At 71.7% G+C, this 56,757-nt stretch carries 50 protein-coding genes (1 of these 50 only partly in view); 25 read left to right on the forward strand and 25 right to left on the reverse strand.

Annotated elements, in window-relative coordinates; translation table 11 throughout:
* Window positions 1–61: 61 nt before the first annotated feature.
* The 3 genes from ACIHCM_RS18055 to ACIHCM_RS18065 all read right to left on the reverse strand — a co-directional run bounded on the left by ACIHCM_RS18055 (window position 62) and on the right by ACIHCM_RS18065 (window position 1,105).
* The gene (locus ACIHCM_RS18055; protein WP_399896448.1) at window positions 62–349 is read right to left on the reverse strand and encodes a DUF6507 family protein; all 288 of its coding nucleotides are present in this window, start codon (window positions 347–349) and stop codon (window positions 62–64) included.
* Between the two features lie 48 nt (window positions 350–397).
* Window positions 398–709 (reverse strand): pore-forming ESAT-6 family protein, encoded by a 312-nt coding sequence (locus ACIHCM_RS18060; protein ID WP_399896451.1) that lies wholly within the window; start codon window positions 707–709, stop codon window positions 398–400.
* 69 nt (window positions 710–778) lie between these two features.
* Window positions 779–1,105, reverse strand: coding sequence for a hypothetical protein (locus tag ACIHCM_RS18065; RefSeq protein ID WP_399896454.1), 327 nt, complete (start codon window positions 1,103–1,105; stop codon window positions 779–781).
* 242 nt (window positions 1,106–1,347) lie between these two features.
* Between ACIHCM_RS18065 and ACIHCM_RS18070 the strand changes: the two genes are divergently transcribed.
* The 5 genes from ACIHCM_RS18070 to rbsD all read left to right on the forward strand — a co-directional run bounded on the left by ACIHCM_RS18070 (window position 1,348) and on the right by rbsD (window position 7,322).
* Complete coding sequence (locus ACIHCM_RS18070; RefSeq protein WP_399896457.1) at window positions 1,348–2,364, forward strand: LacI family DNA-binding transcriptional regulator; 1,017 nt, start codon at window positions 1,348–1,350, stop codon at window positions 2,362–2,364.
* A gap of 96 nt (window positions 2,365–2,460) precedes the next feature.
* A complete protein-coding gene (locus ACIHCM_RS18075) occupies window positions 2,461–4,038 on the forward strand; it encodes a sugar ABC transporter ATP-binding protein (RefSeq protein ID WP_399896460.1) in 1,578 nt (525 codons plus the stop codon).
* Complete coding sequence (locus ACIHCM_RS18080) at window positions 4,028–5,980, forward strand: substrate-binding domain-containing protein (protein WP_399896463.1); 1,953 nt, start codon at window positions 4,028–4,030, stop codon at window positions 5,978–5,980. The genes ACIHCM_RS18075 and ACIHCM_RS18080 overlap by 11 nt, the downstream gene beginning before the upstream one ends.
* A gap of 53 nt (window positions 5,981–6,033) precedes the next feature.
* Complete coding sequence (locus tag ACIHCM_RS18085) at window positions 6,034–6,936, forward strand: ribokinase (protein ID WP_399896466.1); 903 nt, start codon at window positions 6,034–6,036, stop codon at window positions 6,934–6,936.
* Entirely contained in the window at window positions 6,933–7,322 is a 390-nt protein-coding gene (rbsD, locus tag ACIHCM_RS18090) for a D-ribose pyranase (RefSeq protein ID WP_399896469.1), read from the forward strand. Before ACIHCM_RS18085 ends, rbsD begins: the two co-directional genes overlap by 4 nt.
* A gap of 211 nt (window positions 7,323–7,533) precedes the next feature.
* Here rbsD and ACIHCM_RS18095 read toward each other — a convergent pair whose 3' ends face one another.
* On the reverse strand, window positions 7,534–8,466 hold the full coding sequence (locus ACIHCM_RS18095) for an RNA polymerase sigma-70 factor (RefSeq protein WP_399896472.1): 933 nt from the start codon (window positions 8,464–8,466) through the stop codon (window positions 7,534–7,536).
* 175 nt (window positions 8,467–8,641) lie between these two features.
* Here ACIHCM_RS18095 and ACIHCM_RS18100 point away from each other — a divergent pair, with 175 nt between their 5' ends.
* Window positions 8,642–9,130 carry a carboxymuconolactone decarboxylase family protein gene (locus ACIHCM_RS18100; protein WP_399896475.1) on the forward strand — a complete coding sequence of 163 codons (489 nt, stop codon included), beginning with the start codon at window positions 8,642–8,644 and terminating at the stop codon, window positions 9,128–9,130.
* A gap of 71 nt (window positions 9,131–9,201) precedes the next feature.
* Here ACIHCM_RS18100 and ACIHCM_RS18105 read toward each other — a convergent pair whose 3' ends face one another.
* Genes ACIHCM_RS18105 through ACIHCM_RS18115 form a run of 3 tightly spaced genes read right to left on the reverse strand, consistent with a single transcriptional unit; the run spans window position 9,202 to window position 12,358 of the window.
* Window positions 9,202–10,026 carry a sugar phosphate isomerase/epimerase family protein gene (locus ACIHCM_RS18105; RefSeq protein WP_399896478.1) on the reverse strand — a complete coding sequence of 275 codons (825 nt, stop codon included), beginning with the start codon at window positions 10,024–10,026 and terminating at the stop codon, window positions 9,202–9,204.
* Window positions 10,027–10,058: 32 nt separating this feature from the next.
* Entirely contained in the window at window positions 10,059–11,210 is a 1,152-nt protein-coding gene (locus ACIHCM_RS18110; protein ID WP_399896481.1) for a dihydrodipicolinate synthase family protein, read from the reverse strand.
* On the reverse strand, window positions 11,207–12,358 hold the full coding sequence (locus tag ACIHCM_RS18115) for a Gfo/Idh/MocA family protein (RefSeq protein ID WP_399896484.1): 1,152 nt from the start codon (window positions 12,356–12,358) through the stop codon (window positions 11,207–11,209). Before ACIHCM_RS18115 ends, ACIHCM_RS18110 begins: the two co-directional genes overlap by 4 nt.
* Before the next feature lie 196 nt (window positions 12,359–12,554).
* Here ACIHCM_RS18115 and ACIHCM_RS18120 point away from each other — a divergent pair, with 196 nt between their 5' ends.
* Entirely contained in the window at window positions 12,555–13,601 is a 1,047-nt protein-coding gene (locus ACIHCM_RS18120) for a LacI family DNA-binding transcriptional regulator (protein ID WP_399896487.1), read from the forward strand.
* A 162-nt stretch (window positions 13,602–13,763) separates the two neighbouring features.
* Here ACIHCM_RS18120 and ACIHCM_RS18125 read toward each other — a convergent pair whose 3' ends face one another.
* The 6 genes from ACIHCM_RS18125 to ACIHCM_RS18150 all read right to left on the reverse strand — a co-directional run bounded on the left by ACIHCM_RS18125 (window position 13,764) and on the right by ACIHCM_RS18150 (window position 21,439).
* Window positions 13,764–13,964, reverse strand: coding sequence for a hypothetical protein (locus tag ACIHCM_RS18125; RefSeq protein ID WP_399896490.1), 201 nt, complete (start codon window positions 13,962–13,964; stop codon window positions 13,764–13,766).
* Between the two features lie 119 nt (window positions 13,965–14,083).
* Window positions 14,084–17,464, reverse strand: a complete 3,381-nt coding sequence (locus ACIHCM_RS18130; RefSeq protein WP_399896493.1) for an RHS repeat-associated core domain-containing protein — start codon at window positions 17,462–17,464, stop codon at window positions 14,084–14,086.
* A gap of 342 nt (window positions 17,465–17,806) precedes the next feature.
* On the reverse strand, window positions 17,807–19,045 hold the full coding sequence (locus tag ACIHCM_RS18135) for a cytochrome P450 (RefSeq protein WP_399896496.1): 1,239 nt from the start codon (window positions 19,043–19,045) through the stop codon (window positions 17,807–17,809).
* Window positions 19,046–19,069: 24 nt separating this feature from the next.
* A complete protein-coding gene (locus ACIHCM_RS18140; RefSeq protein WP_399896499.1) occupies window positions 19,070–20,461 on the reverse strand; it encodes an NAD(P)/FAD-dependent oxidoreductase in 1,392 nt (463 codons plus the stop codon).
* The gene (locus ACIHCM_RS18145; protein ID WP_399897168.1) at window positions 20,451–20,675 is read right to left on the reverse strand and encodes a ferredoxin; all 225 of its coding nucleotides are present in this window, start codon (window positions 20,673–20,675) and stop codon (window positions 20,451–20,453) included. Before ACIHCM_RS18145 ends, ACIHCM_RS18140 begins: the two co-directional genes overlap by 11 nt.
* Window positions 20,676–20,785: 110 nt before the next feature.
* Window positions 20,786–21,439 carry a hypothetical protein gene (locus tag ACIHCM_RS18150; RefSeq protein ID WP_399896501.1) on the reverse strand — a complete coding sequence of 218 codons (654 nt, stop codon included), beginning with the start codon at window positions 21,437–21,439 and terminating at the stop codon, window positions 20,786–20,788.
* A 184-nt stretch (window positions 21,440–21,623) separates the two neighbouring features.
* Between ACIHCM_RS18150 and ACIHCM_RS18155 the strand changes: the two genes are divergently transcribed.
* The 5 genes from ACIHCM_RS18155 (at window position 21,624) to ACIHCM_RS18175 (ending at window position 24,803) form a co-directional block, all read left to right on the forward strand.
* Window positions 21,624–21,869: a hypothetical protein gene (locus ACIHCM_RS18155; protein WP_399896504.1), complete on the forward strand. Its 246-nt coding sequence runs from the start codon at window positions 21,624–21,626 to the stop codon at window positions 21,867–21,869.
* A complete protein-coding gene (locus tag ACIHCM_RS18160; protein ID WP_399896507.1) occupies window positions 21,800–22,060 on the forward strand; it encodes a nuclear transport factor 2 family protein in 261 nt (86 codons plus the stop codon). Before ACIHCM_RS18155 ends, ACIHCM_RS18160 begins: the two co-directional genes overlap by 70 nt.
* 172 nt (window positions 22,061–22,232) lie before the next feature.
* Entirely contained in the window at window positions 22,233–22,832 is a 600-nt protein-coding gene (locus ACIHCM_RS18165) for a dihydrofolate reductase family protein (RefSeq protein ID WP_399896509.1), read from the forward strand.
* 162 nt (window positions 22,833–22,994) lie between these two features.
* A complete protein-coding gene (locus ACIHCM_RS18170) occupies window positions 22,995–23,927 on the forward strand; it encodes a GNAT family N-acetyltransferase (protein ID WP_399896512.1) in 933 nt (310 codons plus the stop codon).
* 75 nt (window positions 23,928–24,002) lie between these two features.
* Entirely contained in the window at window positions 24,003–24,803 is an 801-nt protein-coding gene (locus tag ACIHCM_RS18175; protein ID WP_399896515.1) for a sugar phosphate isomerase/epimerase family protein, read from the forward strand.
* Between the two features lie 90 nt (window positions 24,804–24,893).
* On the opposite strand, the gene ACIHCM_RS18180 is transcribed toward ACIHCM_RS18175, so the two are convergent.
* Window positions 24,894–25,808: an EamA family transporter gene (locus ACIHCM_RS18180; RefSeq protein WP_399896516.1), complete on the reverse strand. Its 915-nt coding sequence runs from the start codon at window positions 25,806–25,808 to the stop codon at window positions 24,894–24,896.
* A 93-nt stretch (window positions 25,809–25,901) separates the two neighbouring features.
* On the opposite strand from ACIHCM_RS18180, the gene ACIHCM_RS18185 reads away from it, so the two are divergent.
* Window positions 25,902–26,810 (forward strand): LysR family transcriptional regulator, encoded by a 909-nt coding sequence (locus ACIHCM_RS18185; protein ID WP_399896519.1) that lies wholly within the window; start codon window positions 25,902–25,904, stop codon window positions 26,808–26,810.
* A gap of 312 nt (window positions 26,811–27,122) precedes the next feature.
* A complete protein-coding gene (locus ACIHCM_RS18190; RefSeq protein WP_399896522.1) occupies window positions 27,123–28,955 on the forward strand; it encodes a glycoside hydrolase family 3 protein in 1,833 nt (610 codons plus the stop codon).
* Window positions 28,956–29,039: 84 nt separating this feature from the next.
* Here ACIHCM_RS18190 and ACIHCM_RS18195 read toward each other — a convergent pair whose 3' ends face one another.
* From ACIHCM_RS18195 to ACIHCM_RS18210, 4 genes are all read right to left on the reverse strand, one after another.
* Window positions 29,040–30,458 carry a S28 family serine protease gene (locus tag ACIHCM_RS18195; RefSeq protein WP_399896525.1) on the reverse strand — a complete coding sequence of 473 codons (1,419 nt, stop codon included), beginning with the start codon at window positions 30,456–30,458 and terminating at the stop codon, window positions 29,040–29,042.
* An 84-nt stretch (window positions 30,459–30,542) separates the two neighbouring features.
* A complete protein-coding gene (locus ACIHCM_RS18200) occupies window positions 30,543–30,932 on the reverse strand; it encodes a hypothetical protein (RefSeq protein ID WP_399896528.1) in 390 nt (129 codons plus the stop codon).
* Between the two features lie 77 nt (window positions 30,933–31,009).
* Window positions 31,010–34,723: an ABC transporter ATP-binding protein gene (locus tag ACIHCM_RS18205; protein ID WP_399896531.1), complete on the reverse strand. Its 3,714-nt coding sequence runs from the start codon at window positions 34,721–34,723 to the stop codon at window positions 31,010–31,012.
* Window positions 34,724–34,862: 139 nt separating this feature from the next.
* Window positions 34,863–35,717, reverse strand: coding sequence for a serine hydrolase (locus tag ACIHCM_RS18210; RefSeq protein WP_399896534.1), 855 nt, complete (start codon window positions 35,715–35,717; stop codon window positions 34,863–34,865).
* 275 nt (window positions 35,718–35,992) lie between these two features.
* Here ACIHCM_RS18210 and ACIHCM_RS18215 point away from each other — a divergent pair, with 275 nt between their 5' ends.
* Window positions 35,993–36,343, forward strand: coding sequence for a peptidase inhibitor family I36 protein (locus ACIHCM_RS18215; RefSeq protein WP_399896537.1), 351 nt, complete (start codon window positions 35,993–35,995; stop codon window positions 36,341–36,343).
* 25 nt (window positions 36,344–36,368) lie between these two features.
* Here the strand turns inward: ACIHCM_RS18215 and ACIHCM_RS18220 are convergent, their stop codons facing one another.
* Genes ACIHCM_RS18220 through ACIHCM_RS18230 form a run of 3 tightly spaced genes read right to left on the reverse strand, consistent with a single transcriptional unit; the run spans window position 36,369 to window position 40,541 of the window.
* Window positions 36,369–38,054 (reverse strand): thiamine pyrophosphate-binding protein, encoded by a 1,686-nt coding sequence (locus ACIHCM_RS18220; protein WP_399896540.1) that lies wholly within the window; start codon window positions 38,052–38,054, stop codon window positions 36,369–36,371.
* Window positions 38,051–39,025 carry an agmatinase gene (gene speB, locus ACIHCM_RS18225; RefSeq protein WP_196462551.1) on the reverse strand — a complete coding sequence of 325 codons (975 nt, stop codon included), beginning with the start codon at window positions 39,023–39,025 and terminating at the stop codon, window positions 38,051–38,053. Before speB ends, ACIHCM_RS18220 begins: the two co-directional genes overlap by 4 nt.
* A gap of 55 nt (window positions 39,026–39,080) precedes the next feature.
* Entirely contained in the window at window positions 39,081–40,541 is a 1,461-nt protein-coding gene (locus tag ACIHCM_RS18230; protein WP_399896544.1) for a sodium:solute symporter, read from the reverse strand.
* 184 nt (window positions 40,542–40,725) lie between these two features.
* On the opposite strand from ACIHCM_RS18230, the gene ACIHCM_RS18235 reads away from it, so the two are divergent.
* Window positions 40,726–42,237: a helix-turn-helix domain-containing protein gene (locus ACIHCM_RS18235; RefSeq protein ID WP_399896547.1), complete on the forward strand. Its 1,512-nt coding sequence runs from the start codon at window positions 40,726–40,728 to the stop codon at window positions 42,235–42,237.
* A gap of 76 nt (window positions 42,238–42,313) precedes the next feature.
* A complete protein-coding gene (locus ACIHCM_RS18240) occupies window positions 42,314–43,117 on the forward strand; it encodes a phosphatase (protein WP_399896550.1) in 804 nt (267 codons plus the stop codon).
* Here ACIHCM_RS18240 and tesB read toward each other — a convergent pair.
* From tesB to ACIHCM_RS18260, 4 genes are all read right to left on the reverse strand, one after another.
* Window positions 43,095–43,967: an acyl-CoA thioesterase II gene (gene tesB, locus ACIHCM_RS18245; protein WP_399896553.1), complete on the reverse strand. Its 873-nt coding sequence runs from the start codon at window positions 43,965–43,967 to the stop codon at window positions 43,095–43,097. The two genes, ACIHCM_RS18240 and tesB, sit on opposite strands and share 23 nt — an antisense overlap.
* A 35-nt stretch (window positions 43,968–44,002) precedes the next feature.
* Window positions 44,003–45,160, reverse strand: a complete 1,158-nt coding sequence (locus ACIHCM_RS18250) for an acyl-CoA dehydrogenase family protein (protein WP_399896556.1) — start codon at window positions 45,158–45,160, stop codon at window positions 44,003–44,005.
* Between the two features lie 96 nt (window positions 45,161–45,256).
* A complete protein-coding gene (locus ACIHCM_RS18255; RefSeq protein ID WP_399896559.1) occupies window positions 45,257–45,970 on the reverse strand; it encodes a lysostaphin resistance A-like protein in 714 nt (237 codons plus the stop codon).
* Window positions 45,971–46,025: 55 nt separating this feature from the next.
* Window positions 46,026–46,616 carry a TetR/AcrR family transcriptional regulator gene (locus ACIHCM_RS18260; protein WP_399896562.1) on the reverse strand — a complete coding sequence of 197 codons (591 nt, stop codon included), beginning with the start codon at window positions 46,614–46,616 and terminating at the stop codon, window positions 46,026–46,028.
* Between the two features lie 87 nt (window positions 46,617–46,703).
* Between ACIHCM_RS18260 and ACIHCM_RS18265 the strand changes: the two genes are divergently transcribed.
* The 8 genes from ACIHCM_RS18265 to ACIHCM_RS18300 form a co-directional block, all read left to right on the forward strand.
* On the forward strand, window positions 46,704–48,320 hold the full coding sequence (locus ACIHCM_RS18265) for a carboxyl transferase domain-containing protein (RefSeq protein WP_399896565.1): 1,617 nt from the start codon (window positions 46,704–46,706) through the stop codon (window positions 48,318–48,320).
* An 8-nt stretch (window positions 48,321–48,328) separates the two neighbouring features.
* Entirely contained in the window at window positions 48,329–50,338 is a 2,010-nt protein-coding gene (locus ACIHCM_RS18270; RefSeq protein ID WP_399896569.1) for a biotin carboxylase N-terminal domain-containing protein, read from the forward strand.
* A complete protein-coding gene (locus ACIHCM_RS18275; protein ID WP_399896572.1) occupies window positions 50,335–51,282 on the forward strand; it encodes a hydroxymethylglutaryl-CoA lyase in 948 nt (315 codons plus the stop codon). The genes ACIHCM_RS18270 and ACIHCM_RS18275 overlap by 4 nt, the downstream gene beginning before the upstream one ends.
* A gap of 6 nt (window positions 51,283–51,288) precedes the next feature.
* On the forward strand, window positions 51,289–52,449 hold the full coding sequence (locus ACIHCM_RS18280; RefSeq protein ID WP_399896575.1) for an acyl-CoA dehydrogenase family protein: 1,161 nt from the start codon (window positions 51,289–51,291) through the stop codon (window positions 52,447–52,449).
* Between the two features lie 129 nt (window positions 52,450–52,578).
* Window positions 52,579–53,625, forward strand: a complete 1,047-nt coding sequence (locus tag ACIHCM_RS18285; RefSeq protein ID WP_399896578.1) for an ABC transporter substrate-binding protein — start codon at window positions 52,579–52,581, stop codon at window positions 53,623–53,625.
* A 115-nt stretch (window positions 53,626–53,740) separates the two neighbouring features.
* On the forward strand, window positions 53,741–54,613 hold the full coding sequence (locus ACIHCM_RS18290; protein ID WP_399896581.1) for a siderophore-interacting protein: 873 nt from the start codon (window positions 53,741–53,743) through the stop codon (window positions 54,611–54,613).
* A 141-nt stretch (window positions 54,614–54,754) separates the two neighbouring features.
* The gene (gene desA, locus ACIHCM_RS18295) at window positions 54,755–56,197 is read left to right on the forward strand and encodes a lysine decarboxylase DesA (RefSeq protein WP_399896584.1); all 1,443 of its coding nucleotides are present in this window, start codon (window positions 54,755–54,757) and stop codon (window positions 56,195–56,197) included.
* Window positions 56,181–56,757, forward strand: partial view of a lysine N(6)-hydroxylase/L-ornithine N(5)-oxygenase family protein gene (locus ACIHCM_RS18300; RefSeq protein WP_399896587.1) — the beginning only. The gene runs 701 nt beyond the window's last position; the window shows 577 of its 1,278 coding nt (coding positions 1–577); it begins with the start codon at window positions 56,181–56,183; its stop codon lies beyond the right edge, outside the window. Before desA ends, ACIHCM_RS18300 begins: the two co-directional genes overlap by 17 nt.

Below are 56,757 nucleotides of genomic sequence, written 5' to 3' on the forward strand. Positions count from 1 at the left end.
TGAACGGGGCTATCCAGGAGGGCTCCGACGCCGTGATCACACCAGACACGACAAGATCATCTCACCCGTGACCAGCAGTTACGGGACAGCCCTTAGCCGCCACGAACTGAAGATCCTTCGACGCACGCTCCGCGTACTGCGACAACGCCAGAGCGACCAGACCACCCTGCGCCTTCTCCCCACCCTCACCCCCGCCACCCTCCGCGGAGATGGTGCCCGCACTCGAAGCCGCCGACGTCAGGTTGTCACCGAACGACTTCCCCAACTTCTCGAAACCCGACGCGGTCTCCCCCGTCGTCTTCAGCACACCCGAAATACCCTGCGGCTTCAGATCCCACCCGGGCACCACACACCCCCGTACCTAGCAACCAGCGATGAGAGACGAAATGACGAGCAATCAGCCGATGTTGTCCACCGCGGACTTCGCCCGCTGCAACGTCGACTGCGCCGTCCCGTCATTCTTCTCCAGCGTCGACTTCAACAACTGGATGATGTTCCGCACCTCCTGCGACGCGTTGTTCCACCGCTGCTCCTTGCCGTGGTACTCATCCGCCACACCATCCGCCGTGAAGTCCGCCATCGCCGCCTTCACCTGCCGATCACGCGCACCGATGACCTCCTCCAAACGGCCGATCACCGTCTGAATGTTCGCCTGCGCATCCGTCGACGCACCCACGTCATACGACCGACGATCCGAACCAGCAGCCATCACACACCACTCCCCGCGAGAAAAAACGAAACGAACCGAAACGAACCGGGCCCGGACCCAGAACCAGGCCTAGCGGAAACGCGCCGCGTCGAAGTTCGCCGCCCCCATCTGCTGCCGCGCGTTGTCACCCTGCTCCTGATCACCCGAGCTGAACGCCGACTCCATACCCGACTGACCACCCAAAATCGCCGACAACGAACCGTTCAACGCCGCCGTGATCTCATCCGCACGCGCCTTGAACTGATCGAACATCGCCCGGCCCGTACCGTTGAACTTCCCCTCCAACGGCTGCGCAGCCTGCACCAACTGACGGATCAACGTCCCCAGATCATCACTCGAACCCCGCGAATCACGCATCAACGACGACAACGTCTGCGCACCCATGTCGAACTTCATGCAGAACTCGCCTCCCCCATCTCGTGTCCTGACGTGGCCATGCTCTTGCGTCCTTCCATGATCGTTCACCGTCCGTCGCATCTGCAACCGCATTGCGTCACAGCCCGGCTACAACGGCGGAATATAACGATCCGGCGTCGGTCGCCGCGACCACCCTTGCCAGCCACCCGTGTAATCGATTCCAATCACCTCTACGCCCATCGATGTAATCGATTCCATGACCACGAGGAGGTGGACCGGCAATGGCGAGCATCAAGGACGTGGCCGCCGCGGCAGGCGTGTCCGTCGCCACGGTCTCGCGCGTGCTGAACGACCATCCGTCGGTCAGCGCGGACGCACGCACGCGGGTGCTGGCCGCCGTCGAGACGCTGGGCTACCGCCCGAACGCCGTCGCCCGTTCCCTGCGCACCGACCAGACCCACACCCTGGGCCTGGTCATCAGCGACGTGCTGAACCCGTACTTCACCGAGCTGGCCCGCTCCGTCGAGGAGGAGGCCCGGGCGCTGGGCTACAGCGTGATCATCGGGAACGCCGACGAGCGGCCCGACCTCCAGGACCACCACGTGCGGAACCTGCTGGACCGCCGTATCGACGGCCTCCTGGTGTCCCCCACCGACGGCGGCTCCCCGCTGATGCTGGACGCCGTGCGCGCGGGCACCCCGATGGTCTTCGTGGACCGGTGGATCCCGGGCGTCGACGTGCCGGTGGTGCGGGCGGACGGTCGGGCCGCCGTGCGTGACCTGGTCGCCCACCTCCACGGCCTCGGGCACCGGCGGCTCGCGATCATCGCGGGGCCGGCGGCCACCACGACCGGGCGGGAACGCGTGGACGCCTTCCGTGAGGCTCTCGGCGCCTACGGGCTGGACCTGCCGGACGCCTACATAGGCCAGGGCGACTTCCAGGCCGACAGCGGGCGCCAGGTCACCGAGGGCTTCCTCGACCTGCCCGAGCCCCCCGAGGTCGTCTTCGCGGCCGACAACCTGATGGCCCTCGGGGCGCTGGACGCCGTACGCGCACGAGGGCTGCGGGTGCCCGACGACCTCGCGCTCGTCGCCTTCGACGACATCCGGTGGTTCGTGCACACCGATCCGCCGATCACCGCCGTCGCCCAGCCCACCGGCGAGCTGGGGCGTGCCGCCGTGCGCGCGCTGGTCGCCCGGATCGAGGGGCGGCCCGGCGAGTCCGTCACCCTCCCCGCCCGTCTGGTCGTACGCCGGTCGTGCGGCGGGCCGGGCACCGGACCGCTCTCCCCCACCTGACGTTCCCTCGCTCTCCCCTCTCTCAAGGACAGGCCCCCTCAGTCCCCTCTCAGCCCCCCCCTCAGCCCCCTCAGTCCCCGTACGAAGGAGTACGTCGTGAGCGACCCGGATGAGTTGCTGCGTATCGAGGGCATCCGCAAGACCTTCCCCGGCGTGGTCGCGCTCGACAGCGTCGACTTCGATCTGCGCCGGGGGGAGGTGCATGTGCTGCTCGGTGAGAACGGGGCCGGCAAGAGCACGCTCATCAAGATGCTCTCCGGTGCCTACACCCCTGACGCCGGGCGGATCCTGGTGGGCGGTGAGCAGGTGCGCATCAACGGTGCGCAGGACTCCGAGCGGCTCGGCATCGCCACCATCTACCAGGAGTTCAATCTCGTTCCCGACCTGTCCGTGGCCGAGAACATCTTTCTCGGGCGGCAGCCCCGGCGCTTCGGGGTGATCGACCGGAAGCGGATGGAGGCCGACGCCGAGGAGCTGCTCGCGCGCGTGGGCGTGCGCGTGTCGCCCCGCGCGCGGGTCCGTGAACTCGGGATCGCGCGGCTCCAGATGGTCGAGATCGCCAAGGCGCTCAGTCTCGACGCGCGGGTGCTCATCATGGACGAGCCGACCGCCGTACTCACCACCGAAGAGGTCGAGAAGCTGTTCGCCATCGTGCGGCAGCTGCGCGCGGACGGCGTCGGGGTCGTGTTCATCACGCATCACCTGGAGGAGATCGCCGCCCTCGGGGACCGCGTGACGGTGATCCGTGACGGCAGGAGCGTCGGGCAGGTGCCCGCCTCGACCGGTGAGGACGAACTCGTACGCCTCATGGTGGGGCGGTCCATCGAGCAGCAGTACCCGCGCGAGCGGGCCGATGCCGGGGCCGCGCTGCTGACCGTCGAGGGGCTCACCCGGGACGGGGTCTTCCACGATGTGAGCTTCGAGGTGCGGGCCGGTGAGGTCGTCGGGATCGCGGGGCTCGTCGGGGCGGGCCGTACGGAGGTCGTACGGGCCGTGTTCGGGGCCGATCCGTACGACAAGGGGGCCGTGAAGGTGGCCGGCGCGGCCGTGCGGCGCCATGACGTCAACGCCGCGATGGCCGCCGGGATCGGGCTGGTGCCGGAGGACCGCAAGGGGCAGGGGCTCGTGCTCGACGCCTCCGTCGAGGAGAACCTCGGGCTCGTGACCCTGCGGTCCGCCACCCGGGCCGGGCTGGTCGACCTCAGGGGGCAGCGTGAGGCCGCCGCGCGGATCGCGAAGCAGCTCGGGGTGCGGATGGCCGGGCTCGGGCAGCATGTGCGCACGCTGTCCGGCGGCAACCAGCAGAAGGTCGTCATCGGCAAATGGCTGCTGGCGAACACCAAGGTGCTGATCCTCGACGAGCCGACGCGCGGGATCGACGTCGGCGCCAAGGTCGAGATCTACCAGCTCATCAACGAACTGACGGCCGCCGGCGCCGCCGTGCTGATGATCTCCAGCGATCTGCCCGAGGTGCTCGGCATGAGCGACCGGGTGCTGGTGATGGCGCAGGGACGGATCGCCGGCGAACTCCCCGCCGGCGAGGCGACCCAGGACACCGTGATGGCCCTCGCCGTCAGTACCCCCGGCACCCCTGCCACGCATGCCACCACCACCGACGCCGGCACCGACGGCGGCACCGACAACGACGGAACGGAGGCCTCCCGTGGCCACTGACACGCTCAAGAGCTCCGCGGGCGCGGGCGGCGCCTCCGGCCCCGGCGGCCTGCGCCGGCTGCTGCTCGACAACGGGGCGCTCACCGCGCTCATCGTCCTCGTCGTCGCGCTGTCGGCGCTGTCCGGGGACTTCCTGACCGCCGACAACCTGCTCAACATCGGCGTCCAGGCCGCCGTCACCGCGATCCTCGCCTTCGGCGTCACCTTCGTGATCGTCTCGGCCGGCATCGACCTGTCGGTGGGTTCGGTGGCGGCGCTGTCGGCCACCGTGCTGGCGTGGAGCGCCACGAGTGAGGGCGTGCCAGTGGTGCTGGCGGTCCTGCTCGCCGTGGCCACCGGCATCGCCTGCGGTCTCGTCAACGGCTTCCTGATCTCGTACGGCAAACTGCCGCCGTTCATCGCGACGCTCGCCATGCTGTCGGTGGCGCGCGGGCTGTCGCTGGTCATCTCGCAGGGCTCGCCCATCGCCTTCCCGGACTCGGTCTCGCACCTCGGTGACACCCTCGGCGGCTGGCTGCCGGTGCCCGTGCTGGTGATGATCGTCATGGGTCTGATCACGGCGTTCGTGCTGGGCCGGACGTACCTCGGACGGTCGATGTACGCGATCGGCGGCAACGAGGAGGCGGCCCGGCTGTCGGGGCTGCGGGTGCAGAAGCAGAAGCTCGCCATCTACGCGCTCTCCGGACTGTTCGCGGCCGCCGCGGGCATCGTGCTCGCCTCCCGGCTGTCCTCCGCGCAGCCGCAGGCCGCGCAGGGGTACGAGCTGGACGCCATCGCGGCCGTCGTCATCGGCGGCGCCTCGCTGGCGGGCGGTACCGGCAAGGCGTCCGGCACGCTGATCGGCGCGCTGATCCTCGCGGTGCTGCGCAACGGCCTCAACCTGCTGTCCGTGTCGGCCTTCTGGCAGCAGGTGGTCATCGGTGTGGTGATCGCGCTGGCCGTGCTGCTCGACACCGTGCGGCGCAAGGCGGGGTCGACCCCGGTGGGTGCCGGTGGGGGCGGCGACAGGCGCAAGCAGGCGGTCACGTATCTGCTCGCCGCCGTGATCGCGGTGGCGGTGGTCGCGGCCACCTCGCTGCTGCACACCGGATCCTCCGGCACGCAGAAGAAGGTCGGGTTGTCGCTGTCCACGCTCAACAACCCCTTCTTCGTGCAGATCCGGGCGGGCGCGGAGGCCGAGGCGAAGAAGCTCGGCGTCGACCTCACCGTCACCGACGCCCAGAACGACGCCTCGCAACAGGCCAACCAGTTGCAGAACTTCACCAGCGAGGGCGTGTCCTCGATCGTCGTCAACCCGGTGGACTCGGACGCGGCAGGCCCGTCGGTGCGGGCCGCCAACCAGGCCGGGATCCCCGTGGTCGCCGTCGACCGGGGCGTCAACAAGGCGAAGACGGCCGCGCTCGTCGCGTCCGACAACGTCGAGGGCGGTGAGCTGGGCGCCAAGGCGCTCGCCGAGAAGCTGGGCGGCAGCGGCACCATCGTGATCCTCCAGGGCCAGGCCGGCACCTCCGCCAGCCGCGAGCGCGGGGCGGGCTTCGCCGAGGGGCTGAAGGACTACCCGGGCATCAAGGTGGTCGCCAAGCAGCCCGCCGACTTCGACCGCACCAAGGGCCTGGACGTCATGACGAACCTGCTCCAGGCGCACCCCGACATCAAGGGGGTGTTCGCGGAGAACGACGAGATGGCGCTCGGCGCGATCAAGGCGCTGGGTTCGAAGGCCGGCAAGTCGGTGCAGGTCGTCGGGTTCGACGGCACGCCGGACGGGCTGAAGGCCGTCGAGAACGGCACGCTGTACGCGTCGGTGGCTCAGCAGCCCCGCGAACTCGGCCGGATCGCCGTGGACAACGCGCTGCGGGCCGCCGACGGCGAGAAGGTGAGCGCGACGGTGAAGGTGCCGGTGAAGGTGGTCACGAAGGAGAACGTGGCCGGCTTCGGCGGCTGAGCGCCGGCCGCCACCGGCCGATGTCCCGCTACGGCTATCAGGGGAGACCTTTCATGTACGACTACGACCTCCTGGTCGTCGGATCGGCCAACGCCGACCTGGTCATCGGGGTCGAACGGCGGCCGGGCGCCGGGGAGACGGTGCTCGGGTCCGACCTGGCCGTCCATCCCGGCGGCAAGGGCGCCAACCAGGCCGTCGCCGCGGCCCGGCTGGGGGCCCGTACGGCCCTGCTGGCCCGGGTCGGTGACGACGCGCACGGCCGGCTGCTGCTCGACTCGCAGCGGGCGGCCGGTGTCGACACGGCGGGCGTGCTGGCCGGCGGGGCGCCGACCGGTGTCGCGCTGATCACCGTCGACCCGTCGGGCGACAACAGCATCGTGGTGTCGCCGGGGGCGAACGGCAGGCTCACGCCGCAGGACGTGCGCTCGGCGGGCGGCCTCCTCCAGGCCTCCCGGGTCGTCTCGGCGCAGCTGGAGATCCCCCTGGAGTCGGTGGTGGAGGTGGTGCGGAGCCTGGCGCCCGGCAGCCGCTTCGTGCTGAACCCCTCGCCGCCGCGGCCGTTGCCCGCCGAGGTGCTGGCGGCGTGCGACCCGCTGATCGTCAACGAGCACGAGGCGAAGGTGATCCTCGATGACACGCCCGCCGGTGCGGCACCCGCCGACTGGGCGCGGGCGCTGCTGGCCCGCGGGCCGCGATCGGTGGTCGTGACGCTGGGCGCGCAGGGCGCGCTGGTCGCGTCCGCGGACGGGGTGGCGCAGGTGCCGTCGGTGGAGGTGGAGGCCGTCGACACGACCGGGGCGGGCGACGCCTTCACGGCGGCGCTGGCCTGGCGGCTGGGCCAGGGGGACGCGCTCACCGAGGCCGCGGCGTACGCGGCGCGGGTCGGCGCGGCGGCGGTGACGAAGGCGGGGGCGCAGGAGTCGTACCCGACGCCGGAAGAGGTCGCCGCGCTGTGAAGAAGGCCGGGATCCTGAACCGTCATCTCGCCGGTGCGATCGCCGAGCTGGGGCACGGGGACGGGGTGCTCGTGTGCGACGCGGGGATGCCGGTGCCCGTCGGGCCGCGCGTCGTCGACCTGTCCTTCCGGGCCGGCGTGCCCTCGTTCGCCGAGGTGCTGGACGGCCTGCTGGCCGAGCTGGTCGTGGAGGGCGCGACCGCGGCCACGGAGGTACGGCGGGCCAATGCGGCGGTGGCAGCGCTGCTGGACGCGCGTTTCCCGGAGCTCGGCCTCGTCTCCCACGAGCGGCTCAAGGAGCTGTCGGGGGGCGCGCGGTTGATCGTACGCACCGGGGAGGCGACGCCGTACGCGAATGTGCTGCTGCGGTGCGGGGTGTTCTTCTGACCCTGCCGCCCTGCCGGCGCGCGTGGAGGGGGCCGGTCGACGGACCGGCCCCCTCGGCTTTCCCCTCCCGTCAGAACCCCCCGCGATCCCCCCGGATCCCCCCAGATTCCCCCCACGGAAGCTCTGACTCCAAGTACGACCCACGAAGGCCGGGGAGGGTTGCGTCCTGGGGCCGAAATTTCCTGCCGGGTTCTTACGGGGGCCGCCGGCCTCAGCGGCGCAGGGCGGTAGCCCGGTCGATACGCGACAGTTTCTCGGGGTTGCGCACGGCGTAGAGGCCGGTGATGAGGCCGTCGTCGACGCGTACCGCCACGACGGTGTCGATCTCGCCGTCGAGCTGGAGGAAGAGCCCCGGGTGGCCGTTGACCTCCGCCGGCCGCAGCCGAGCCACGCCCGGGACCCTGCCCAGCCCGCCGATCATCAGGCGGGCCACCTTGCCGGCCCCGACGACGGGCCGCGGGATCGCCTGCTTGAGCCCGCCGCCGTCGCCCACCAGGACGACGTCCGGCGCGAGAATGCCGAGCAGGCCCTGCAGGTCGCCGGTCTCGACCGCCCGCCGGAACGCGTCGAGCGCCTCCCGGGTCTCGGCCGGGGAGACGACTCCGCGGGGCCTGCGGGCCGCGACGTGCGCCCGGGCCCGGTGGGCGATCTGGCGGACCGCTGCCGGAGTCTTGCCGACGGCCTCGGCGATCTCGCCGTGTCCGAGGTCGAACACCTCGCGCAGCACGAACACCGCCCGCTCGGTCGGGGTGAGCGTCTCCAGCACCAGCAGCATCGCCATCGAGACACTGTCGGCCAGTTCGACGTCCTCGGCCACGTCCGGGGTGGTCAGCAGCGGCTCGGGCAGCCAGGAACCGACGTAGGACTCCTTACGGCGGCCGAGGGTCCGCAGCCTGCTCAGCGACTGGCGCGTGGTGATCCGGACCAGGTACGCCCGCCGGTCGCGCACCGCGGCGAGATCGACGCCCGCCCATCGCAGCCAGGTCTCCTGCAGGACGTCCTCGGCGTCGGCGGCCGAGCCGAGCATCTCGTAGGCGACCGTGAACAGCAGGTTGCGATGGGCCACGAAGGTCTCGGTGGCGGCGTCCGCGCGTCCCTCGCCCGCGTCCTCGCGGGACGTGTCCCTGTTGCGTTCGATGTTCAACCGGCTGCTCCTGTCCGTCCGCCGACGAAGGTTCCTTTCGCGCACCAGACGCCGGTCCGCGCCGGTGTGTGACACCCACTCCGGGTGGCGCACGTCACAACGTCCTCCCGTCACAGGGGCGGGTTCGCCGGCATCTCGTGTTCGTCCGACGCGACAGACGAGTGAGGACGAGGTCATGGACGTTCGATTCAACCTGTTCGAGAACCAGCTCGCCGCCCGGTTCGCCAAGCGGTTCGCCGGCGCGGGTCTGGTGATCCACCAGTCGACGCTGCCGAGGTCGACGCAGGAACTGGTGTCCCTGCGTGCCAGCCAGATCAACGGCTGCGGTCACTGCATCGACATGCACACCAAGGAGGCGGCGGCGGCCGGTGAGTCCGCGGTGCGGCTCAACCTGGTCGCCGCCTGGCGCGAGTCCACCGTGTTCACCGAGGCCGAGCAGGCCGCGCTGGCGCTCGCCGAGGAGGGCACCCGGCTCGCCGACGCCGCGTCCGGGGTGTCCGACGAGACCTGGGCCCTGGCGCGCAAGCACTACGACGACGACCAGCTCGCGGCGCTGGTGGCGCTGGTCGCATTGATCAACGCGGCCAACCGGCTCGCGGTGATCGTGCACCAGCCGGGCGGTTCCTACGAGGCCGGGCAGTTCACCGCCGCGCTCGGCAGCTGACCGGCGGCCGGAGTCCGGCGCCGGCGCACTCCGCCTCGGCCGGGCTCCGCCCGCGGCACGGAGCCGGGACGTCAGGGGCGCACGGCGTCACCGGGCCGGGAGGTCACGTGCGTCACGAACCTCCCGGCCGTCTCCGCGAGGACCTCCCGCCCGTCCCGTGCCCACAGCGCGTCGTTGAACAGTTCCACCTCGATCGGCCCCGTGTACCCGGCCGCCTCGACGTACCCCTTCCACTCCCGCATGTCGATCGTGCCGTCGCCGAGCTGCCCGCGCCCGTTCAGGACTCCCTCCGGCAACGGGGTGGTCCAGTCGGCGAGCTGGAAGCTGTGGATGCGGCCCGCGGCGCCCGCGCGGGCGATCTGCCGGGGCGCCGTGTCGTCCCACCAGACGTGGTACGTGTCGACGGTGATGCCGACCTGGTGCGCGGGGAAGCGTTCGGCGAGGTCGAGGGCCTGCGCGAGGGTGGAGACCACGCAGCGGTCGGCGGCGTACATCGGGTGGAGGGGCTCGATCGCGAGGCGTACGCCGTGCCGCTGCGCGTACGGGCCCAGTTCCGCGAGCGCGTCCGCGACGCGCTCGCGGGCGCCGCGCAGGTCCTTCGAGCCCGCCGGCAGGCCTCCCGAGACCAGGACCAGGGTGTCCGTGCCGAGGGTCGCCGCCTCCTCGACCGCACGGCGGTTGCCGGCGAGGGCGCGTGCCCGCTCCTGCGGGTCGATCGCGGTGAAGAAGCCGCCGCGGCACAACGTCGTGACCGTCAGTCCCGCGTCCCGGACCAGCTCGGCGGTCGCCGCCAGGCCGTGCGCATGGACCGGGTCGCGCCACAGGCCCACTCCCGGCACCCCCAACTGCACGCAGGCCGCGACGAGTTCGGGCATCGAGAGCTGCCTCACGGTCATCTGATTGATGCTGAGACGCTCCAGAGCGGCGCTCACTTCGTCACCCCGTACAGCGCGAGCAGGGTCCTCATCCGGTCCTCCGCCAGCTGCGGGTCGGGGAACAGGCCCAGCCCGTCCGCGAGTTCGTAGGCGCGGGCGAGGTGCGGCAGGGAACGGGCCGACTGGAGGCCGCCGGCCATGGTGAAGTGCGACTGGTGGCCGGCCAGCCAGGCCAGCAGGACCACGCCGGTCTTGTAGAAGCGGGTCGGGGCCTGGAAGAGGTGACGCGACAGCTCGACCGTGGGGTCGAGCAGCGCGCGGAAACCGCTTGCGTCCCCCGTCTCCAGGACCCGTACCGCCTGCGCCGCCAGCGGCCCCAGCGGGTCGAAGATGCCGAGCAGGGCGTGACTGAAGCCCTGGTCGTCGCCCGCGATCAGTTCGGGGTAGTGGAAGTCGTCGCCGGTGTAGCAGCGGACGCCCTTCGGGAGCCGCCGGCGCAGGTCCGTCTCACGCCGGGCGTCCAGGAGGGAGATCTTGACGCCGTCCACCTTGCCGGGGTGGGCCGCGACGACCTCCAGGAGGACGTCCGTGGCCACGTCGAGGTCCGGTGAACCCCAGTAGCCCTCCAGCGCCGGGTCGAACATCGGGCCGAGCCAGTGCAGGATCACCGGGTCGGCGGACTGGCGCAGCAGGTGGCCGTACACCTCCAGGTAGTCCTCCGGGCCCGTCGCGGCGGCGGCGAGGGCCCGGGAGGCCATCAGGATGGCCTGGGCGCCGGATCGCTCGGTCAGCGCGAGTTGCTCCTCGTAGGCCGCCCGGATTTCCGCGAGGGTGCCCGAGGTGAGCTGGTCCGTGCCCACGCCGCAGGCGATCCGGCCACCGACGGCCTTCGCCTCCGCCGCCGACCGGCGGATCAGCTCCGCCGCGCCCGCCCAGTCCAGGCCCATGCCGCGCTGGGCCGTGTCCATCGCCTCGGCGACACCCAGCCCGTGCGACCACAGATGGCGGCGGAAGGCGAGCGTGGTGTCCCAGTCGATCGCGGCGGGCGAGTCCGGGGTGACGTCGGCGAACGGGTCGGCGACGACATGGGCGGCGGCGAAGACCGTACGGCAGGACAAGCCCGTGCCGGGAGTGACGGCCAGGGGTTCGCGGCGGGGCTCGTAGGTGCGCAGGTCCCCGTGGGCGTCCGGGAGCCGGATGGTCACAGCGAGAGCTCCGGTACGTCGACACGGCGTCCCTCGGCCGAGGATTTCAGGCCCAGTTCGGCGAGCTGCACGCCGCGGGCGCCGGCCAGCAGGTCCCAGTGGTAGGGGGCGTCGGCGTGGACGTGGCGCAGGAACAGTTCCCACTGGGCCTTGAACCCGTTGTCGAACTCGGCGTTGTCCGGCACCTGCTGCCACTGGTCGCGGAAGGCGTAGGTGGCCGGGATGTCGGGGTTCCACACCGGCTTGGGGGTGGCGCCGCGGTGCTGCACACGGCAGTCGCGCAGGCCCGCGACCGCCGAACCCTCCGTGCCGTCCACCTGGAACTCGACCAGTTCGTCGCGGTGCACGCGCACGGCCCAGGAGGAGTTGATCTGGGCGACGGCGCCGCCTTCGAGTTCGAAGATGCCGTACGCGGCGTCGTCGGCGGTGGCGTCGTAGGGCTTGCCCCTCTCGTCCCAGCGCTGCGGGACATGGGTGGTGGCGAGGGCCTGGACGGACTTCACCCGGCCGAAGAGTTCGTGCAGGACGTACTCCCAGTGCGGGAACATGTCGACGACGATGCCCCCGCCGTCCTCGGCGCGGTAGTTCCAGGACGGGCGCTGGGCGGGCTGCCAGTCGCCCTCGAAGACCCAGTAGCCGAACTCGCCGCGCACGGACAGGATGCGGCCGAAGAAGCCGCCGTCGACGAGCCGCTTCAGCTTCAGCAGGCCCGGCAGGAACAGCTTGTCCTGGACCACGCCGTGCTTGATGCCCGCCGCCCGGGCGAGGCGGGCCAGCTCCAGTGCGCCGTCGAGCCCGGTGGCCGTCGGCTTCTCCGTGTAGACGTGCTTGCCGGCCGCGATCGCCTTCCTGAGTGCCGCCTCGCGGGCGGAGGTGACCTGGGCGTCGAAGTAGATGTCGACGGACGGGTCGGCGAGGACCGCGTCGAGGTCGGTGGAGAAGTACTCCAGGCCGTGCCGTTCGGCGATCGCCCGCAGGGCGTGCTCGCGGCGGCCGACGAGGACGGGTTCGGGCCACAGCACGGTGCCGTCGCCGAGGTCGAGGCCGCCCTCTTCCCGCAGGGCCAGAAGGGAGCGGACGAGGTGCTGGCGACAGCCCATGCGCCCGGTCACGCCGTTCATGGCGATACGCACCGTCTTGCGGTTCACGTGGGTCCCTCTCGCTGTGCTGTGGCTGGTAGGCAGTGAGGCAGTGCAGCAAGCGCTTTCTACACGGAGAAGCTAACCTCTGGGCAGGGGTCCGGACAAGGGTGTGACCGTCTTGAGTTGTTCGAGGGGGCGAACAACGTGAGGCGGTGGCCTTATGGTCAACGCGGAATCACAGGATGCGCTACCGGAGGACGACATGACGGTGACCCTGGCGGACGTGGCGGCCCGCGCCCAGGTCTCCCCCGCGACGGTGTCGCGCGTGCTGAACGGGAACTATCCGGTCGCCGCCTCCACCCGCGAGCGGGTGCTCAAGGCGGTAGACGAGCTGGACTACGTCCTCAACGGGCCCGCCAGCTCGCTCGCCGCCGCCACGTCCGACCTGGTCGGCATCCTGGTCAACGACATCGCCGACCCCTTCTTCGGGATCATGGCGAGCGCGATCCAGTCGGAGATCGGCGGCCCCGGCGGCAGAGCCGGCGGGGAACGGCTCGCGGTCGTCTGCAACACCGGCGGCTCCCCCGAGCGCGAGCTGACGTATCTGACCCTGCTGCAGCGGCAGCGCGCCGCCGCCGTCGTCGTCACCGGTGGCGCGGTGGAGGACACCGCGCACGTGGCCGCCGTGTCGGCGAAGCTGCGGAAGCTGACCGACGCCGGGACGCGGGTCGTGCTGTGCGGGCGGCCGCCGGTGCCGGAGACCCGGGCAGTGGCGCTGGCCTTCGAGAACCGGGCCGGCGGGCGGCAGTTGACGGAGCATCTGATCGGGCTCGGGCACCGCCGGCTCGGCTACATCGCCGGGCCGCAGGAGCGGACCACCACCCGGCACCGGCTGGAGGGGCACCGGGCCGCGCTGGAGGCCGCGGGCATCCCGGACGACCCGGACCGGACGGTCCACGGCCGCTACGACCGCCGGTCCGGCTACGAGGCCACGCTGGAACTGCTGCGCCGCGATCCGTCCCTCACGGCCGTGGTGGCCGCGAACGACTCCGTGGCGCTGGGGGCCTGTGCCGCACTGCGGGAGTCGGGGCGCCGGATACCGGAGGACGTCTCGGTCGCCGGCTTCGACGACCTGCCCTTCAGCATCGACGCGGTGCCCGCGCTGACGACGGTCCGGCTGCCGCTGGCGGAGGCGGGGGCACGGGCGGGACGGATCGCGATGGGACGCGAGGAGCCACCACCGGGTGGGATCGCCACGGTGCGGGGGGAGCTGATGGTGCGGGGGTCGACGGCGGCACCCCGGGGGTGAGGGGCGAGCTGAGCCGCGCAGGCGCAGGAAGGCCGCCGGGGGAGCCCTGACCGTCCCACCAGGGCACCGGGCACGTGAGGGCGGCGCGGGCCCTGGTCTCAGGACGGCAGGCGATGGGTCACGTGGGACACCGAACTCGCGGCGCGCGACGAAGGCGCCCGATCACCCGACTTCGGCTACGCCGGTGGCCGCCAGGATGCCGATGACGACGAGGAAGACACCGACGATCAGCGGCCCCATGCGCACGGTGGATTCGCCCGCCGCGGCGTTGGCGCGGCCGAAGGCGTCGCGCCGGCTCGTGGCAGCACGCGCGAACTTCCTGCTGTACAGGATGAGGGCCGTGCCGGCGAGGATGCCGAACACAGAAAGAAAGATCCTCACTGTTTCCTCCCGGGTCTCAACGGGAGAGCGTGTGCCGGCCCGTCCGCAACCAGGTCGGGACGGGCCGGGTCGGACACACGCTCACGGCTTACGGACTTGACTCAGAACTGGATCTGCAGCCCTCCGCTGCACGTCGGTGTGGACGCGTACGTTCCCAGCCCCCCTCCGCCGCTGACCGTCGGGGAGCCGCTCGGGCTGCCACCGATCTGGCCTCCCAGCGAGCCGTATCCGGCAGCACAGTTGCCGTAGGCCGACGGCCCCGCGTCCGCTCCGCCGGTCGATCCCTCGAAGCCGCCGCCCACCCCGGGGAGCCCTACGCCGATCTTCAGGAAGGGTCCGCTGTTCCCGGAGTCGTCCTTGGAGTATCCGCCGCCCAGGCAGACCCAGAAGCACACCTCGCCACCCAGTTGCCAGCTCCACAGACCGGTCGGATCGATGCGGTTGACGGGGTCGCCCTCGGCGTACAGGTAGGGGTTCTTCTCCTGGCCCGAGGGGTCGGGCTGGGTGAAGCGGCCGATGTCGGCGTCGTAGTAGCGGGCTTCGAAGTGGTAGAGGCCGGTGGGGTCCTGGTAGCCGCCGGCGAAGCGGTAGGGCTGGGCGACCGGCTCGGACGACTGGGCCGGCAGGCGCACGCCGCGAGGGCTGTAGGCGTAGGTGTTGACCTTGTTGCCGTCCGCGTCCGCCAGGGCGACCACGCTGCCGATGGCGTCCGTGAGGTAGAAGTACGTCTTGCCCCCGGTCGTCATGGAGTTCAGCGTGCCCCCGGGTTCGCGGTTGAAGCCCGTGTCCACGCCGGCGGTTGTCTTCGCCGACAGGCCGAGCGGGCCATTGTGGAAGAAGGTGTCACCGAGCTTGACGCGCTCGCTCTGGTCGGTGGAGCCGTACTGGCCCGCGTACGTCTTCCCGCCCACAGTGATCGACGTCAGCTGGGAGTGGTCGGTGTACGACTCCCCCGTGCGGGCGTAGTCGTCGGTGGAGGCACCGGCGGTCTCGTTGCCGATTGCGTCGTAGGACCAGGGGCCGCTCGTGGTGGACTTGGCGGTCAGCTGGTGGGCGTCGTTATAGGTGTAGGTGGTGCCGCGCGGGCAGCCCTGCTCGGTGCCCTGGGAGGTGAGGTTGCCGGCCAGGTCGTAGCAGTACTGCCAGGAGTCCGTGACCGCCCCGGCCTTCTCCTCCTTGGCGTAGGAGAAGCGGCCCGCCCCGTCGTAGAGGTACGTGCGCTTGGTGCCCCGGACGTGGTCCGTGCTGGTACGGATCTTGGTGCCGTCGGTGGCGGCGTTCGTGCCGTAGCCGTAGGTGTAGGCCAGGTCCACCAGGGTGCCCTGCGGTGAGGTCGCCTTGATGGCCTTGGGGCGGCTGGATTTGTCGACGTCGACCTTCTGCACCGTTCCGCCGGGATACGTCGTCGTGGTGCGGACGTCGTTGTTGTTGTACTGGTACGTCGTCACGCGGCCCTGCGGGTCCTTCAGCTCGGAGAGCCTGTTGACCTCGTTCCAGGTGTAGTCGACCGTGCCGGCCGGGTCCTGGTAGTAGTCGACGTTGCCGGCCGGGGTGTAGGCGAGCAGGGTCTGGGAGCCGTCCTGGAGATGGCGGACCGTCTCTCGCTGGAGCGGGTCGAACTCGTACTTGACCGTGCCGGTGCCGTCCGAGCGCTGGACCAGGTTGCCGTCACCGTCGTACCAGTACTCGACCTTCACGGTGTGGGGTGAGGTGACGGTGCGGATGCGGTCGAGGTTGTCGTAGGTGTACGTCTTGGTGATGCCGCGGGCGTCCGTGGCCGTCCTGGTGCGGCCCAGGTCGTCGTAGGTGTAGGTCGTTTTCGCCAGCGGCGCCGGGGGCTTGACCCACTCCAGGTTGCCCTTGGCGTCGTAGTGGAAGTCGGTGACGACGGTCTTCGTCGAGGTCACCTTCGTCTTCGCCTTGCAGCGCTGGCCCTCGAAGCCGCCGCACGTCGGGGTCGCGGGGTTGTAGTCGAAGGAGACGTTGCCGCCACCGGTGCCGGTCTGCGCCACCGAGGTGGTGTTGCCGGCCGCGTCGTAGGTGAAGCTGGTCTTCTGCCCGTCGGCGTCGGTGGAGTCCTTCGGCACGTCACCGCCGGCGATGGTCTGCCAGGAGTTGACCGTCCTGCCACCGGTGGGCATGGTGACGGTTTCCAGGTTGTTGCGGGCGTTGAAGCCGTAGTCGGTGACGTTGCCCGGCGTGGTGCCCGAGCCCATCGCGTCGGCTGCGCTGTCGATGTTGTTGTTGGCGTCGAACTTCGTCGACCGCTTGCGCTCCAGCGCGTCGAACACCTCGGTGACCCGGCCGTCGCCGTCGTGCAGGTACTTCGTGGCGTGCAGTTCCGGGTCCTTGGCCGTGGTCGTGCCCGCCGCGATGGGCGAGCTCGCCGTGTAACTGTAGGTCCAGGTCGGGCCGGTGTGGCCGTCGCTGTGGAAGCTGGTGCCGCGGAGCATGGAGGTGACGCGGTTGGTGCCGTCGTAGGTGAAGACGGTGACGCGGCCCTCGGCGGTGGTGATCTTGTCGATGCGGCCGGAGGAGTCGTAGCGGAAGCTGACCGTCTTGCCCTCGGTGTCGGTGGTGCCGGTCAGGTTGCCGTTCGCGTCGAGGTGGTACACGGCGGTGCGGCCGGTGTTGTCCTTGGCCTGCCACTGCGACGGATAGGTCTTGTAGAGGTCGATCCAGCGGCCCGAGCGGGTCTCGGTGAGCTTGAAGCCCTTGTTCTCGCCGTTCTCGTCGTGCTGGGTGACGGTGATCGCGCCCTTGTTGCGGTCGGTCACCTTCGTCAGGGTCCCGTACTGGTTGTAGGTCTCCTTCGCGCCCGACTTCCACTTCGTCAGGGTGTAGGTGCCGTCCGCGTTCTTCTTCAGGTCCTGCGAGTAGCCCTTCGGCGTGGTGAAGGAACCGTCGGCGTTCTTGGTGAAGCGGACGGTCGCCCCGGAGGCGTCGTAGAAGACCACCTCGGTGGAGGAGATCGACAGGTAGCGCTCGTACTGCTGCCACCAGCGCTGCGACACACGGCCCCACGGGGCGTCCAGCGAGTTGTACGTCCGCGCCAGTTGCAGGCGCCGGCCGACGCCGGCGATGTCGAAGTCCGTCGCCGTCAGCATCAGGTTGCCGGTCGAGTAGTCGATCTTCGCGGTCAGCGCGTCCGTGATCGCGAAGCTGGTGGAGCGGTGCCAGGGCACATCGCCCTGGCCCTCCGGAACCACATCGGCCACCGAGGCACCCGCCGCCGGGGCACTCCGCGTGGCAGCCGGCTGGGACTTCACCGGCCGGTTCGCCCCGACCTTCACCGCCGGCATCTCGAAGTCCGGACTGTCCCTGCCCCACACCGACATGGGCTTGTCGTCGGCCGCGACAGCGGTCGAGGCGGGGAGCACCGAGGCGGACAGTGCGGCCGATGTGAGCGCCGCGAGGGCGATACCCGTAGCTGATCTCTTGCGGCCACGCCGAAACGGCGTGCCGAAGACACGTGGACGCATGACTTCCCCCCACAGGAAGACAGACCCCGGAGACCCCAGTGGTCACCAGGCGCCCACAACGTTTCACGCGAATCGCACAAAGGTCCGCGTCGTTCCCGCGAACTCGCGGATCATTCGGCCAGGAATCAGACCCTCCCCTTGAGCCGGCGGCTTCCGCGCCGACATGGCAACAGGCGCCGGCACCGGCACCCTGGCCGGATCCTGGCGCCTGCCGGGCCGCTCACAACAGGCCGAAAAGTCTCCGCTCAACGGTCGGCTTCGTCCGTCCACGGAGCGGTGCCGAGGGCCAGATCCGTGACGTGTGGCGGCCGGACGGTTCAGGCCGCCGTCCCGTGTCCGCTCTCAGGGACGGATCCCGTCGCAGGCGATGGGCAGATGACGGGGACCGCGCAGGACCGCGTTCCGGCGGTACGGGGGCGGGTCCTCCAGCAGACGGGGGTTCTCCAGGCGGCGGGCCAGTTCGGCGAGGGCAAACTGGGCCTCCAGGCGGGCCAGCGGTGCGCCGAAGCAGCTGTGGATGCCGCTGCCGAACCCGAGGTGCTGGATGTCCCCGCGGTCCGGGTCGAAGCGGTCCGGGTTCGCGAACCGGTGCGGGTCACGGTTGCCGGACGCCAGCACCAGCCAGAGGGAGGCGCCCTTGGGGATGGTGACACCGCGGATCTCGATGTCGGCCAGGGTGGTGCGCTGCGGCACCAGCTGCACCGGGGGTTCGAAACGCAGCAGCTCCTCGACGACGGGCACGGCGAGCGCCGGCTCCGCCCGCAGCCGGCGCAGGACGTCCGGGTTGCGCAGCAGGGTCAGCATCCCGTTGGTGACGAGGTTGACCGTGGTCTCGTGCCCCGCGATCAGCAGCAGCGCCGCCGTGCTGAGCAGTTCCATCGTGGTCATCGCGCCGTCCGGGCCCTCGGCGGAGGCGAGCGCGGAGATCATGTCGTTCTGCGGGCGCTTGCGGCGCTCCTCGATCAGGCCGGCCAGGTACATGCCGAGCTGCATACGCGCGTCGTGCGACCCCTTGCCCCGGTCGGCGGGGTCCGCGTCCGGGTCGGGGTCCAGGCTCGCCGCGATGGCGTCCGCCCAGCCGTGGAAGCGCGGCTCGTCCTCGCGCGGCACTCCGAGCAGCCGGCAGATCACGGTCACCGGGAACGGGTAGGAGAACTCGTCCACCAGGTCGAACCGGCCCGGGTCGGCGATGCCGTCGACGAGGCCGGAGACGATGCCGTGCAGCTCCTGGCGCATTCCGTCGACCCGGTGCGGGGAGTGCGGCGGCCCGAAGGGCCGGTTCGTCATGCGCCGCAGCCTGTCGTGCTCGGGCGGGTCGAGCCGCAGGAAGCTCGGCGGCAGGGCCGCCTGCTCCTGCTGGTCCGCCTCGGCCAGCGGATCGTGCGCGGTCGAGGCCAGATTGCGGGCGTCGGAGCTGATGCGGGGGTCGTGCAGGAGGCTGCGGATCTCGTAGTAGGTGCTGACGACGTACGGCCCGTCGTCCTGGTGTAGCACCGGCGTCTTCCGCAACTCCTCGTAGATCGGGTACGGGTTGGCGCGGTTGTCGTAGTCCAGGATCTGATGCAGCGGAGATGGCGTCATCGTGGGTCCTCGTGGCCGTGCGGGTCAGTGCGCGGGGGTGAACGTCATCCGGCGGTCGGCCGGTGAGTATCCGCTGAGGGTCACCGTGGGGCCGTGCGTGGGCACCGACGGGTCGGGGAAGTCCGCGTCGACGGGACGCTGTCCGCCCGGGCTCCTGCCGACCGTGGGGAACGGCGGCGGGAACGGCGCGGTGGTCTCGATCAGCTCCTGGTAGAACGGCAGCCACCGGGCGTGGTCGAAGGAGACCGCGCCGATGACGCGACCCTGGTACCCGTAGACGCCGACGAACCGCCGGTCGGTCAGCGAGCCCTGGGAGACGAGGATCTCGGTGCCCAGCGACGGCACCCCGACCGACTTGATGTTCACGCCGAACTGCGAGGACCAGAAGGCCGGCACCCACATGTGGGGCAGGCGGTCGGCGCTCTCGCTGAGCATGTTGTGCGCCGCGATCCCGGCCTGCTGGACGGCGTTGCCCCAGTGCTCCAGGGACAGGAACTGGTAGCCGAACAAGGCGTGCGGGGAGCGGGCCACGTCGCCGGCGACGTAGATGTCGTCGGTCACGATGCCGCGGATGTCGAAGGCGCGGCAGCCGGCGTCGCAGGCGATGCCGCGGGGGCCGGCACCCAGTCCGGAGCCGGCGAGCCACTCGGTGTTGCGGGTGGCGCCGAGCGAGACGATCACCAGGTCGGTCTCGACCGTGGACCCGTCGGACAGGTGGGCGGCCCGCACCCGGCACGAGGCGTCGCCCTCCAGGGCCGTGACCATGACCCCGCACCGCAGGTCGACGCCGTGCTCCTGCTGGAGGTCGGCGGCGACCGCGCCGACCACTCCGCCGAGCGCGCCCACCAGGGGCGCCGCGCCGCGCTCCGCGACGGTCACGGCGAGGCCGCGTTCCCGGCAGGCGGAGGCGATCTCGGAGCCGGTGAACCCGGCGCCGATCACGAAGACCCGCTTGGGCCCATCGGCGAGCCGCCGCGCGAGCCTGGCGGCGTCGTCGCGGGTGCGCAGCACGAAGACGCCGTCGAGCTCCGCCTCGCTCTCGCGGGGCCATGGCCGCGCCCGCACACCGGTGGCGATGAGCAGCCGGTCGTACGGCACCTCGTCGCCGTCGGCGAGCCGTACGCGCCGCGCGGCCATGTCCAGGCCGGTGGCCGGGACGCCGAGCCGCCAGGTCGCGTCGAGGGCGCGGCGCCGGGGCAGCGCCGTGCGGTCGGCGGTGGTCATGCCGAGCAGCACCTGCTTGGACAGCGGGGGCCGGTCGTAGGGGGCGTAGGGCTCGTCGCCGACGATCGTCAGGGAGCCGGTGAAGCCCTTCTCCCGCAGGGTCTCCGCGGCGCGCAGGCCCGCCAGCGAGGCGCCGACGACGACGATGCGGCCCTCGCGCCGGAGTCTGTCCAGGGATCCGTCATCGCTCATCGGGCACCGCCTCGGCGGCTGCGTCCACCGTGTCGACGAGGATGGCCTGGACGGGACAGGCGGCCGCGGCCTGCGCGAGTTTTCCGCGCTGTGCCTCGTCCGCCTCCGGGTGGTAGAGCAGTCCCTCCTCGCCGTGCATGACGAAGACGTCGGGCGCGAGGAACGCGCACTGCGCGTATCCCTGACAGCGGTTCAGGTCGACGACAAGTCTCACCAAGGGTCGTGTCCTCTCCGGCGGCCCGGTCCCCCATGCGGCCATCGTCCGCGCCCCGGCGGCAGGTGGCGACGAGGAGAGGTCCGTCGGAGTGAATCCCGCCCGCCGCCTCAGGCTCCGGTGGCAGGCGGTGGGCCGGGGGCGGGCGGGCCGGCGGGCCGCCCGCCGCGCAGGATGTGCAGGCTGACGATCAGCGCCCAGGCCGGGAAGACCAGCTCGGACCAGGGCAGATTCGCTCCCACCACGAGCAGCACCAGACCTGCGAGGTAGCCGAGCACGATGAGGGGGCGCGGGAGGATGCCGAGGCGGGCGCCGATGGTCGAGGTCGTGAAGACGAACACCGCCGCCATCCGCAGCCCGTACGTGGTCAGCAGCGTGTAGGCGAAGAAGCGGCCGAACGACGAGTGCTGCCGGCTGTCGTCGAGTACGGTCCCGGCCGCCGCGCCGCTGCCGAACAGCATGGCGACGAAGACCAGTCCGCTGCCCAGGAACACGGTGGACACGAACCGGTCCTCCCCCGCCCCGGCCTGCTCGCGCAGCGCTCCCATGAACCACAGGAAGGCGATCCCGGCGAACGGCAGGAGCTCCAGCGCCGTCTGTACGGCGCCGCGCTGTCCGGCGTCGACGGTGACCTCGGTGCCGCCCGCGCCGCCGGGCAGGGCGAGGCGCACCAGGATGATCGCCGCGGCCATCAGGAGCGCGAACACGACTCCGGCGATCCCGGCGGCCCGGGGTGTCCGGAGGCGCTCGTCCTTCTGCCCCATGGTTCCTCGCTTCTCTCTGCGGCCTTCCGCCCACGGAGGTCCGCCGTGCTCCGCCGGGCGTCCGCCCCTCCTCCGTACAGACAGCAGCAATCCGGGACGTCCCGCCACCGGGCCGCGACGGCATCCGGACGGCCGGTGGTCCCGGGCTTGACCTCAAGCGCGCTTGACGTACGACGCTCGTGGCATGAGCGATCACCACGCGCCCCAGGACGCCCCCGTACTGACCGCCGTCCAGAACCTCGTCCACCGCCTCTTCCGCGCCCTCGACGCCCGCGACTTCGCCCCGGGCTGGATGGGCGGCCTCGCCACCGAGGACGTACGGATGGAGACACCCGTCGGCGCCGCCAAGGCCTGGAGGCGGTGGGGCGGCTCGCCGAGGAGTCGGTCGAGCGGTTCGCGCGGACGCAGCACACGGCGTCCGGGATCCTGATCGACATCGAGGGCGAGCGGGCCGGCGTCTCGTGGAACGCCCATATGACCCATGTCCACGACGACGAGACCCTGTTCACCGTCGGGGGGCGTTTCGACGCCGAGGTGCGGTATACGCCGGACGGCTGGCGTTTCACCCGGATGGCGGTGCGGCCGGTGTGGACGCAGGGGCGGCCGCCCGTCGTGGAGTGAAACCGAAAGGACCGGCCGCCGGCGATGAGTTCCGGTCCCGGTCACGGTCTTCAGTGCAGTTTCCCGGCGATGCTTCCCCGGCGCGATGCCAGGGCGCGGTCCGTGCGGCGCAGGCCTCTCAGCGCGGTCGAGGCGTCGCCGACCGACCGGCCCGGACAGCAGGAGTGCCCCCATGCCCATCGTCATCAACGAGTTCATCAGCCTCGACGGCGTCGTCCAGGCTCCCGGTGGAGGGCGGGAGGACACCGACGGCGGGTTCGCCCACGGTGGCTGGACGCACCCCTTCTTCGACCCGGAGGTCGTCGGCGGAGCCTTCGACGCGGCGCTGGCGGGGGCCGATGCCCTGCTGTTCGGCCGCCGGACCTGGCAGACGATGGCCGGGGCCTGGCCGGAGCGGGCGGGGGACCCGTTCGCCGACCGGATGAACACCCTGCGGAAGTACGTGGTCACCGGCACCCTCGGTGACGAGGACGTCGAGGCCTGGGACAACACCACCCGGGTCCCGGCCGCCGAGGCCGTCGCCGCACTGCGCAAGCTCCGCGAGACGCAGGGCGGGAACCTGCTCGTCATGGGCAGCCCCACGCTCGCCCGGACGCTGCTGAGCGAGGGGCTGGTGGACGAGCTGCGGCTGATCGTGATGCCGGTGATGCTGGGCGGCGGAAAGTCGATCTTCCCGGACGACGGCACGAGGACCGCGTTCGAGCTGGTCTCGACCACCGCGTCGGACGCGGGCGCCCAGGTGTGCGTCTACCGTCGGGCCCCCGAGCAGTAGCCCCGGCATGGACGAGGAGCGGATGGCGGGGCTAGGCTCGACCCGATGGACCTCTGACTGAGTCAACTGTCCGAGGTTCATCGAAGCACCCATCCGAGTCGAACATCCGAGTCGCTCGTCCGGGCCGGCCTCCGGGCCGGCCCTCCCGGGCTGGGGCCGATCATGACCGTCCAGGACATCCGCTCCTTCAACCGCTTCTACACCCACCTCATCGGCGCCCTCGACTACGGCCGCCACCTGTACGCCCCCTACACCCTCACCGAGTCCCGCGTCCTGTACGAGCTCGCGCACTCACCGCGCACGGACGCCGCCGACCTGCGTACCGAACTGCACCTCGACGCCGGGTATCTGAGCCGGATCCTGAGCAAGTTCGAACAGGACGGGCTGATCGAGCGGGCACCCTCGGAGCGTGATCCGCGCCGCCGCCGGATCACCCTCACCGCGCGCGGCCGGGAGGCCGCCGCCCTCCTCGACGAGCGGGCGCGGCAGACGGTCGGGGCGCTGCTGGCCGGCGTGGCGCCCGAGGAGCGGGGGCGGCTCGCCGAGGCCCTGCGGACGGTACGCGCGATCCTCGGCCCGGGCCGGGAGCCGCGCCCCGAGGACGTGGTGCTGCGCGAACCCGCCCCCGGCGAGCTGGGCTGGATCGTGCAGCGCAACGCCGCGCTGTACGCCGCCGAGCACGGCTGGAACACCGACTACGAGGGGCTGGTCGCCCGGATCGTCGCGGACTTCGCCGAGGACCACGACCCGCATCTGGAGCGGGTGTGGATCGCCGAGCTGGACGGGCGTCCGGTGGGGTGCGTGATGTGCGTGCGGGACGAGGCGCCGGCCACGGCCCGGCTGCGGCTGCTGCTGGTCGAACCGGACGCGCGCGGCCTCGGCATCGGCGACCGGCTGGTGCGGTCGGTCGTCGGCTTCGCGCGCGGGGTCGGCTACCGCGACCTCGTCCTGTGGACGAACGACGTGCTCACCGCCGCCCGCCGCGTCTACCAGCGGCACGGTTTCGTGCTGGTCGCCGAGAAGCCGCACCGCTCGTTCGGCAAGGACCTGGTCGGCCAGGACTGGCGCCTGGACCTGCGCACGCCACGGGAGTGACGGCGGCACCGCGTACGAGTCGAATCGACGGCACCCGGAGTGACGGGAGGGCCCCGGGTGTACGAAGCTGGATACATGAAGCTCGCGTTCTCCACCCTCGGTGTCCCCGGCCTCCCCCTGCCGGAAGTCCTCCGGCTCGCGAACGAGCACGGCTACCACGGTGTGGAGCTGCGCGCCCACCCCGAAGAGCCGGTGCATCCAGGCATCGGGGCCGCCGAACGGGCGGATGTCGCCGCCGCGTTCAAGGCCTCCGGCGTCGAGCTGCTCGGGGTCGCCGGGTACACGCGCGTGGCCGCGCCGGGCGACGACGAGCCGGTCCTCGCCGAGCTGCGCGCCCTGCTCGACCTGGCCCGTGACCTGGGCGCGCCGTACGTCCGGGTCTTCCCCGGCGGCACGGCGGAGCAGAGCCCCGAGGAGGCCGACGCGACCGCCGCGCGCCGCCTGGGCACGGCCGCCGAGCACGCCACCGACGCGGAGGTGCGCATCCTCCTCGAGACCCACGACTCGCACCGCACGGGCGCCGACGCGATGCGCGTCCTCGGACTGGTCGGCCACCGCCAGGTCGGCGCCCTGTGGGACGTGATGCACACGTGGCTGGGTGGTGAGCAGCCCTCGGAGACATACGCGGCCCTCTCCCCTCACCTGGGCTATGTCCAGCTGAAGGACATCGCGTCCGCCGACGACAGGACGCCGCTCCCCCTCGGCGCCGGAGTGCTCCCGCTCGCCGAGACCGTGGAGCTGCTCTCCCGGCAGGGCTGGGACGGCTGGCTGTGCTGGGAGTACGAGAAGCGCTGGTACGAGGACGCGGCGCCGCTCCCCGGCCTGCTGGACGCGGGCCGCGAGCACTTGGGGCGGCTGCTCAACGACTCGGCCTGAACGGCGTCGCGGGCCGCCCGAGTTGACCGGCCGGGCGGCCCGTCCGCAGACGCTCAGCTGCGTGAACGCCTCGCGGGAGCCGGGCGGGGGTCATGATCGGACCACGTCCACCCGGCGCGCCGGTCGGTCCGCGGGACCGACCGCCGGGGGGCGCCGGGGCGGCACGGACGTGAGGGCCACTCCGCCGACCAGCAGCGCCGCCGCACACCAGCGCAGTGGCGTCATCGACTCGCCGAGGAACACCGCCGCCGACATCATCCCGAAGGCCGGGACCAGCAGCGAGAAGGGCGCGACGGTGGAGGCCGGGTGGCGGCGCAGCAGCCGGCCCCAGGCACCGAATCCGAACACGGTGGTGATCCAGGCGACGTAGACGACGGTGCCGGCGCCCTGCCAGTCGAGGGCGCGCAGGGCCTCGTAGTCCCGGGTGGGCCCCTCCAGGAGGAGGGACAGCGCGAGGAGGGGCAGGACGGGGACGGTGCTCACCCACACCATGAAGTTGAGGGCGTCCGGGGGCGCGGCCCTGCGGGTGAGCACGTTGGAGGCGCCCCAGCAGGCGGCTGCCGCGACGACCAGGGCGAAGGCGGTCAGGGGCCCGGAGGCGCCCTCGTCGACGGCGGCGACGGCGATGCCGGCGAGAGCCACCAGCATCCCCGACGCCCGTGTCCAGGTGGGGCGTTCACCGAGGGCCAGGAAGGCGATCAGCGCGGTGAACACCGCCTGCACCTGGAGCACCAGTGACGACAGACCGGCCGGCATCCCGGCGTCCATCCCCACGAACAGCAGGCCGAACTTCGCCACGCCGAGAACCAGTCCGACCGCCACGATCCACTTCCAGGCCACCTTCGGCCGGCCCACGAGGAAGACGGCGGGGACGGCCGCCACCAGGAAGCGCAGGGCGGAGAAGAGGAGGGGCGGGAAGTGGTCGAGACCGATCTCGATGACGGTGAAGTTGACACCCCAGACGGCGGCGACGAGGACGGCGAGCAGGAGATGGGCGGGTCGCATTCGTCGAGGATCACCTGCAGCGACCATGTAGCACCAGCGATGCTTTCTGCATGGTTGGATGAAGCGGAGCTGATCGATCGAGGAGTGGCCGCCATGCTCGACCTCCAGCGACTGCGGGCCCTGCACGCCGTCTTCGTGCACGGCACGGTCGGAGCGGCCGCCGCCGCGCTCGGCTACACCCCGTCGGCCGTGTCCCAGCAGATCGCCAAGCTGGAGCGGGAGACACGGACGGTGCTGCTGGAGCGGGAGGGGCGGGGCGTACGGCTCACCGCTGAGGCGCTTCAACTGGCCGCCACAGCAGCAGAGTTGTTGGCCATCGTCGAGCGGGCCGAGACGGAACTGGAGCAACGGCGCGGGCTGCCGGCCGGCCGCCTGACGGTGGCGGCGTTCCCGTCGGCGGCGCGGGGGCTGCTGCCGTGGGTCCTGGCCGACCTGGCGAAGCGCCACCCGGCACTGGACGCCCGTCTGACGGAGGTCGACCCCCATCTGTCGGTCGACCTGGTGGCCAGGGGCGCCGTCGACCTGGCCGTGGCCCACGACTGGGACATCGCGCCGCTGCCCGCCCCGGCGGGTGTGGAGCAGGCGGCGATCGGGGACGACCTGTGCGACCTGCTGGTCCCTCAGGACCACCCCTTCGCGGGCCGAACGGCGGTACGCCGGGAGGAGTTGGGCGGTCAGCGGTGGGTGTGCCAGCCGCCCGGCCGGGTCTGCCACGACTGGCTGCTCCGCACCCTGCGCTCGGTCGGCCACGAGCCGGACGTCGTCCACATGGCGGAGGAGAACCCGACCCTGGTGGCCCTGGTCGCGGCGGGCCTGGGCGTGGCCCTCATCCCCCGTCTGGGCCGGGGCCCACTCCCCGGGGGCGTGGTGGAGGTCCCCCTGGATCCCCTGCCCGTCCGCCACCTCTACGCCCTCTGGCGCGAGGGGGCGGCCCGCCGCCCGGCGATCGCGGAGACGGTACGGACGTTGCAGGAGCGGTGGGCGGGAGTGGCGGAGCGGTAGGGACTTCCGGCCCCGACCGGCGCCTGGGACAGCCGACTTGGGCGCCGCCAGGCCGTCGCCCGGCGGCGGTGCGGGAACCCATCCCGCACCCCGTCCGTCCAACGCGCACGGCCGCCGGACGCGTCCCGCGTCGCGCCCCCCTCTGCGCCGTGACCCGGCCGGCGGTCCGCCGCCGTCGGCGCGACCCCTCCCTGCGCCGATGGCGGCCCCTCACCCGGCGGGGCTGTGCGTCCCCTTGACCGGCAGAAACTTCCCGGATATTGGTGGCTCCTTGGAAGTTTCCTTCAGCGATCTCCTCCGGAAGGAGCGCACGTGCACCACGCCAGCACGAAAAGCGCAGGAAACACCGCCGCCACCCCTTCGAGACGTACGGTTCTCGCCGCCACCGCGGGTGTCACCGCGGCCCTGACGGTCGGGCACAGCACCGCGCACGCCGACGACGACAGACACCTGCGGAAGCTCATCTCCCGGATGAGCCTGGAGGAGAAGGTCGGCCAGCTCTTCGTCTCCCGGGTGTACGGCCACTCCGCCACCGCCCCCGACCAGGCCGACATCGACGCCAACCTCAGCGAACTCGGTGTCCGCACGGCAGCCGAACTGCTCGCCGAGTACCGCCTCGGCGGCATCATCTACTTCACCTGGGCGCACAACACCCGTACCCCGCACCAGATCGCGGATCTGTCGAACGGCATCCAGAAGGCCTCCCTCGGCCTGCCCCGCGGACTGCCCGTGCTGATCTCCACGGACCAGGAGCACGGGATAGTGGCCCGCGTGGGCAGCCCCGCGACGCTCTTCCCGGGCGCGATGGCCGTCGGCGCCGGCGGTTCGCGCGCCGACGCCCGCACCCTCGGCCGGATCGCCGGCGAGGAGTTGCGGGCGATGGGCATCCGGCAGGACTACGCCCCCGTCGCCGACGTCAATGTCAACCCGGCCAACCCGGTCATCGGCGTACGGTCCTTCGGCGCCGACCCCGACGCGGTGGCCGGCCTGGTCGCGGCGGAGGTCACCGGGTACCAGCGCGCGGACGTCGCCGCGACCGCCAAGCACTTCCCCGGCCACGGCGACACCGAGGTCGACAGCCACTACGGGTTCCCGGTCATCGAGCACACCCGCGAGGAGTGGGGCAGGATCGACGCGCCCCCGTTCCGGGCGGCCATCGAGGCCGGCATCGACTCGATCATGACCGCGCACATCATGGTCCCGGCGCTGGACTCCTCCGGCGACCCGGCCACCCTCTCCCGCCCGATCCTCACCGGCATCCTGCGCGAGGAGCTGGGTTACGACGGGGTCGTGGTCACCGACTCGCTCGGCATGGAGGGCGTCCGCACGAAGTACGGCGACGACCGGGTGCCGGTGCTGGCGCTGAAGGCCGGCGTCGACCAGCTCCTCAACCCGCCCAAGCTGGACGTCGCCTGGAACGCGGTCCTGAAGGCCGTACAGGACGGCGAGCTCACCGAGGAACGGCTCGACGAGTCGATCCTGCGGGTGTTGCGGCTGAAGGCGAAGCTGGGGCTGTTCGAGGCGCCCTACGTCAGCGCGCGGGGCGTCGACCGCGCGGTCGGCACCCGGGCCCACCTCAAGGAGGCCGACCGGATCGCCGAGCGGACGACGACCCTGCTCGTCAACGAGGGCGAGCTGCTGCCGCTGTCCCGGCGCGAGCACCCCCGGCTGCTCGTGGTCGGCGCCGACCCGGCCTCGCCGTCCGGCACGACCGGCCCGCCCACCGGCGTCCTCGCGGGCGCGCTGACCGAACTCGGCTTCTCTGCCACCGCGTTGTCCACGGGGACGGCACCCTCCGCGGCGACCGTCGACCGGGCCGTCGCGGCGGCCCAGGACGCGGACGCGGTGGTCGTGGGGACGTACAACGTCACGGCCACGAGCTCGCAGAAGACGCTCGTCGAGCGGTTGCTGGCGACCGGGAAGCCGGTGGTCGCGGTGGCCGTGCGCAATCCGTACGACGTGGCCCAGCTGCCGGGCGTCCGCGGCTACCTGGCGTCCTACTCCTGGACGGACGTGGAGGTACGGGCGGCGGCCAGGGTCATCGCCGGAAAGGTACGGCCCCGCGGGAAGCTGCCGGTGCCGGTGCAGCGGGCCGACGATCCGGCGAAGGTGCTGTATCCGGTCGGGCACGGGTTGTCGTACTAGGAGCCGAGCGGACCTGGGGTCCGGTACGCCGGGCCGTGGGCTGCGCCCGCCCGCGATGGTGAACGGGCGGGCGCAGCACCGACGTCAGGGACGCAGCGTCCGCTCCGCGCCTCGCTTGTCGAGGCGGGCGTCGTACGTGGCCAGCGGCTTGGCCACCGCCGGGTCGGCCTCGACCGCGGTGGAGGCGACTCCGGCCCACTTCAGGATCCTGGCCGTGGCCAGCGCCTTCTGCTTCTCCTTCAGTCCGGCCACGTTGGCACCGTGGTTGGCGCCGGGGGCGGTGAAGACGTACGAGTCACGCGCGCCCTTGCCGAGCCGGAACTGCTCGGCGCCCCACGGGTCGTTCTCGCCGTAGACGAACAGCATGTGCCGCGCGTTGTGGCGGACCCAGCTGTCGACGTCCCTCATCGCGCCGTCCCGGAACCTCATCGGGATGGAGCGCGGCACGAAGTACCGCGGCGGCAGGTAGCCGTAGCGGATGTACTTCTTCTCGATGTGCGGGAAGACGATCGTCGGCGCGCCGAGCTCCGTGCCCGCCTGGTAGTAGTACGGCGTGTACGGCTCGAGGCCCTGGTCGGTGTAGAAGGAGAACCCGGCGACCGTGTCGATGGAGTTCCAGATCTCCTCGTCGGTCGCGTTCTTCGCGTCCGCCGGGATGGTGTCGCAGTCGGACAGCAGGCTGTACTGCCAGAAGCCCCAGACGTAGTCGAGGACGGTGGCCTCGTACGCCTTGTCGAGGCTGCCGACGGTGTCGAAGGTGTAGCCGTTCTCCGCCGCGTAGGCCTGGTAGCGCTGCTCCAGCGGCTCGCGGCGCACCAGGGCCTCGCGCTGCACGCCGTTCAGCCGGTCGCGGCACTCCTTGGTGCCGACGCCGGCGAAGAAGCGGTCGTACGCCTTGTCCTGGTCGTTCACGACGTCGTTGGGGGCGACGTAGGCGACGACGCCGTCCATGTCACGGGGGTAGAAGCGCTCGTAGTAGGTGGCGGTCATGCCGCCCTTGGAGCCGCCCGTGGAGATCCAGTTCTTGGAGTAGAGCGGCTTCAGCGCCTTGAAGATGCGGTGCTGGTCGCTGGCCGCCTGCCAGATGTCGAGCTTGCTCCAGTCGGCCGGGCTGGGCCGGGACGGCGTGAAGAAGCGGTACTCCATGGAGACCTGGTTGCCGTCCACGATCTGGGTCGGCTCACGGCGGCTGGGCGTGGTGGAGACGTTGTAGCCGCCGGTGTGGAAGACCGTCGGCCGCGAGAGGTCCTTGTGCAGCACGGTGATGCGCTGCTGGAACGTGCCCCTGGAGGGCTTGCGGTGGTCGACCGGCTGCGTGTAGTTGAGCACGAAGAAGCGGTACCCGGGGTACGGCTTCTCCTCGATCAGGCTCATGCCGGGTATCGAGAGCAACCGGTCCTTGATGTCGGTGGCCTCCGGCTGGGCGGCGGTGGCCGCCCCCGCCGTGCTCAAGGTGCCTATGAGCACGGTGAGCGCGAGCAGCCATCTGAGCGCCTTGCGCATGCACCCTCCCTGTCAGAACAGATGTGCGCCGGAAGCTATCGGAGCAACACACCTGTGCACCAGGGTGGTTGGCGAATCAGCAGGTCAGCACAGTATCCAGCCGGAGCTCACCGACCCACGCCCCACCGTGCCCTTCACCCACACGCAGCGCTGCCCCGCGTGGACGGTCACCGGTCCCGCGCGGTGCGTGTACCTGCCCTTGTCGACGACCGGGCGGTTGCCGCGCGCCTGCACGCTGACCGACATCGAGCGCCTGGGTCCGGGGTCCTTGGGGAGCGTGACGGCGCAGACGTACCCACCGCGCTTGTAGACCTTCACGACCCCGGTGGCGAACGGCAGCGTCCTGACCTTGCGCCCGGCGCAGCCGGACGCCGCCGCGTGCGCGTCCGCCGGCGCGGCGAGCGCCAGCAGCCCGGACGCGGTCAGCAGGGCCACGCCGAGCGCCATCCGACGTCGTATCGCACCCGTGTCCACAGTCGTCCCCTCCGCGCCCCTCGGATCGACGTACGGATGTACGGACGCACGTCGTAGGCCCGATGGTTGCACGGACGTCAGACGCCTACGGTCTCCTCGGGCTCCGGCGCCCCGACGAAGGTCCGCCACAGCGCGGCGTACCGCCCGTCGCGCGCCAGCAGTTCCTCGTGTGTGCCGTCCTCCACCACCCGGCCGTGATCCATCACCACGACCCGGTCCGCACGGGCGGCGGTGGTCAGGCGGTGGGCGACAACGAGGGTGGTGCGGCGGCCGGTCAGCCGGTCGGTGGCCTGGTTGACCTGGGCCTCGGTCGCGAGGTCGAGCGCGGCCGTCGCCTCGTCGAGGAGCAGGACGTCCGGGTCGACGAGTTCGGCGCGGGCCAGCGCGATCAACTGCCGTTGCCCGGCGGAGAGGTTGCGGCCCCGCTCGTCGACCTCGTGGAGGTAGCCGCCCTCCAGCGTCGCGATCATCTCGTGCGCGCCGACCGCGCGGGCCGCCGCCTCCACCTCGGCGTCGGTGGCGTCCGGACGGCCGTAGGCGATGGCGTCGCGGACGGTGCCGGGGAAGAGGTACGCCTCCTGCGGTACGACGCCGAGGCGGTGCCGGTACGCGGTGATGTCGAGGTCGCGCAGGTCGGCGCCGTCGACGGTGACCCGGCCGCCGGTCGGGTCGTAGAACCGCGCCACCAGCTTCACCAGCGTCGACTTGCCCGCTCCGGTCTCGCCGACGAACGCGACGGTCTGCCCGGCGGGGACGACCAGGTCGATGCCGCTGAGGGCCTCCTCCTCGTCGCCGTAGGAGAAGTGCACGTCCTCGAAGGCGATGTCGCCCCGCAGGGAGAGGACGTCACGGGGTTCGTCGGCGGACTTCGTCGACGTCGGCTCGCGCAGCAGTTCCTGGATCCGGCCGAGCGAGACGGACGCCTGCTGGTAGCCGTCGAAGACCTGGGAGAGCTGCTGGACGGGCGCGAAGAACAGGTCGATGTAGAGCAGGTACGCCACCAGCGCACCGGCGGTGAGCGTGGCCGCCTCCACCCGCCCGGCGCCCACGACGAGCACGGCCGCCGCCGCGGCGGACGACAGGAACTGCACGAAGGGGAAGTAGACGGATATCAGCCACTGACCGCGGATGCGGGCCTGCCGGTAGCTGTCGCTGCGCTCCGCGAACCGCCGGCCGCCGTCCCCCTCGCGCCGGAACGCCTGCACGATCCGCAGCCCGGACACCGTCTCCTGAAGGTCGGCGTTGACCGTCGAGACCCGCTCACGGGCGAGTTCGTACGCCTTCACGCTCGCCCTGCGGAAGAAGTACGTGGCGATGATCAGCGGCGGGAGCGTGGCGAACACGACGAGTGCGAGCTCGATGTCGATCACCAGCAGGGCGACCATGATCCCGAAGAAGGTGACCACCGAGACGAACGCGGTGACCAGGCCCGTCTGGAGGAACGTCGACAGGGCGTCCACGTCGGTCGTCATCCGGGTCATGATCCGGCCCGTCAGCTCCCGCTCGTAGTAGTCGAGTCCGAGGCGCTGGAGCTGGGCGAAGATCTTCAACCGCAGTGCGTACAGCACGCGTTCACCGGTACGGCCGGTCATCCGGGTCTCGCCGATCTGCGCCACCCACTGGACGAGGACCGCGAGCAGGGCCAGCAGCGACGCGGCCCACACGGCGCCGAGCGCGGCCTTCGTGACGCCGCTGTCGATGCCGTGCCGGATCAGCACGGGCAGCAGCAGCCCCATACCGGCGTCGACGGCGACGAGGCCCAGGCTGAGCAGCAGGGGTGCGCCGAAGCCGCGCAGCAGCCGCTTCAGCCCGTACGACTGCTCCGGCCGCACCGCGCGGGACTCGTCGACGCCGGGGACGTCGGTGGCCGGAGGCAGGGCATCGACCTGGGCGAGCAGCTCCGGGGTGGCCGGGGCGCCGGCGAGGGCGGTGTCCTTGGGCTCGCGGTCACCGGTCCACAGGCGCGGTGTCACCCCGCGTTCGGCGTCGAACTCGGCGTCCAGCTCGTCGCGGACGGAGGTGTCCTCCTGGGGCACGGCGGGCAGGGCGTGACCCGGGGAGACGGCGCCGAGCTCGTCGGGGTCGGTGAGCAGCCGGCGGTAGAGCGCGGAGCGCTTCTGGAGCTCCGCGTGGGTGCCGATGTCGGCGAGCCGGCCGGCGTCCAGGACGGCGATGCGGTCGGCGAGGTTGAGCGTGGAGCGCCGGTGGGCGATGAGCAGGGTGGTGCGGCCCCGCATCACCTGCTGGAGCGCCTCGTGGATCTCGTGCTCGACGCGGGCGTCCACGGCGGAGGTGGCGTCGTCGAGGACGAGCAGACGCGGGTCGGTGAGCAAGGCGCGCGCGAGGGCGATGCGCTGGCGCTGGCCGCCGGAGAGGGTGAGGCCGTGCTCACCGACGGTGGTGTCGTAGCCGTCGGGCAGTTCCCGGATGAAGCGGTCGGCCTGGGAGGCGCGGGCGGCGGCCTCGATCTGCTCGTCGGTGGCGTCGGGGTGGCCGTAGGCGATGTTGTTGCGGACCGTGTCCGAGAAGAGGAACGAGTCCTCGGGGACCAGGCCGATCGCCGCGCGCAGCGAGTCGACGGTGAGCTCGCGTACGTCGTGGCCGCCGACGAGGACGGCGCCGCGGGTGACGTCGTAGAAGCGCGGCAGGAGGAGGGAGACCGTCGACTTGCCGGAGCCGGAGGAGCCGACGACCGCGAGGGTCTCGCCGGGGCGGATCTCGAAGGTGAGGCCGTCCAGCACCGGCTTGCCGGCGTCGTACCCGAAGGACACGTCGTCGAACTCGACGGTGGCGGGCGCGTCGGCGGGCAGCTCGTGGTGCCCGTCCTTCATCGACGGCTCGGTGTCGATCAGCTCCAGGACGCGCTCGGTGCCGGCGCGGGCCTGCTGGGCGACGGTGAGGACCACGGCGAGCATGCGGACCGGGCCGACGAGCTGGGCGAGGTAGGTGGAGAACGCGACGAAGGTGCCGAGCGTGATGTGGCCGCGCACCGCCAGCCAGCCGCCGAGGGCGAGCATCGCGACCTGGCCGAGGGCGGGGACGGCCTGGAGGGCCGGGGTGAACTTGGAGTTCAGCCGGATGGTGCGCAGCCGCCCGGCGTAGAGCTTCCTGCCGACCTCGCGGAGCTTGCCGGTCTCCTGTTCCTCCTGCCCGAAGCCCTTGACCACCCGGACCCCGCTGACGGCACCGTCGACGACGCCCGCGACGGCGGCGGCCTGGGCCTGGGCGTACCAGGTGGCGGGGTGGAGCCTGGTGCGGCTGTGCTTGGCGATGAACCACAGGGCCGGGGCGACGGCCAGGGCGACCAGGGTGAGCGGCGGCGACAGCCACGCCATGATCACGAGGGAGATCAGGAAGAGCAGGAGGTTCCCGATGGTCATCGGGAGCATGAAGAGCAGGCCCTGGATCAGCTGCAGGTCGCTGGTGGCGCGGCCGACGACCTGGCCGGTGGACAGCTCGTCCTGCCGGCGGCCGTCGAGACGGATGATCGTCTCGAACATGTCCGTCCGCAGGTCGTGCTGGACGTCGAGGGCGAGACGGCCGCCGTAGTAACGGCGGATGTAGGTGAGGACGTAGACGAGGAGGGCCGCGGCGATCAGCAGGGCGGCCCAGGGGGCCATGGCGCGGGTCCTGTCACCGACCACGTCGTCGATGATCACCTTGGTGATCAGCGGGACGAGGGCCATCACGGCCATCCCGGCGAGCGACGAGCCGAGGGCCAGGACCACGTCCTTCGGATGACGCCAGGCGTAATCCCACAGCCGTCGTGCCCATCCCCGTTGCGGTCCCACGCGGGTGCCCTCCGTCGTCCGATCGACCGGTCGCCATGATCGACTGGTCGTCCTGATCAACCGATCGTCCTGATCTACCGGAAGGCACCAACACGGACGGGCCCCGATTTCATCCCGCCGTGGCGATCGCGCGGCCTCGTCAGGACGCGGCGAGGTCCTTGTGCACGACCTTGGCCACGCCCTGGATGGTGGTGACGCCGTAGTTCATGGTGCTGTTGCCGTGGGTGAGCACGGTGATCATGTAGTCGTGGCCACGGCCCTTGAAGGCTCCGACGCTGTGCACCCGCCAGCCGTAGGTGGCCCGCTGCAGCCAGCCGTTCTTGACGGCGACCGAGACCCCGGACGGCACTCCGTACGGCGTGCCCCAGCGCTGGGAGGAGACCACCTGGCCCATCAGCTTCAGGATGTAGGCGCGGGAGTTGTCGCTGAGCACGGTGTTCCTGGCGGTGACGAGCTTGAGCAGCTTCTGCTCGTCGGCCACGGTGATCCGGGTCAGGCCCCAGTAGCCGTCGGCGCCGGGCTTGGTCTGCGTCATCCCGGCGGCGGACAGGAAGCCCTTGATCTTCGTCAGGCCCAGCTGCCGCCAGAGCGTGCTGGTCGCCGTGTTGTCCGACTTGGTGATCATGGCCGTGGCGAGGGACGTCTCGCGGGTGGTGAGATAGCGGTTGTGCTTCTTCGCGTCCCACAGCAGCGCCGCGAGCACGGTGACCTTGACGACGCTGGCCGAGTCGTAGGCGGTGGTCGACCGCAGGGTGCAGGTCGTCCTGGTGGTGCGGTCGTACAGGCCGACGGCGACGGTGCCCTTGCGGTTCGCGAGGGCGGCCGTGATGTCCTTCTTCAGCTTGGCGGCGAGACCGGCCTTGGCGGACGTGCAGCTGACGGTGGGAGCGGGCGCGGCCACGGCGGGGGACGCGGCGGCGACGGCCGATATGAGGAGTCCGGCACCGAGAGCTGCGGCGAGCAGTCTGGTACGCCGGGGTCTGCGGGAAGTCATGCCGCTTCTGACCCGTATGGACGACCGAAGGTTGTACATGCGTTCCCATGGACACCTGTCCACGTGCCTTCGGGGGCGACGGCCCGGCTACGGCTCGTGCGGGGCGGGCGGAGGCGATCCGGCGGCTGCGCGCTCCCCCGGCCGTGCCTCCGATTCCCTCAAGGGGGTGGTGTGCGGCCAGGCCGGCCGGGCATGGCGCGCCACCCCCTCGCGACGATGACGGGGTGTCCCGGCAACTCCGCCGGGTCCCGCCACAGCCGTCCCGGGGAGCCGTCATGAAGCTTCGTTCCTGGTCCGTCGCCGCCGCCCTCGCGCTGACCGCCCTCGTCCTGCCGTCCCACGCCGCCGAGGCCGCCGCACCACCGGCCTGCCCGGACGGGTCGGTGTGCTTCTGGAGCGGTGAGGGCTTCAGCGGCGACTACTGGGAGTGGACGGCCCGCAGCGGCTACCGCGACATGCCGCCCAGCCTGCACGACCACGTCGGCTCGGCGGTGGCGAGCACCCGCGCCTGCTTCATCAACTGGAGCCCGCTCGAGAAGCGCGACGTCTTCAACGGCGACTGGCGCTCCCGCTACCTCGGCGACTTCGGCGGCCGTATCGACGGGGTCGGCCCGGGCGCCTGCTGAACCCGGGCCGGCTCCGGCCTTCGCCCTAGCCGAGGTGCGTAGGCGCGAACATCCGCAGTACCGCCGGGAGCACGACCACCGTCGGCCCCGGTGCCGCCAGCGCCTTCGTCAGGTCGGCCTCCAGGTTCTCCGGCGTCGTACGGACGCCCGGGACGCCGAAGGACTCCGCGAGCGCCACGTAGTCCGGGCGGGTCAGTTCCGTCGCCGTGGCCTGGCCGAAGGCGTCGGTCATGTACTCGCGCAGGATGCCGTAGCCGCCGTCGTCGACGATCAGCCAGGTGACGTTCAGGCCGTACTGCCGGGCCGTCGCCAGCTCGGCGATCGAGTACAGGGCGCCGCCGTCACCCGACACCGCCAGCACCGGCCGGGTCGGGTCGGCGGCCGCCGCGCCCAGCGCCGCCGGGAAGCCGTAGCCCAGGCCGCCCGCGCCCTGGGCGGAGTGCATGGTGTTGGGGCCCTTGGCGTCGAAGGCCGACCAGGCCCAGTACGCGAGGATCGTCATGTCCCAGAAGGACGGGGAGCTGTCGGGCAGCGCCCGGCGGACGGACGCCAGCACGTCCTGCTCCAGGGTGAGTTCCTGGGAGCCGATGCGCTCGGCGACCTTCGCGAGGACCTCGCGCACCCGCTCCGGCGCCGACGGGTCCTCCCGCTGCGTCACCGTCTCCAGCAGCGCCTGCAACGCGAGCCGCGCGTCCGCGTGGATGCCCAGCGCCGGGTGGTTGGACTCCAGCTTGCCGAGGTCGGCCTCGATCTGCACGACCCGGCCGCGCGGCTTGAACGTGTGGTAGTTGGAGGAGAGTTCACCGAGTCCGGAGCCGACGACGAGGAGGACGTCGGCGTCCTCCAGGAAGTCGGTGGTGTGCCGGTCCTCGATCCACGACTGGAGCGAGAGCGGGTGCTCCCAGGGGAACGCGCCCTTGCCACCGGGCGTCGTGACGACCGGCGCCCGGAGCGCCTCCGCCAGCTGACGGAGCTTCGTAGAGGCGTCCGCACGGACCACCCCGCCGCCCGCGATGATCGCAGGGCGGGCCGCCTTCGACAGCAAGTCGGCTGCGACAGCCGTGAGTTCGGGGCGCGGCGGCAGTTCCTCGGGGAAGGCGTCGCCGCCCGTCACCACCGGGATCGACGTCTCGGCCAGCAGCACGTCCTGCGGGATCTCCACCCACACCGGCCCGTGCGGGGCGGTCAGCGCCGACTTCCAGGCCGCCGCGACGGCGGACGGGATCTGGGACTGGGCGCGCACGGTGTGGACGGACTTGACGACCCCCCTGAAGGAGGCCGCCTGGTCGGGCAGTTCGTGCAGATAGCCGTGCCGGCCGCCGCCGAGGCCCGCCGTCGGGACCTGGCTGCTGATCGCCAGCACGGGCGCCGAGGCCGCCGCCGCCTCCTGGAGCGCGGCCAGCGAGGTCAGCGCCCCCGGGCCCGTCGACAGCAGCAGCGGCGCCGCCTCGCCCGTGATCCGCCCGTACGCGTCGGCCGCGAAGCCGGCGTTGTTCTCCACCCGCAGCCCGATGTACCGCAGGTCGGACCGGCGCAGGGCGTCGAACATGCCGAGCGCGTGCTGACCGGGCAGGCCGAAGACCGTCGTCGCGCCGAGCCCGGCCAGTGTCTCCACGACCAGGTCTCCGCCGTTGCGGCCGGGCGGCGGGTTCAGGGCCGCCGTGGTCTGCGCGGCCGTCGGACGGAGTACCAGGTCGTGGTCGTGAGTCACTTCGCGCGCGCCTCGGCAATCTGTCGGGACATGATCGTGGTCAGTTCGTACGCCGTGTGGGAGGCGGCCACCGACGTGATCTCCGCGTGGTCGTACGCGGGGGCCACCTCGACGACGTCGGCCGACACCAGGTTGCAGGATGCCAGTCCGCGCAGGATCTCCAGCAGCTCGCGGGAGGTCATGCCGCCCGCCTCGGGGGTGCCGGTGCCGGGCGCGTGCGCGGGGTCGAGGCAGTCGATGTCGATGGAGATGTAGAGGGGCCTGTCGCCGATGCGCTGGCGGAGCTGGTCGGCGACCTCGTCGGCGCCCCGGCGGTAGACGTCCGCGGAGGTGACGATGCCGAAGCCCATCTTCTCGTCGTCGGTGAGGTCCTGCTTGCCGTACAGCGGGCCGCGGGTACCGACGTGGGAGAGCGCCGAGGTGTCGAGGATGCCCTCCTCCACCGCGCGCCGGAAGGGCGTGCCGTGGGTGTACTCGGCGCCGAAGTACGTGTCCCACGTGTCGAGGTGGGCGTCGAAGTGCAGCAGCGCCACCGGGCCGTGCTTCTTGGCGACCGAGCGGAGCAGGGGCAGCGCGATCGTGTGGTCGCCGCCCAGCGTCATCAGGCGGGCGCCGGTGCCCAGCAGGTCGTCGGCGGCCGCCTCGACGGTCTCCACGGCCTCGTTGATGTTGAACGGGTTCACCGCGATGTCGCCGCCGTCCGCGACCTGGGCGAGGGCGAACGGGGAGGCGTCCTGCGCCGGGTTGTACGGGCGCAGCAGCCGGGACGCCTCGCGGATCGCGTTGCCGCCGAAGCGGGCGCCCGGCCGGTACGAGACGCCCGAGTCGAACGGCACGCCCACGACGGCGACGTCGGCGGTGCCGACCTCGTCGAGGCGGGGCAGCCGGGCGAACGTCGCGGGGCCGGCGTACCGCGGGACGCGGGACGAGTCGACAGGGCCGCGGGGGGTCGGCGTCTCGTTGCTGCTCATCGGGAAATGCCTTCTTTCTCACGCTTCATCGCGTATGTACGACTTCCGTACGACTCTACTGGTGGGCCGGGGCCGCTTCCGACCGGGGTTCGGGCGCCCGCCCGGCGAGCCGCTCGCGCCAGGCGGCGAGTACGGCGGCGTCCGTGGCCGGGGTGGCCAGCGAGACGATCACGTACGCGGCGAGGGAGGCCAGCAGGCCGTAGTAGATGGGCTCGTTGGCGAGGATGCCGTAGGTGGCCATCAGGACGACCACGGAGATGCCGCCGACCGCGACGCCCGCGAGGGCGCCTTGGACCGTGCCGCGCCTCCACAGCAGTCCCCCGAGGATCGGGACCAGCAGACCGCCGACGAGCAGGTTGTACGCCACGGTCAGCGCCTGCACGACATCGTTGAGCACGATGGCCGTGAGGATCACGGCGACTCCCATGAGCAGGATGAAGGCGCGGTTGCCCTTGACCTCGTCGTGCTCCTGCCCGGCCGGGCGCACCAGACCCCGCAGCCGCGACCAGATGTCGTTGTTGGCGACCGTGGCGCAGGCGATCAGGGCGCCGGACGACGTGGACATCACGGCCGCCAGCGCCGCCGCGAGCACCAGCCCCCGTACGCCGACGGGCAGTTCGTCCTTCACGATCGTGGCGAAGGCGTCGTCCGCGCTGGCCAGGTTCGGGTAGAGGACCTTGGCGGCGGTGCCGATGACGGCGCCGGCGAGCGCGTAGGCCAGGCAGTAGGTGCCGGCGACCGTGCCGCCCCACTTCGCGGTCCTGTCGCTGCGGGCGGTGAAGACGCGCTGCCAGATGTCCTGTCCGATCAGCATGCCGAACGTGTAGATCAGGACGTAGGTGAAGATCGTCTCGCCGCCGATACCCAGCGGGTCGAAGTACTCCGTGGGCAGCTGGGCTTTCATCTCGCTGAAGCCGCCCGCCTTGACGACGGCGATGGGCAGCAGGAGCAGCAGCACGCCGATCGTCTTGACCACGAACTGCACCATGTCGGTCAGCGTGATCGACCACATGCCGCCCAGGGTCGAGTACGCGACGACGATCGAGCCGCCGAGGACGATCGCGAGGGTGCGGTTCATGTCGAACAGCACGTCGAAGATCGTGGCGTACGCGATGGTCGAGGTCACCGCGAGCATCAGGGTGTACGCCCACATCACCACGCCCGAGATCACGCCCGCTCTGCCGCCGTAGCGCAGATCCAGCATCTCGGAGACGGTGTAGACCTTCAGACGGGCGATGCGCGCCGAGAAGAAGATCGACAGGGCCAGCAGACCGAGGCCGATGGTGAAGACCATCCAGGCGCCGGACAGGCCGTACTGGTAGCCGAGGCCCACGCCGCCGATGGTGGACGCGCCGCCGAGGACGATCGCCGCCATGGTGCCCGAGTACATGGCCGGGCCGAGCCTGCGGCCCGCGACCAGGAACTCGCTCTTGGACTTGGCGCGGCGCATGCCCCACCAGCCCATGGCCAGCATGGCGGCCAGATAGACGACGATCACGATGTAGTCGACGGCCATGGGGCCCTCCTTCGCACACTCTCGGTGGCGTGTCGTGCAGATGGGAGTTGTCCGGTGTGGTGGCGCGGGGACATCCGCCCGTACCCGCGGCTGCCGGTCTGGACCGACCATAGGTGGCCGGAAAGCGACTGCGAAGTGTACGTTTCATCCATTCATGCGGAACGGACTGGAGGAAGTGCACACCATGTCCGAGACCCCGGCCCTCCCACCCACTCCCCCGGTGCCCCTGTCCGCCCTGCTGGCCAGGGAGGATCTCGCCCTGCGGCAGATCGCCGGGCCGTCCGGCCCCGGAATCGTGCTGCACGGGGCACACACCTCGGAGATGTCCGACCCGTACCCGTATCTGCTGGGCGGCGAGCTGCTGCTCACGGCCGGGGTGCACATTCCCGTGGCGGCGGGGTCGGGGACGTATTTCGACGACTACGTCTCACGGATCGTCGCGGCGGGCGGCGCGGCCCTCGGGTTCGGAGTGGCCCCGGTGCACGACACGGTGCCGCGGGCGCTGGTCGAGGCGTGCGAGGCGTACGGCCTGCCCCTGCTGGAGGTCCCGCCCCGGACCACCTTCTCCGGGGTCGCCCGCGCCGTCTGGCAACTGATCGCCCGGGCCCGGCTCACCGAGCTCCGCCGGGTGACGGAGGCCCAGCAGAGCCTGGCGGCGGCGGCCGCCCGCCCGGACCCGGTGCCGTCGGTACTGCGTCAGCTCGCTCAGCGGGTCGGCGGCTGGGCGGTGCTGTACGGCCCCGACGGCGCCCGGATCGCCGCGGCGGGCAGGGCACCGGCGGACGAGGTACGAGAGGCGCTGAGGGAACTGGCCCGGGTGGTGCGACGCCCCTCCAGGCCCTCCCCGTCCTCCCCTTCCTCGCCTTCCTCCCCCTCGCCCTCGCCCGCCCCCACCTCGGCCACCGACGCCGTCGCGGGCACTCACCTCTCCGCCTACGCCCTCGGCGCGGGCCAGGGTTTCGTGCTCGGGATCGCGGCGGAGCACCGGGACCCCGCCGATCACACGATCGCCTCCGTCGCCGCCGTGCTCCTCTCCCTCCTGACCGGCGAGCACCACAGCGGGGCCGGCGCGGCCCGCTCCTCGGCGCTGGTGCGGTTGCTGCTGGGGGCCGAGCCGGAGGCGGTGGCCCCGCTGCTCGGCGCCGGGAGCCGGCGGGTCGTGCACGCCCGGCCCGACGCGCAGGTCCCCGACCCGGTCGCCGCCTCGGCGCTCGGCGCGGCGCTCGGTTCGCCGCTGGTGGACCTCGCCGGGGACGTCGTACGCGTCCTGCTGCCCGCCGATCGCGAACCGGCCCCGCAGCCCGGCTGGACCCTGGGCGTCAGTGCCCCCGCCGACCCGCCGGAGTGGCCGGCCGCGGACACCCAGGCGGCCCGCGCACTGGCCCGCGCCCGCGCCACCCGGACGGCGCTGGTGCGGCACGGCGGCCGGCCCGCCCTGGCGGACCTGCTGCCGGGCGGCGAGGCCGCGGCGCACGCCCGCGCGGTGCTGGGACCCGTGGCGGGCAACACCGCCCTCACCGACACCCTGCGCACCTGGCTGTCCCTGCACGGCAGTTGGGACCGCACCGCCGTCGCGCTGTCGGTGCACCGCAACACCGTGCGACAGCGCATCTCCCGGTGTGCGGCGCTGCTGAACGCGGACATGGACGATCCGGACGTACGGATGGAGCTGTGGTTCGCGCTGCGGCAGCTGTGACCCCGGGTGAGTGACCCACGTCCCAGCGTGCGGGACGGCGGGGTCGGGTCCGGGCGCGTACCGCACAATAAGAGCCATGCCGATACCCGGGACACCCAGCCGCGCCGAGCTCGTCGAGCACCTTGTGAAGACCCGCATCGCGGGCGATGTCGCCACCCCGCGTGAGAACAACCTCTCCCACTACCGCCAACTGTCGAACGGCGTCCGCAACTTCTGGCTCGGCCTGGAGCTCGGCGACCGCTGGACCGACGAGCAGGACGTGCTCGCGGTGATGGCGGAGCGGGTGGGCGTGAACGACGACGCCGAGTACCGGCACGGCCAGGACACCATCGACCCCGAGCTGACGGTCGCCGCGCTGGAGCGCCTGGCGGCCCGGCTGCGCAAGGCGGCGGACAGCGGTCAGCGGGTCCTCTTCGCGACCGGCCACCCCGGGGGCCTGCTCGACGTGCACCGTGCCACGGCCGCCGCACTGCGCGCCGCGGGCTGCGAGATCGTGGTGATCCCGGACGGGTTGCGGACGGACGAGGGGTACGTCATGCAGTTCGCGGACGTGGCGGTGCTGGAGCACGGCGCCACCCTGTGGCACACCCACTCGGGCGAGCCGATGAAGGCCATCCTCACGGCCCTGGAGCGCGAGGGCCGCCCGCTGCCGGACCTGGTCGTCGCGGACCACGGCTGGGCGGGGTACGCGGGCCAGCACGGCGTCGACTCGGTCGGCTACGCCGACTCCAACGACCCGGCCCTGTTCATCGCGGAGGCCGAGGGAACCGTCCAGGTGACGGTCCCCCTCGACGACCACGTGGTGAGCCCCCGGTACTACGACCCGATGACGGCGTATCTGCTCTCGGAGGCGGGGCTCAGCCAGTCCGAGGGATCCTGACCACGCCCTCCTGGATCACCGTGACGGCGAGGCGGCCGTCCTGCGTGTAGATGCGGGCCTGACCGAGGCCGCGGCCGCCGAACGCCGACGGGGACTCCTGGTCGTACAGGAGCCACTCGTCGGCGCGGAACGGACGGTGGAACCACATCGCGTGGTCCAGCGAGGCCCCGACGACGTCACCGACGGCCCAGCCGCCGCGGCCGTGCGCGAGCAGCACGGAGTCCAGGAGCGTCATGTCGGAGACGTACGTCGCCAGCACGACGTGCAGGAGCGGGTCGTCGGCCAGCTTGCCGTTGGCGCGGAACCACACCTGGGAGTGCGGCGCGCGCGGCTCGCCGAACCTGCCGTAGGGCGGCTCGTCCACGTAGCGCAGGTCGACCGCGGCGCGCGCCTCCAGGAACTTCTCGACGACCTGCGGGGGAAGGTGGCCGTATCCGCTGAGCCGCTCCTCGGAGGTGGGGAGCGTCTCGGGGTCGGGCGCGTGCGGCATCGAGGTCTGGTGGTCGAAGCCTTCCTCGTCCTTCTGGAAGGACGCGGAGAGCGCGAAGATCGGCTGACCGTGCTGGACCGCCACGACCCGGCGGGCGGTGAAGGAGCGGCCGTCGTTCATCCGGTCGACCGTGTAGACGATCGGCGCGCCGGGGTCGCCGGTGCGCAGGAAGTACGCGTGCAGGGAGTGCGGGTGGCGGTCGTCGGGGACCGTACGCCCGGCGGCGACCAGCGCCTGGGCCGCGACCTGTCCGCCGAAGACGCGCGGGACGACGGCGGAGCGGGACTGGCCACGGAAGATGTCCTCCTCGATCTGCTCCAGGTCGAGCAGATCGAGGAGATCCTGTAGTGCCTCGTTCATGGCACCTTTTCTACTGGCCGGTAATTGCGGGAACCTTACAGGCCCATGTCCTTCGCGATGATCGACTTCATGATCTCGCTGGTCCCGCCGTAGATGCGGTTCACGCGGTTGTCCGCGTACAGGCGGGCGATCGGGTACTCGTTCATGTAGCCGTAGCCGCCGTGCAGCTGGAGGCAGCGGTCGATCACGCGGTGCGCGACCTCGGTGCAGAACAGCTTGGCGGAGGCGGCCTCGGCGGGGGTCAGCTCGCCGGCGTCCAGGGCCTCCGTCGCGCGGTCGGCGACGGCCTCGGCGGCGTCCACCTCGGCCTGGCAGGCGGCCAGCTCGAACTTGGTGTTCTGGAAGTGGGCGACGGGCTTGCCGAAGACGGTGCGCTCCTGCACGTACTGCTTGGCGAACCGGACGGCGGCCTTGGCCTGCGCGTAGGCGCCGAAGGCGATGCCCCAGCGCTCGGAGGCGAGGTTGTGGCCGAGGTAGGAGAAGCCCTTGTTCTCCTCGCCGAGCAGGTCCTCGACGGGCACCTTGACGTCGACGAACGCCAGCTCGGCCGTGTCGGAGGTGCGCAGGCCCAGCTTGTCCAGCTTGCGGCCGACGGAGTACCCCTCGGACTTGGTGTCGACGGCGAACAGGGAGATGCCGAAGCGGCGGTCGTCCTCGCGCGGGGCCGAGGTACGGGCGCAGACGATCACCTTGTCGGCGTGCACACCGCCGGTGATGAAGGTCTTGGCGCCGTTGAGGACGTAGTGCGTGCCGTCCTCGGAGAGCTTGGCGGTGGTCTTCATGCCCGCGAGGTCGGAGCCGGTGCCCGGCTCGGTCATCGCGATGGCCCACATCTCCTCGCCGGTGACGAACTTCGGCAGGTACCGCTTCTTCTGCTCGTCGGTGGCCAGCATCTTGATGTACGGCAGGGCGAGCAGCACATGCACGCCGGAACCGCCGAACTGGACGCCCGCGCGGGCGGTCTCCTCGTACAGGACGGCCTCGAACTTGTGGCTGTCCAGGCCCGCGCCGCCGAACTCCTCGGGCACGTTGATGCCGAATATGCCCAGCTCACCCAGCTTGTGGTAGAACTCGCGCGGCGCCTGGCCGGCGGCGAACCACTCGTCGTAGACGGGCACGACCTCGGCCTCGATGAAGGCGCGCAGGGTCTCCCGGAACGCCTCGTGATCCTCGTTGAACACCGTACGGCGCACGCCGCCACCTCCACCGTCACATGTCTAAGCGCTTGCTCACCCAACCGTACCGGCGAGTACGAACCGCCGACAAGACCGTGCCGTGGGTAACGCTCGTCACGCCCGTGACGCAGCCGGGGAGGCGCCGCCGGACACCGCCCAGGCCAGCGCGTAGCCGAAGGCGTTGACCGCCCAGTGCAGGGCCGCCGGCGCGAGCAGGCTGCCGGAGCGGCGGCGCACCTCGCACAGGACCACGCCGGCCACGGCCGTGACGGCGACGGCCACCGCGACGGTCGCCGCCGCGTCCGCCGGACCGCCGCCGAAGGCCGATCCCACGGCGGCGTTGGAACGGTTGAGGCCACGGGAGGGCAGCACGTGCCACAGGCCGAAGAGCAGCGAGGAGCCGGCGGTCGCCCACGCCGCGCCCCACCGGCGCCGGAACATGGCCCACAGGACCCCGCGGAAGGCGGTCTCCTCCAGCAGCACGGTGCCGAGCGGCACGCGCACGAGCACGTTCCAGAGCAGCTCACCGGCGGACAGGTCCGCGGCCCTGGAGTCCTGGAACACCCCCCGGCCGGCCGGAACGGCGAGCAGCAGGAGGTAGCCGGCGAGGACGGCGCCGGCGAGGACGGGCGCCCACCGCAGCCCCCGTCGCAGGGCCGCCGCGCCGAGCCCGAGATCGGCCCGGGTGAGCCCGTCCCAGCGGGCGATCACCAGCAGGACCACCGTCGCGGCGGCGCAGGTCAGGACATACGCGAGGGAGCCGCGTACGAGCCAGTTGTTGACCAGGTTCGCGAGGACCAGGACAGCGACGACACAGACGACCGGCATACCGCCTCCAGCGGTTCGACAGCGCCCCCGGGGGCCGGACGACGGCCCTTCGCGCCTACGACCCCACGGCCGCGAAGGCCCCCCTCGCCATCCGGTGCAACAACTCCGCCGTCGTCCCCCGCCCCGGCAGGGAACCCGGGCGGCCCAGGTGCGGCGTCGAGTTCAGCAGGCCGAAGACCGAGTGGACGGCCGAGCGGGCCGTGGACTCCTGGAGCCCCGGGTAGACCTCACGCACCACCTCCACCCACAGCTCCACGTACTGCCGCTGGAGCTGGCGCACCAGCTTGCGGTCGCTGTCCCGGAGGCGGTCCAGCTCCCGGTCGTGCAGCGTGATGAGCGGGCGGTCGTCCAGCGCGAAGTCGATGTGCCCCTCGATGAGCGAGTCGAGGAGCGCCTCGGCGTCCCCGTCCGCCTCCGCGACCCGGCGCTTGCCGCCGGTCAGGAGCTGACCGCTGATCCCCACCAGCAGCTCGGCGAGCATCGCGTCCTTGCCCGGGAAGTGGCGGTACAGCCCGGGGCCGCTGATGCCGACCGCCGCGCCTATCTCGTCCACCCCGACGCCGTGGAAGCCCCGCTCGGCGAACAGCCGCGCGGCCTCCTTGAGGATCTGCTCGCGGCGGGTGGGGGCGTCGGTTCTCGTGGCCATGGAAGTAATTCTAGACAGCGAGGTTAGCGGTCGTTAACCTGGAGGAAATGCGTTAACGCTCATTAACAAGGTGAGGGGACCGCAAGGATGGACCAGGCACCGGAGCTGCACGGCGCGGCGGACCCCGCGTCGGAGGCCTGGCGGGTCAACGAGGCAGGGCACCTCGCGCTCGTGGAGGAGCTGCGCGGCAAGCTCGCCGCCGCCCGGCTGGGCGGGGGTGAGAAGGCGCGCGCCCGGCACACCGCGCGCGGCAAGCTGCTGCCGCGCGACCGGGTCGACACCCTTCTCGACCCCGGCTCGCCCTTCCTGGAGCTGGCACCGCTCGCCGCCGACGGGATGTACGACGGGCAGGCCCCGGCCGCCGGTGTCGTCGCCGGCATCGGGCGGGTCAGCGGCCGGGAGTGCGTCGTCGTCGCCAACGACGCGACCGTCAAGGGCGGGACGTACTACCCGATGACGGTGAAGAAGCACCTGCGCGCGCAGGAAGTCGCCCTGGAGAACCGGCTGCCCTGTCTCTACCTCGTGGACTCCGGCGGCGCCTTCCTGCCCCTGCAGGACGAGGTCTTCCCGGACCGTGAGCACTTCGGGCGGATCTTCTACAACCAGGCCCGGATGTCCGCCGCCCGGATCCCCCAGATCGCCGCCGTCCTCGGCTCCTGCACGGCGGGCGGGGCGTACGTCCCGGCGATGAGCGACGAGGCCGTCATCGTCCGCAACCAGGGCACGATCTTCCTCGGCGGCCCCCCGCTGGTGAAGGCCGCCACCGGCGAGGTCGTCACCGCCGAGGAGCTCGGCGGCGGCGAGGTGCACTCCCGTGTGTCCGGCGTCACCGACCACCTTGCGGAGGACGACGCCCACGCCCTGCGCATCGTGCGGAACATCGTCGCCACCCTCCCCGAGCGCGGGCCGCTGCCCTGGGAGGTGAGGCCCGCGGTGGAGCCCAAGGCCGACCCCTACGGGCTGTACGGGGCGGTCCCCGTCGACTCCCGCACCCCCTACGACGTCCGCGAGATCATCGCGCGCGTGGCCGACGGCTCCCGGTTCGCCGAGTTCAAGTCCGAGTTCGGGCAGACCCTCGTCACCGGCTTCGCCCGGATCCACGGCCACCCGGTCGGCATCGTCGCCAACAACGGCATCCTCTTCTCGGAGTCCGCCCAGAAGGGCGCGCACTTCATCGAGCTGTGCGACCAGCGCGGCATCCCGCTGCTGTTCCTGCAGAACATCTCGGGGTTCATGGTCGGCAAGGACTACGAGGCCGGCGGCATCGCCAAGCACGGGGCGAAGATGGTCACGGCCGTCGCCACCACGCGCGTGCCGAAGCTGACGGTCGTGGTCGGCGGCTCCTACGGCGCGGGGAACTACTCGATGTGCGGCCGGGCGTACTCGCCGCGCTTTCTGTGGATGTGGCCCAACGCCAAGATCTCCGTGATGGGCGGCGAACAGGCCGCCTCGGTCCTCGCCACCGTCAAGCGGGACCAGCTGGAGGGCCACGGCGAGTCCTGGCCCGCCGAGGAGGAAGAGGCGTTCAAGGCGCCGATCCGCGCGCAGTACGAGCGCCAGGGCAACGCCTACTACGCCACCGCCCGCCTCTGGGACGACGGGGTGATCGACCCCCTGGAGACCCGTCAGGTGGTCGGCCTGGCCCTGACCGCGTGCGCCAACGCGCCTCTGGGTGACCCCCAGTTCGGCGTCTTCCGGATGTGAGGGGACCGATGTTCGACACCGTTCTTGTGGCCAACCGCGGTGAGATCGCGGTCCGTGTCATCCGTACGCTGCGCTCGCTGGGCGTCCGCTCCGTCGCCGTCTACTCCGACGCCGACGCCGACGCCCGGCACGTGCGCGAGGCCGACACGGCGGTACGGATCGGGCCCGCGCCCGCCGTGGAGAGCTATCTGTCGGTCGAGCGGATCCTGCGGGCCGCGGCCGCCACGAACGCCCAGGCCGTCCACCCGGGGTACGGCTTCCTCGCCGAGAACGCCGCCTTCGCGCGTGCCTGCGCCGACGCCGGGCTCGTCTTCATCGGGCCTCCGGCCGACGCCATCGCGCTGATGGGCGACAAGATCCGCGCCAAGGAGACCGTCGCGGCGGCCGGCGTCCCCGTCGTCCCCGGCGGCCGGGACCCCGAGCTCGCCCGCGCCGCCCGTGAACTGGGCGCGCCCGTCCTGCTCAAGCCCTCCGCGGGCGGCGGCGGCAAGGGCATGCGCCTGGTGCGGGACCTGAGCCTGCTCGACGACGAGATCGCCGCCGCCCGGCGCGAGGCCGCGGCCTCCTTCGGCGACGACACCCTCCTCGTGGAGCGCTGGATCGACCGGCCCCGCCACATCGAGATCCAGATCCTGGCCGACGGCCACGGCGGCGTCGTCCACCTGGGCGAGCGCGAGTGCTCCCTGCAGCGGCGCCACCAGAAGGTCGTCGAGGAGGCGCCCAGCGTGCTCCTGGACGAGGCCACGCGCGCGGCGATGGGTGAGGCGGCGGTACAGGCGGCCCGCTCCTGCGGGTACGTCGGGGCGGGCACGGTGGAGTTCATCGTCCCCGGCGGCGACCCGGACGCGTACTGCTTCATGGAGATGAACACCCGCCTGCAGGTGGAGCACCCCGTCACCGAGCTGGTCACCGGGCTCGACCTCGTGGAGTGGCAATTGCGGGTCGCGGCGGGCGAGCGCCTGGGCTTCACGCAGGACGACATCGCCCTCACCGGGCACGCGATCGAGGCCCGCGTCTGCGCCGAGGACCCGACCAGGGGCTTCCTGCCCTCCGGCGGCACGGTGCTCCGGCTGCACGAGCCCGAGGGCGACGGCGTCCGCACCGATTCGGGGCTCAGCGAGGGCACCGAGGTCGGCAGCCTGTACGACCCGATGCTGTCGAAGGTCATCGCCCACGGCCCGGACCGCGCCACGGCCCTGCGCAAGCTGCGCGCCGCCCTCGCCGGGACGGTCGTCCTCGGCGTCCCGACGAACGCCGGATTCCTGCGGCGGCTGCTGGCCCATCCGGCGGTCGTCGAGGGCGACCTGGACACCGGGCTGGTCGAGCGGGAGGTGACCGGCCTCGTGGCCGGCGAGGTCCCGGTCGAGGTCTACGCGGCGGCGGCACTGCTGCGCCAGGCCGCCCTGGCCCCCGCGCCGGGCACCGGCTGGGTCGATCCGTTCTCCGTCCCGCAGGGCTGGCGTCTGGGCGGTGAGCGGGCCTGGACCGCGCACCACCTGCGGGTGCCGGGGCACGACCCGGTGACCGTACGGCTGCGCGGCTCGGCGGACGGCGGGTTCGAGCTGCTGCCCGACGGCGCCGGGGCCCCGGTCCCGGTCTCCGCGGGCCCCGCCCCGGCCGGGCCCGGGTCCCGGTTCACGTTCCGGCTCGACGGCGTCGCCCACACCTTCGCGGCCCTGCCGGACGGCACCTGGCTGGGCCGTGACGGCGACGCCTGGCAGGTGCGCGACCACGACCCGGTTCAGGCGTCCCTCTCCCGCACCGCGCACGCCGGTGCCGACTCGCTGACCGCGCCCATGCCGGGCACAGTGACCGTGGTGAAGGTCGCGGTGGGCGACGAGGTGAGCGCCGGTCAGAGCCTGCTGGTGGTGGAGGCGATGAAGATGGAGCACGTCATCGCCGCCCCGCACGCCGGAACGGTCGCCGAGCTCGACGTGGCCCCCGGCGCGACCGTCGCCATGGACCAGGTCCTCGCCGTCATCACGCCGACCGAGCCGACCGAGGAGGCACCGGCATGAGCACCCCCGCGCCCGGCCTCCCCATGGTCGTACCCGCCCCGGGCCTGCCCGCCCGGGTGCGGATCCACGAGGTCGGCCCCCGTGACGGCCTGCAGAACGAGAAGGCGCAGGTCCCGACGGAGGTCAAGGCGGAGTTCATCCACCGGCTGGCCGACGCGGGCCTGACGACGATCGAGGCCACCAGCTTCGTCCACCCCAGGTGGGTGCCCCAGCTGGCCGACGCGGAGGCGCTGTTCCCGCTCGTCAGCGAGGTGCCGGTGGCCCTGCCCGTGCTGGTCCCCAACGACCGGGGGCTGGACCGGGCGCTGGCCCTGGGCGCCACCCGCGTCGCCGTCTTCGCCAGCGCCACCGAGTCCTTCGCGAAGGCCAACCTCAACCGCACGGTCGACGAGGCGCTCGCCATGTTCGACCCGGTCGTCTCCCGGGCGAAGGCCGAGGGGCTGCACGTCCGCGGCTATCTGTCGATGTGCTTCGGCGACCCCTGGGAGGGGCCCGTCGCGGTGCACCAGGTCGTGCGGGTCTGCAAGGCGCTGCGGGACATGGGCTGCGACGAGCTGAGCCTGGGCGACACGATCGGCGTGGCGACCCCGGGCCACGTCGCCGAGCTGCTCTCCGCGCTGAACGCCGACGGCGTCCCGGCCCCCGCCCTCGGCGTGCACTTCCACGACACCTACGGCCAGGCACTGGCCAACACCCTCGCCGCGCTCCAGCACGGCGTCACGACGGTCGACGCCTCGGCGGGCGGACTCGGCGGCTGCCCGTACGCCAGGAGCGCCACCGGCAACCTCGCCACCGAGGACCTCGTGTGGATGCTGCACGGTCTCGGCATCGACACCGGCGTCGACCTCGGCCGTCTCACCGCCACCAGCGTGTGGATGGCCGGCCGACTGGGCCGACCCAGCCCGTCCCGCACCGTAAGAGCCCTCTCCCACCAGGAGCAGTGACGCATCATGGACCACCGCCTCAGCCCCGAGCTGGAAGAACTCCGCCGCACGGTGGAGGAGTTCGCGCACGAGGTCGTCGCCCCCAAGATCGGCGACTACTACGAGCGGCACGAGTTCCCGTACGAGATCGTCCGCGAGATGGGCAGGATGGGCCTGTTCGGGCTGCCGTTCCCGGAGGAGTACGGCGGTATGGGCGGCGACTACCTCGCTCTCGGCATCGCCCTGGAGGAACTGGCCCGCGTCGACTCCTCGGTGGCCATCACCCTGGAGGCGGGCGTCTCGCTGGGGGCCATGCCGATCCATCTGTTCGGTACCGAGGAACAGAAGCGTCAGTGGCTCCCCCGGCTCTGCTCCGGCGAGATCCTCGGCGCCTTCGGCCTGACCGAGCCCGACGGCGGCTCGGACGCCGGTGCGACCCGCACGACGGCCCGGCTGGACGCGGAGACCGGCGAGTGGGTGATCAACGGCACCAAGTGCTTCATCACCAACTCGGGCACGGACATCACCGGCCTGGTGACGGTCACCGCCGTGACGGGCCGCAAGCCGGACGGCAGGCCGCAGATCTCCGCGATCATCGTCCCGTCCGGCACGCCGGGCTTCACGGTGGCACCCCAGTACTCCAAGGTCGGCTGGAACGCCTCCGACACCCGTGAGTTGTCCTTCGACGACGTCCGGGTCCCGGCGGCGAACCTGCTGGGCGAGGAGGGCCGCGGGTACGCCCAGTTCCTGCGCATCCTCGACGAGGGCCGCGTCGCCATCGCGGCGCTCGCCACCGGCCTGGCACAGGGCTGCGTGGACGAGTCGGTGAAGTACGCGAAGGAACGTCACGCCTTCGGCCGGCCGATCGGCGCCAACCAGGCCATACAGTTCAAGATCGCCGACATGGAGATGAAGGCCCACACCGCCCGCCTCGCGTGGCGTGACGCGGCCTCACGCCTGGTCGCCGGCGAACCCTTCAAGAAGGAGGCGGCGCTGGCGAAGCTGTACTCCTCCACGATCGCGGTGGACAACGCCCGTGACGCCACCCAGATCCACGGCGGCTACGGCTTCATGAACGAGTACCCGGTGGCCCGGATGTGGCGCGACTCGAAGATCCTGGAGATCGGCGAGGGCACGAGCGAGGTGCAACGACTGCTGATCGCCAGGGAGTTGGGGCTGGCGGGCTGAGCTACCGCCCGCCCGGCCACGGACAGGTACGCAATCGGGGGGCCCACCCCTGGACAAGATCTGAGGTTAGGCTAACCTACCTTCGAATTGTCCGGCGGGCCCCCGCCCTGTTCGAAAGCAGCCACACTCATGTCCAACGCCCGTGCCACCCACCTCACCCGCCGCGGCATCCTCGCCGCCGGTGGTGCCCTCGGCCTCGGTGCCGTGCTCGCAGCCTGCGGCGACGAAGACACGAACGGCGGCGGCTCGGACGCGAAGGCCTCCGCCAAGGCCTCCGGTCCCTGGTCGTTCAAGGACGACCGCGGCGAGACAGTGAAGCTGGACCAGGTCCCGGCCAACATCGTCGCCTTCGTCGGCGTCGCCGCCGCCCTCCACGACTACGGCATCGAGGTCAAGGGTGTCTTCGGCCCGACCAGGACGAAGGACGGCAAGGCCGATGTCCAGGCCGGCGACATGGACGTCAGCAAGCTGACCGTCTTCGGCAACGTCTGGGACCAGTTCAACGTCGAGCAGTACGCCGCCTTCCAGCCGGACGTGCTGATCTCCACCACCTTCGACAGCGCGGGCACCCTCTGGTACGTCCCCGAGGCGTCCAAGGACAAGATCGCCAAGCTCGCCCCGAGCGCCGCCGTCTCCGTCTACGACCGCCAGCTGACGGCGCCGCTGCAGCGCATGTGGGAGCTGGCCGAGTCGCTGGGCGCGGACATGAAGGCCGACAAGGCCGTCAAGGCCAAGCAGGAGTTCGAGGCGGCCGCCGAGCGGCTGCGCAAGGCCGCCAAGTCCCGGCCGGAGATCAAGGTGCTGGCCGGCTCCGCGAGCCAGGAGATCTTCTACGTCTCGGGCACCAACCTCTCCATCGACCTGGAGTACTTCAAGGCGCTCGGCGTGAACTTCGTCGAGCCGCCGGAGAAGGCCAAGGCCGAGGGTGGGGGCTGGTTCGAGTCGCTGAGCTGGGAGAACGTCGACAAGTACCCGGCCGACATCATCATGATGGACGACCGTTCCTCGACGATCCAGCCCGCGGACATCACCGAGGGCACGTGGAAGAAGCTGCCCGCGGTGAAGGCGGGGCAGGTCATCGCGCGGTCGCCGGAGCCGATCCTGTCGTACGCGAAGTGCACGCCCTTGCTGACGACGCTGGCCGAGGCCATCGAGAAGGCGAAGAAGGTCAGCTGAGTCAGGTGGTTGCGGTGACGGGGAGCCGCGGGCCCGTTGTGGCCGGTCGCGCAGCTCCCCGCGCCCTTGAGGGCGTTGCCCAGCCGCTTACCTGAAACCTATCCAGGAGCCCCCCATGACGACGGCCGTGGCCGCCCCGTTCCGTTTCTTCGCCCTTCAGGTCGTACGGACGAGGCGGCTCGGGCCGTCCCTGGTCCGGGTCACCTTCGGCGGGCCCGACCTCGCGGCCTTCCACTCCCTCGGGCGCGACCAGTCCCTCTCGCTGTTCCTGCCGCACCCGGGACAGCCGGAGCCGGTCGTGCCGATCGAGCTCGGTGACCAGTGGTGGCAGGGATGGCGCGAACTCCCGGACGACGTACGGGCCGTGATGCGCTCGTACACGCTGCGGGCGCTGCGCCGGGACCCCGACGAGATCGACATCGACTTCGTTCTGCACACACCGGCCGGGCCCGCCTCGCAGTGGGCCTCCCGGGCCGTGGCCGGTCACCGGGTCCTGCTGCTCGGCCCGGCGCTCGCGGACAACCGGGCGATCCGGTTCCGCCCGCCGCAGGACACCGACCTGGTGGTCGTCTGGGGTGACGAGACCGCCCTGCCGGCCGTGTCGGCCGTCCTGGAGTCGCTCCCGCCCGGCATGCGCGCCCGCGTCTGGCTGGAGGTGCACGACGCCGGGGACATCCAGGACCTGGCGACCGAGGCCGACGCCGAGGTCACCTGGCTGGTCCAGGACGCGGGCGGCGCCGAGAGCCCCCGCGGCCAGGCGGGCGGCGTGCGAGGTGCCTCCACCCCCATGGCTCTCGGCGCCCTGCGCGCCGCCCGGTTGCCGCCCGCCGCGCACCCGTACGTCTGGATCGCGGGCGAGTCGTCCTGCGTGAAGGAGTTGCGCCGGCACTTCGTGGGCGAGCGCGGTGTCGACCGGCGCCGGGTCACCTTCGTCGGCTACTGGCGACGGGGCCTGAGCGAGGAGCAGTTGCGCGAGCAGGGCGAGTAACTGCCCCTCGACGTACCGCTGTTCACCGTGACGGCTGTCACGGACGGGGTCACACTTGACCCGAGCGACTTAGGTTAGGCTAACCTAAGTTGAACCGGCCGTACCCGTTGCCACGGACCGTCCCCACCGGAGGACCCCCACATGCGCTCGCACCTGCTCAATGACACGACCGCGGAGCAGTACCGCCGCTCCGTGACCGATGGAGTAGAGCGGGTGGCGGCGAAACTCGCCACCACCGACCGTCCGTTCACGGGCGTCACCGTCGACGCCCTGGCCCCCCGCATCGCACAGATCGACCTCGACCAGCCGCTGCACGACACCACCGCGGTCCTGGACGAGCTGGAGGACGTCTACCTCCGTGACGCGATCTACTTCCACCACCCCCGCTACCTCGCCCACCTCAACTGCCCGGTCGTCATACCGGCCGTGCTCGGCGAGGCGATCCTCTCCGCCGTCAACTCCTCCCTCGACACCTGGGACCAGTCGGCCGGCGGCACCCTGATCGAGCGCAAGCTCATCGACTGGACCACCGGGCGCATCGGCCTCGGCCCCGCCGCCGACGGGGTGTTCACCTCCGGCGGCACCCAGTCCAACCTCCAGGCACTGCTGCTGGCCCGCGAGGAGGCCAAGACCGACTCCCTGGCGAAGCTGCGCGTCTTCGCCTCGGAGGTCGGCCACTTCAGCGTGCAGAAGGCGGCGAAACTGCTCGGCCTCGGCCCCGACGCCGTCGTGACGATCCCCGTCGACCACGACAAGCGGATGCAGACCGTCGCGCTCGCCCACGAGCTGGAGCGGTGCAGGAAGGACGGCCTGGTCCCCATGGCCGTCGTCGCCACCGCCGGCACCACGGACTTCGGCTCGATCGACCCGCTCCCCGAGATCGCCGAGCTGTGCGCCCAGTACGGCACCTGGATGCACGTCGACGCGGCCTACGGCTGCGGACTGCTCACCTCACTGAAGCGCCGGGCCCTGCTGGACGGCATCGAGCGGGCCGACTCGGTCACGGTGGACTACCACAAGTCCTTCTTCCAGCCGGTGAGTTCCTCGGCCGTGCTGGTGCGGGACGCCGCCACCCTGCGCCACGCGACCTACCACGCGGAGTACCTCAACCCGCGCCGTATGGTGCAGGAACGTATCCCCAACCAGGTGGACAAGTCCCTCCAGACGACCCGCCGCTTCGACGCCCTCAAGCTCTGGGTGACCCTGCGGGTGATGGGCGCGGACGGCATCGGACAGCTCTTCGACGAGGTGTGCGACCTGGCCCAGGAGGGCTGGAAGCTGCTCGCCGCCGACCCGCGCTACGACGTCGTCGTCGAGCCCTCGCTGTCCACCCTGGTCTTCCGCTTCGTCCCGGCCGCCGTCACCGACCCGGCCGAGATCGACCGCGCCAACCTCTACGCCCGCAAAGCCCTGTTCGCCTCCGGCGACGCCGTCGTCGCGGGCACCAAGGTGGGCAACCGCCAGTACCTGAAGTTCACCCTGCTCAACCCCGAGACCGAGGCGTCCGACATCGCCGCCGTCCTCGACCTGATCGCCGGCCACGCCGAGCAGTACCTGGGAGACTCCCTTGACCGCGCTTGCTGACACCACGAGAAAGACCTACGACTTCGTGGGGATCGGGCTCGGCCCCTTCAACCTCGGCCTGGCCTGCCTGACCGAGCCCATCGCCGAACTCGACGGCGTCTTCCTGGAGTCCAAGCCGGACTTCGAGTGGCACGCCGGCATGTTCCTGGAGGGCGCCCACCTCCAGACGCCGTTCATGTCGGACCTGGTCACGCTGGCCGACCCGACCTCGCCGTACTCCTTCCTGAACTACCTGAAGGAGAAGGGCCGGCTGTACTCGTTCTACATCCGCGAGAACTTCTACCCGCTGCGGGTCGAGTACGACGACTACTGCCGCTGGGCCGCGAACAAGCTGAGCAGCGTCCGCTTCAGCACCACGGTCACCGAGGTCACGTACGAGGACGAGCTGTACGCCGTGCGCACCGAGGCCGGCGAGGTCTTCCGCGCCCGCCATCTGGTCCTCGGCACCGGCACCCCGCCCCACGTCCCGGACGCCTGCCAGGGCCTCGGCGGTGACTTCCTGCACAACTCCCGCTATCTGCACCACAAGGCGGAGCTCCAGCGCAAGGAGTCGATCACGC

The sequence above is a fragment of the Streptomyces sp. NPDC052023 genome, from assembly GCF_044548465.1.
Taxonomy (GTDB): Bacteria; Actinomycetota; Actinomycetes; order Streptomycetales; family Streptomycetaceae; genus Streptomyces.

Excerpts from the sequence above, each read along its gene's own strand:
- desA (WP_399896584.1), top strand. The coding sequence starts at position 54,755 with ATGCGCTCGCACCTGCTCAATGACACGACCGCGGAGCAGTACCGCCGC.
- ACIHCM_RS18165 (WP_399896509.1), top strand. The coding sequence starts at position 22,233 with ATGCCCATCGTCATCAACGAGTTCATCAGCCTCGACGGCGTCGTCCAG.
- ACIHCM_RS18150 (WP_399896501.1), bottom strand. The coding sequence starts at position 21,439 with ATGGGGCAGAAGGACGAGCGCCTCCGGACACCCCGGGCCGCCGGGATC.
- ACIHCM_RS18255 (WP_399896559.1), bottom strand. The coding sequence starts at position 45,970 with ATGCCGGTCGTCTGTGTCGTCGCTGTCCTGGTCCTCGCGAACCTGGTC.
- ACIHCM_RS18070 (WP_399896457.1), top strand. The coding sequence starts at position 1,348 with ATGGCGAGCATCAAGGACGTGGCCGCCGCGGCAGGCGTGTCCGTCGCC.
- speB (WP_196462551.1), bottom strand. The coding sequence starts at position 39,025 with ATGAGCAGCAACGAGACGCCGACCCCCCGCGGCCCTGTCGACTCGTCC.
- ACIHCM_RS18260 (WP_399896562.1), bottom strand. The coding sequence starts at position 46,616 with ATGGCCACGAGAACCGACGCCCCCACCCGCCGCGAGCAGATCCTCAAG.
- ACIHCM_RS18180 (WP_399896516.1), bottom strand. The coding sequence starts at position 25,808 with ATGCGACCCGCCCATCTCCTGCTCGCCGTCCTCGTCGCCGCCGTCTGG.
- ACIHCM_RS18120 (WP_399896487.1), top strand. The coding sequence starts at position 12,555 with ATGACGGTGACCCTGGCGGACGTGGCGGCCCGCGCCCAGGTCTCCCCC.
- ACIHCM_RS18270 (WP_399896569.1), top strand. The coding sequence starts at position 48,329 with ATGTTCGACACCGTTCTTGTGGCCAACCGCGGTGAGATCGCGGTCCGT.
- ACIHCM_RS18065 (WP_399896454.1), bottom strand. The coding sequence starts at position 1,105 with ATGAAGTTCGACATGGGTGCGCAGACGTTGTCGTCGTTGATGCGTGAT.
- ACIHCM_RS18210 (WP_399896534.1), bottom strand. The coding sequence starts at position 35,717 with ATGACTTCCCGCAGACCCCGGCGTACCAGACTGCTCGCCGCAGCTCTC.
- ACIHCM_RS18140 (WP_399896499.1), bottom strand. The coding sequence starts at position 20,461 with ATGAGCGATGACGGATCCCTGGACAGACTCCGGCGCGAGGGCCGCATC.
- ACIHCM_RS18235 (WP_399896547.1), top strand. The coding sequence starts at position 40,726 with ATGTCCGAGACCCCGGCCCTCCCACCCACTCCCCCGGTGCCCCTGTCC.
- ACIHCM_RS18175 (WP_399896515.1), top strand. The coding sequence starts at position 24,003 with ATGAAGCTCGCGTTCTCCACCCTCGGTGTCCCCGGCCTCCCCCTGCCG.
- ACIHCM_RS18185 (WP_399896519.1), top strand. The coding sequence starts at position 25,902 with ATGCTCGACCTCCAGCGACTGCGGGCCCTGCACGCCGTCTTCGTGCAC.
- ACIHCM_RS18170 (WP_399896512.1), top strand. The coding sequence starts at position 22,995 with ATGACCGTCCAGGACATCCGCTCCTTCAACCGCTTCTACACCCACCTC.
- ACIHCM_RS18275 (WP_399896572.1), top strand. The coding sequence starts at position 50,335 with ATGAGCACCCCCGCGCCCGGCCTCCCCATGGTCGTACCCGCCCCGGGC.
- ACIHCM_RS18280 (WP_399896575.1), top strand. The coding sequence starts at position 51,289 with ATGGACCACCGCCTCAGCCCCGAGCTGGAAGAACTCCGCCGCACGGTG.
- ACIHCM_RS18060 (WP_399896451.1), bottom strand. The coding sequence starts at position 709 with ATGGCTGCTGGTTCGGATCGTCGGTCGTATGACGTGGGTGCGTCGACG.
- ACIHCM_RS18290 (WP_399896581.1), top strand. The coding sequence starts at position 53,741 with ATGACGACGGCCGTGGCCGCCCCGTTCCGTTTCTTCGCCCTTCAGGTC.
- ACIHCM_RS18155 (WP_399896504.1), top strand. The coding sequence starts at position 21,624 with ATGAGCGATCACCACGCGCCCCAGGACGCCCCCGTACTGACCGCCGTC.
- ACIHCM_RS18240 (WP_399896550.1), top strand. The coding sequence starts at position 42,314 with ATGCCGATACCCGGGACACCCAGCCGCGCCGAGCTCGTCGAGCACCTT.
- ACIHCM_RS18100 (WP_399896475.1), top strand. The coding sequence starts at position 8,642 with ATGGACGTTCGATTCAACCTGTTCGAGAACCAGCTCGCCGCCCGGTTC.
- ACIHCM_RS18195 (WP_399896525.1), bottom strand. The coding sequence starts at position 30,458 with ATGCGCAAGGCGCTCAGATGGCTGCTCGCGCTCACCGTGCTCATAGGC.
- ACIHCM_RS18135 (WP_399896496.1), bottom strand. The coding sequence starts at position 19,045 with ATGACGCCATCTCCGCTGCATCAGATCCTGGACTACGACAACCGCGCC.
- ACIHCM_RS18215 (WP_399896537.1), top strand. The coding sequence starts at position 35,993 with ATGAAGCTTCGTTCCTGGTCCGTCGCCGCCGCCCTCGCGCTGACCGCC.
- tesB (WP_399896553.1), bottom strand. The coding sequence starts at position 43,967 with ATGAACGAGGCACTACAGGATCTCCTCGATCTGCTCGACCTGGAGCAG.
- ACIHCM_RS18105 (WP_399896478.1), bottom strand. The coding sequence starts at position 10,026 with ATGACCGTGAGGCAGCTCTCGATGCCCGAACTCGTCGCGGCCTGCGTG.
- ACIHCM_RS18085 (WP_399896466.1), top strand. The coding sequence starts at position 6,034 with ATGTACGACTACGACCTCCTGGTCGTCGGATCGGCCAACGCCGACCTG.
- ACIHCM_RS18230 (WP_399896544.1), bottom strand. The coding sequence starts at position 40,541 with ATGGCCGTCGACTACATCGTGATCGTCGTCTATCTGGCCGCCATGCTG.
- ACIHCM_RS18285 (WP_399896578.1), top strand. The coding sequence starts at position 52,579 with ATGTCCAACGCCCGTGCCACCCACCTCACCCGCCGCGGCATCCTCGCC.
- ACIHCM_RS18265 (WP_399896565.1), top strand. The coding sequence starts at position 46,704 with ATGGACCAGGCACCGGAGCTGCACGGCGCGGCGGACCCCGCGTCGGAG.
- ACIHCM_RS18130 (WP_399896493.1), bottom strand. The coding sequence starts at position 17,464 with ATGCGTCCACGTGTCTTCGGCACGCCGTTTCGGCGTGGCCGCAAGAGA.